The 57,266-nt window shown below is 65.0% G+C and carries 50 protein-coding genes and 1 pseudogene (1 of these 51 running past the window's edge); 19 read left to right on the forward strand and 32 right to left on the reverse strand.

The annotated features are described in order from the left end of the window. Positions 1–332 precede the first annotated feature (332 nt). From JQ586_RS32585 to JQ586_RS32615, 7 genes are all read right to left on the reverse strand, one after another. Positions 333–1,148, reverse strand: coding sequence for a glucose 1-dehydrogenase (locus JQ586_RS32585; RefSeq protein ID WP_212398740.1), 816 nt, complete (start codon positions 1,146–1,148; stop codon positions 333–335). A gap of 18 nt (positions 1,149–1,166) precedes the next feature. Further along, positions 1,167–3,008, reverse strand: a complete 1,842-nt coding sequence (recJ, locus tag JQ586_RS32590) for a single-stranded-DNA-specific exonuclease RecJ (RefSeq protein ID WP_212398741.1) — start codon at positions 3,006–3,008, stop codon at positions 1,167–1,169. Positions 3,009–3,047: 39 nt separating this feature from the next. Beyond that, positions 3,048–3,767, reverse strand: coding sequence for a haloacid dehalogenase type II (locus JQ586_RS32595; protein WP_212398742.1), 720 nt, complete (start codon positions 3,765–3,767; stop codon positions 3,048–3,050). Positions 3,768–3,889: 122 nt separating this feature from the next. Beyond that, entirely contained in the window at positions 3,890–4,888 is a 999-nt protein-coding gene (gene glpX / locus JQ586_RS32600) for a class II fructose-bisphosphatase (protein ID WP_212398743.1), read from the reverse strand. A gap of 79 nt (positions 4,889–4,967) precedes the next feature. Then, a complete protein-coding gene (locus JQ586_RS32605; RefSeq protein ID WP_212398744.1) occupies positions 4,968–6,287 on the reverse strand; it encodes a homoserine dehydrogenase in 1,320 nt (439 codons plus the stop codon). A gap of 21 nt (positions 6,288–6,308) precedes the next feature. Beyond that, a complete protein-coding gene (locus tag JQ586_RS32610) occupies positions 6,309–7,529 on the reverse strand; it encodes an LL-diaminopimelate aminotransferase (protein WP_212398745.1) in 1,221 nt (406 codons plus the stop codon). 216 nt (positions 7,530–7,745) lie between these two features. After that, entirely contained in the window at positions 7,746–8,057 is a 312-nt protein-coding gene (locus JQ586_RS32615) for a hypothetical protein (protein ID WP_212398746.1), read from the reverse strand. Positions 8,058–8,347: 290 nt separating this feature from the next. On the opposite strand from JQ586_RS32615, the gene JQ586_RS32620 reads away from it, so the two are divergent. Together JQ586_RS32620 and JQ586_RS32625 are read left to right on the forward strand one after the other, a co-directional pair. After that, positions 8,348–10,156 (forward strand): alpha/beta hydrolase, encoded by a 1,809-nt coding sequence (locus JQ586_RS32620; protein WP_212398747.1) that lies wholly within the window; start codon positions 8,348–8,350, stop codon positions 10,154–10,156. A gap of 74 nt (positions 10,157–10,230) precedes the next feature. Continuing rightward, positions 10,231–10,629, forward strand: coding sequence for an MAPEG family protein (locus tag JQ586_RS32625; RefSeq protein WP_212398748.1), 399 nt, complete (start codon positions 10,231–10,233; stop codon positions 10,627–10,629). Between the two features lie 57 nt (positions 10,630–10,686). Here JQ586_RS32625 and JQ586_RS32630 read toward each other — a convergent pair whose 3' ends face one another. The 6 genes from JQ586_RS32630 to JQ586_RS32655 form a co-directional block, all read right to left on the reverse strand. Next, positions 10,687–11,280 carry a bifunctional 2-polyprenyl-6-hydroxyphenol methylase/3-demethylubiquinol 3-O-methyltransferase UbiG gene (locus JQ586_RS32630; protein ID WP_212398749.1) on the reverse strand — a complete coding sequence of 198 codons (594 nt, stop codon included), beginning with the start codon at positions 11,278–11,280 and terminating at the stop codon, positions 10,687–10,689. Between the two features lie 12 nt (positions 11,281–11,292). Continuing rightward, positions 11,293–12,270: an N-acetyl-gamma-glutamyl-phosphate reductase gene (gene argC, locus JQ586_RS32635; RefSeq protein WP_212398750.1), complete on the reverse strand. Its 978-nt coding sequence runs from the start codon at positions 12,268–12,270 to the stop codon at positions 11,293–11,295. A 91-nt stretch (positions 12,271–12,361) separates the two neighbouring features. Continuing rightward, the gene (argC, locus tag JQ586_RS32640) at positions 12,362–13,408 is read right to left on the reverse strand and encodes an N-acetyl-gamma-glutamyl-phosphate reductase (protein WP_212398751.1); all 1,047 of its coding nucleotides are present in this window, start codon (positions 13,406–13,408) and stop codon (positions 12,362–12,364) included. Continuing rightward, positions 13,408–14,079, reverse strand: a complete 672-nt coding sequence (locus JQ586_RS32645) for an FMN-binding negative transcriptional regulator (protein ID WP_212398752.1) — start codon at positions 14,077–14,079, stop codon at positions 13,408–13,410. The genes argC (JQ586_RS32640) and JQ586_RS32645 overlap by 1 nt, the downstream gene beginning before the upstream one ends. Positions 14,080–14,300: 221 nt before the next feature. Beyond that, entirely contained in the window at positions 14,301–15,290 is a 990-nt protein-coding gene (locus JQ586_RS32650; RefSeq protein WP_212398753.1) for an MBL fold metallo-hydrolase, read from the reverse strand. Positions 15,291–15,354: 64 nt separating this feature from the next. Next, the gene (locus tag JQ586_RS32655) at positions 15,355–15,885 is read right to left on the reverse strand and encodes a DedA family protein (RefSeq protein ID WP_212398754.1); all 531 of its coding nucleotides are present in this window, start codon (positions 15,883–15,885) and stop codon (positions 15,355–15,357) included. A 184-nt stretch (positions 15,886–16,069) separates the two neighbouring features. Between JQ586_RS32655 and JQ586_RS32660 the strand changes: the two genes are divergently transcribed. The 4 genes from JQ586_RS32660 (at position 16,070) to JQ586_RS32675 (ending at position 20,612) form a co-directional block, all read left to right on the forward strand. Continuing rightward, on the forward strand, positions 16,070–16,438 hold the full coding sequence (locus JQ586_RS32660) for a hypothetical protein (protein ID WP_212398755.1): 369 nt from the start codon (positions 16,070–16,072) through the stop codon (positions 16,436–16,438). 137 nt (positions 16,439–16,575) lie between these two features. Continuing rightward, positions 16,576–18,636: a DNA topoisomerase IV subunit B gene (parE, locus tag JQ586_RS32665; RefSeq protein WP_212398756.1), complete on the forward strand. Its 2,061-nt coding sequence runs from the start codon at positions 16,576–16,578 to the stop codon at positions 18,634–18,636. Between the two features lie 226 nt (positions 18,637–18,862). Further along, on the forward strand, positions 18,863–19,651 hold the full coding sequence (locus JQ586_RS32670) for an outer membrane protein (protein ID WP_212398757.1): 789 nt from the start codon (positions 18,863–18,865) through the stop codon (positions 19,649–19,651). Positions 19,652–19,841: 190 nt separating this feature from the next. Then, positions 19,842–20,612, forward strand: coding sequence for an SDR family NAD(P)-dependent oxidoreductase (locus JQ586_RS32675; RefSeq protein WP_212398758.1), 771 nt, complete (start codon positions 19,842–19,844; stop codon positions 20,610–20,612). A gap of 84 nt (positions 20,613–20,696) precedes the next feature. Here JQ586_RS32675 and JQ586_RS32680 read toward each other — a convergent pair whose 3' ends face one another. The 4 genes from JQ586_RS32680 to JQ586_RS32695 all read right to left on the reverse strand — a co-directional run bounded on the left by JQ586_RS32680 (position 20,697) and on the right by JQ586_RS32695 (position 26,440). Then, on the reverse strand, positions 20,697–21,473 hold the full coding sequence (locus JQ586_RS32680) for an outer membrane protein (RefSeq protein ID WP_212398759.1): 777 nt from the start codon (positions 21,471–21,473) through the stop codon (positions 20,697–20,699). 199 nt (positions 21,474–21,672) lie between these two features. Continuing rightward, positions 21,673–22,923 carry an FAD-dependent oxidoreductase gene (locus JQ586_RS32685; RefSeq protein WP_212398760.1) on the reverse strand — a complete coding sequence of 417 codons (1,251 nt, stop codon included), beginning with the start codon at positions 22,921–22,923 and terminating at the stop codon, positions 21,673–21,675. Between the two features lie 110 nt (positions 22,924–23,033). Continuing rightward, positions 23,034–24,536, reverse strand: a complete 1,503-nt coding sequence (locus JQ586_RS32690; protein ID WP_212398761.1) for a caspase family protein — start codon at positions 24,534–24,536, stop codon at positions 23,034–23,036. A 167-nt stretch (positions 24,537–24,703) separates the two neighbouring features. Continuing rightward, a complete protein-coding gene (locus tag JQ586_RS32695) occupies positions 24,704–26,440 on the reverse strand; it encodes a tetratricopeptide repeat protein (RefSeq protein ID WP_212398762.1) in 1,737 nt (578 codons plus the stop codon). Positions 26,441–26,788: 348 nt separating this feature from the next. Here JQ586_RS32695 and JQ586_RS40770 point away from each other — a divergent pair, with 348 nt between their 5' ends. The 3 genes from JQ586_RS40770 to JQ586_RS32710 all read left to right on the forward strand — a co-directional run bounded on the left by JQ586_RS40770 (position 26,789) and on the right by JQ586_RS32710 (position 30,538). Continuing rightward, on the forward strand, positions 26,789–27,457 hold the full coding sequence (locus JQ586_RS40770; protein ID WP_312017046.1) for a helix-turn-helix transcriptional regulator: 669 nt from the start codon (positions 26,789–26,791) through the stop codon (positions 27,455–27,457). Positions 27,458–27,728: 271 nt separating this feature from the next. Continuing rightward, positions 27,729–29,168, forward strand: coding sequence for a DEAD/DEAH box helicase (locus JQ586_RS32705; RefSeq protein WP_212398764.1), 1,440 nt, complete (start codon positions 27,729–27,731; stop codon positions 29,166–29,168). Positions 29,169–29,470: 302 nt separating this feature from the next. Further along, a complete protein-coding gene (locus tag JQ586_RS32710; RefSeq protein WP_212398765.1) occupies positions 29,471–30,538 on the forward strand; it encodes a GGDEF domain-containing protein in 1,068 nt (355 codons plus the stop codon). Between the two features lie 132 nt (positions 30,539–30,670). Here the strand turns inward: JQ586_RS32710 and JQ586_RS32715 are convergent, their stop codons facing one another. The 10 genes and pseudogenes from JQ586_RS32715 to JQ586_RS40780 form a co-directional block, all read right to left on the reverse strand. Continuing rightward, complete coding sequence (locus JQ586_RS32715; RefSeq protein WP_212398766.1) at positions 30,671–31,096, reverse strand: TfoX/Sxy family protein; 426 nt, start codon at positions 31,094–31,096, stop codon at positions 30,671–30,673. Between the two features lie 30 nt (positions 31,097–31,126). Beyond that, entirely contained in the window at positions 31,127–31,516 is a 390-nt protein-coding gene (locus JQ586_RS32720) for an iron-sulfur cluster assembly accessory protein (RefSeq protein WP_212398789.1), read from the reverse strand. Positions 31,517–31,591: 75 nt separating this feature from the next. Then, positions 31,592–31,963 carry an SUF system Fe-S cluster assembly protein gene (locus tag JQ586_RS32725; protein ID WP_212398767.1) on the reverse strand — a complete coding sequence of 124 codons (372 nt, stop codon included), beginning with the start codon at positions 31,961–31,963 and terminating at the stop codon, positions 31,592–31,594. Next, on the reverse strand, positions 31,960–33,207 hold the full coding sequence (locus JQ586_RS32730; RefSeq protein WP_212398768.1) for a cysteine desulfurase: 1,248 nt from the start codon (positions 33,205–33,207) through the stop codon (positions 31,960–31,962). The genes JQ586_RS32725 and JQ586_RS32730 overlap by 4 nt, the downstream gene beginning before the upstream one ends. Beyond that, positions 33,204–34,526 (reverse strand): Fe-S cluster assembly protein SufD, encoded by a 1,323-nt coding sequence (gene sufD / locus JQ586_RS32735; RefSeq protein ID WP_212398769.1) that lies wholly within the window; start codon positions 34,524–34,526, stop codon positions 33,204–33,206. Before sufD ends, JQ586_RS32730 begins: the two co-directional genes overlap by 4 nt. A gap of 18 nt (positions 34,527–34,544) precedes the next feature. Further along, positions 34,545–35,297, reverse strand: a complete 753-nt coding sequence (sufC, locus tag JQ586_RS32740) for a Fe-S cluster assembly ATPase SufC (RefSeq protein WP_212398770.1) — start codon at positions 35,295–35,297, stop codon at positions 34,545–34,547. Between the two features lie 59 nt (positions 35,298–35,356). Beyond that, the gene (gene sufB / locus JQ586_RS32745) at positions 35,357–36,853 is read right to left on the reverse strand and encodes a Fe-S cluster assembly protein SufB (protein WP_212398771.1); all 1,497 of its coding nucleotides are present in this window, start codon (positions 36,851–36,853) and stop codon (positions 35,357–35,359) included. A 93-nt stretch (positions 36,854–36,946) separates the two neighbouring features. Continuing rightward, the gene (locus JQ586_RS32750; protein WP_212398772.1) at positions 36,947–38,104 is read right to left on the reverse strand and encodes a cysteine desulfurase family protein; all 1,158 of its coding nucleotides are present in this window, start codon (positions 38,102–38,104) and stop codon (positions 36,947–36,949) included. Positions 38,105–38,137: 33 nt separating this feature from the next. Further along, positions 38,138–38,686, reverse strand: a complete 549-nt coding sequence (locus JQ586_RS40775) for an acyltransferase family protein (protein ID WP_249148497.1) — start codon at positions 38,684–38,686, stop codon at positions 38,138–38,140. 82 nt (positions 38,687–38,768) lie between these two features. Continuing rightward, a pseudogene (locus JQ586_RS40780) lies at positions 38,769–39,347 on the reverse strand (acyltransferase family protein); the annotation flags it as partial. Positions 39,348–39,389: 42 nt separating this feature from the next. Here JQ586_RS40780 and JQ586_RS32760 point away from each other — a divergent pair. Both JQ586_RS32760 and JQ586_RS32765 read left to right on the forward strand, forming a co-directional pair. After that, on the forward strand, positions 39,390–40,346 hold the full coding sequence (locus JQ586_RS32760; protein WP_212398773.1) for a LytTR family DNA-binding domain-containing protein: 957 nt from the start codon (positions 39,390–39,392) through the stop codon (positions 40,344–40,346). A 283-nt stretch (positions 40,347–40,629) separates the two neighbouring features. After that, on the forward strand, positions 40,630–41,277 hold the full coding sequence (locus JQ586_RS32765) for an alpha/beta hydrolase (protein WP_212398774.1): 648 nt from the start codon (positions 40,630–40,632) through the stop codon (positions 41,275–41,277). A 10-nt stretch (positions 41,278–41,287) separates the two neighbouring features. Here the strand turns inward: JQ586_RS32765 and JQ586_RS32770 are convergent, their stop codons facing one another. Next, on the reverse strand, positions 41,288–41,965 hold the full coding sequence (locus tag JQ586_RS32770; RefSeq protein ID WP_212398775.1) for a glutathione S-transferase family protein: 678 nt from the start codon (positions 41,963–41,965) through the stop codon (positions 41,288–41,290). Positions 41,966–42,049: 84 nt separating this feature from the next. Next, positions 42,050–43,153, reverse strand: a complete 1,104-nt coding sequence (locus tag JQ586_RS32775) for an anhydro-N-acetylmuramic acid kinase (RefSeq protein WP_212398776.1) — start codon at positions 43,151–43,153, stop codon at positions 42,050–42,052. Positions 43,154–43,302: 149 nt separating this feature from the next. Between JQ586_RS32775 and tyrS the strand changes: the two genes are divergently transcribed. Next, positions 43,303–44,556, forward strand: a complete 1,254-nt coding sequence (gene tyrS, locus JQ586_RS32780) for a tyrosine--tRNA ligase (protein ID WP_212398777.1) — start codon at positions 43,303–43,305, stop codon at positions 44,554–44,556. 55 nt (positions 44,557–44,611) lie between these two features. Then, on the forward strand, positions 44,612–45,859 hold the full coding sequence (locus tag JQ586_RS32785; protein WP_212398790.1) for an MFS transporter: 1,248 nt from the start codon (positions 44,612–44,614) through the stop codon (positions 45,857–45,859). Positions 45,860–45,915: 56 nt separating this feature from the next. Here the strand turns inward: JQ586_RS32785 and JQ586_RS32790 are convergent, their stop codons facing one another. Next, complete coding sequence (locus JQ586_RS32790) at positions 45,916–49,596, reverse strand: DUF3971 domain-containing protein (RefSeq protein WP_212398778.1); 3,681 nt, start codon at positions 49,594–49,596, stop codon at positions 45,916–45,918. A gap of 240 nt (positions 49,597–49,836) precedes the next feature. Between JQ586_RS32790 and JQ586_RS32795 the strand changes: the two genes are divergently transcribed. Both JQ586_RS32795 and JQ586_RS32800 read left to right on the forward strand, forming a co-directional pair. Next, the gene (locus JQ586_RS32795) at positions 49,837–50,562 is read left to right on the forward strand and encodes a peroxiredoxin (RefSeq protein WP_212398779.1); all 726 of its coding nucleotides are present in this window, start codon (positions 49,837–49,839) and stop codon (positions 50,560–50,562) included. 99 nt (positions 50,563–50,661) lie between these two features. Beyond that, positions 50,662–52,020, forward strand: coding sequence for a M23 family metallopeptidase (locus tag JQ586_RS32800; protein ID WP_212398780.1), 1,359 nt, complete (start codon positions 50,662–50,664; stop codon positions 52,018–52,020). Between the two features lie 70 nt (positions 52,021–52,090). Here the strand turns inward: JQ586_RS32800 and JQ586_RS32805 are convergent, their stop codons facing one another. Together JQ586_RS32805 and JQ586_RS32810 are read right to left on the reverse strand one after the other, a co-directional pair. After that, a complete protein-coding gene (locus JQ586_RS32805) occupies positions 52,091–53,338 on the reverse strand; it encodes a DUF5666 domain-containing protein (RefSeq protein WP_212398781.1) in 1,248 nt (415 codons plus the stop codon). Further along, complete coding sequence (locus JQ586_RS32810) at positions 53,335–54,210, reverse strand: DUF6502 family protein (protein ID WP_212398782.1); 876 nt, start codon at positions 54,208–54,210, stop codon at positions 53,335–53,337. The genes JQ586_RS32805 and JQ586_RS32810 overlap by 4 nt, the downstream gene beginning before the upstream one ends. A 123-nt stretch (positions 54,211–54,333) precedes the next feature. Here JQ586_RS32810 and JQ586_RS32815 point away from each other — a divergent pair, with 123 nt between their 5' ends. The 4 genes from JQ586_RS32815 to JQ586_RS32830 all read left to right on the forward strand — a co-directional run. Continuing rightward, the gene (locus JQ586_RS32815) at positions 54,334–54,762 is read left to right on the forward strand and encodes a hypothetical protein (protein ID WP_212398783.1); all 429 of its coding nucleotides are present in this window, start codon (positions 54,334–54,336) and stop codon (positions 54,760–54,762) included. Between the two features lie 207 nt (positions 54,763–54,969). Beyond that, complete coding sequence (locus JQ586_RS32820) at positions 54,970–55,128, forward strand: hypothetical protein (protein WP_212398784.1); 159 nt, start codon at positions 54,970–54,972, stop codon at positions 55,126–55,128. 17 nt (positions 55,129–55,145) lie between these two features. Next, positions 55,146–57,092, forward strand: coding sequence for a glycosyltransferase (locus tag JQ586_RS32825; protein WP_212398785.1), 1,947 nt, complete (start codon positions 55,146–55,148; stop codon positions 57,090–57,092). Positions 57,093–57,095: 3 nt separating this feature from the next. Continuing rightward, a protein-coding gene (locus JQ586_RS32830; protein WP_212398786.1) for an ABC transporter ATP-binding protein crosses the window boundary here: on the forward strand, positions 57,096–57,266 show its start. 570 nt of this gene lie beyond the right edge of the window; 171 of the gene's 741 nt are visible here — the first part of the coding sequence; the start codon lies at positions 57,096–57,098; its stop codon lies beyond the right edge, outside the window.

The raw sequence follows: 57,266 nt of genomic DNA on the forward strand, positions 1-57,266 counted from the left end.
GTGGCAGGTGTCCTCTCGTGAAGCGTGCGCAAGCATCTTTGCGAAAGCGGTGACAAAAAAGCCCAGTCTCACCGGGGAGAGCACGTATAAGCCGTAACCCATCGCGCAGGGAAAGCCGGATTGCTCCGGTTACACCTGTGGTCCTACCCCCGTGCTTTCTACCTTGCACGGGGCCCATGGGTGCGATCGGCACCCGGCTTTCCCTGCGCCCTCTGCTCACAGAGCGGCGAAACGAGATGCAAAGCTCGGGCAATTCATGTCGCGAGAATGCGAAAGTTCGTTTCCGCGAATCTTCGTCGCTTCAGCGCAAAACTGCTTCGCGAAGCGAGGAGCTATCGCTGTTGCTGCCGCACCACCCCGCCCGCGTTCATACCACCGTCGATGACAAGCTCGGTCCCGGTGACGTAACGCGACGCGTCCGAGGCCAGATACAGCACGCCATGGGCGATCTCGATCGCCTGGCCGGCGCGGCCGAGCGGCGTGGCGAACCTGGCGCGTTCCTCCGGATCGATCGGCGCGTTCTGGCCGGCGCCGGTCGCACCGGTCGGGATCTTGCCCCAGATCGGCGTGTCGATGATGCCGGGATGCACCGAATTGACACGGATGCCGTCGCCGACCTGCGCGCACTCCATCGCGATCGACTTGGCAAACAGCCGGACGGCGCCTTTGGTTGCGCTGTAGCCGGAGAGGCTCGCTGCACCACGCAGGCCGGCCAGCGACGACATCATGATGATCGAGCCGCCGCCATGCTTGCGCATCAGCGGCAGCGAATGCTTCACCGAAAGGAACACGCCGTCGAGATTGATCGCTGTCTGCCGGCGCCAGTCCGCAAGCGACATCTCGACGATCGAAGGCGCCCCGATGCCGATCCCCGCGTTGGACACCATCACGTCGAGCCGGCCATGGCGTTTGCCGATCTCCGCGATCACCTCGGCCCATCGCTCTTCGCTGGTGACGTCCTGCGGCAGGAAGCTCACGTCGCGTCCGGCCTTCCTGAGACGCGCAGCGAGCTCCGGCCCGTTCAGCTCGTCGATGTCGGTCGCAATGACGCTTGCACCTTCCTGCGCGAGCAAGTCCACGATCGCAGCGCCAATGCCCGACGCCCCGCCGGTCACCAGCGCGACCTTGCCTTCAACCTGTCCTGTCATATCCGCTCCCAACGTTTCTCATCGGATCACTGCCGGACCCTGGTCCGGAACCGCGACGTCGAGCACACGGAATTGCACACGTTCGGTGCCTTGCCAACGGTCGACCGCGAGAGAACCCGCCACGTGCAATTGATGGCCGCGGTGTTGCGTCAAGGCGCTACCGAGCTTCTGTCCGACCGAGCGGAAAGCGATACCGTTGACGATGGAACCATCGCCCGACTTGAAGCGCAGCCGCAGATGGGCCTGGCCGACTTCATCGGCATAGACGAGTTGATGCGACGGCAGCGCAATCACGGGCTCCGGATTGGCGCTGCCGAACGGACCGGCGCGATTGAGGGTTGCGGCAAATTCCGGCGTCACCGCGCGCGCGGTCACCGCGCCGTCGATGAAGAGCTCGTTCTCGTGCCGAGAATTGGCGACGTCGGCGGCAAGCGCGTTCTCCATGAAGGCGCGGAATTCGGCAAGCCTCTCCCTGCGCAGCGTCACGCCGGCCGCCATCGCATGCCCCCCGCCCTTCATCAGCAATCCCTCGTGCACGGCCTGCCGCACGGCCTTGCCGAGATCGACGCCGCCGATCGAACGGCCCGAGCCGGTGCCGATGCCGCCCGGCTCCAGCGCGATCGCAAAGGCGGGGCGCGCGAATTTCTCCTTCAGCCGTGCCGCCACCAGTCCGACCACGCCGGGATGCCAGCCTTCGGCCGCGGTGACGATCACGGCGCCCTTGTCCTCGAGCCCGAGCGAGGCCAGCGCCTCGGCTTCGGCCTGCGCCTCGGCGGCCTGCTCGATCAGACGCCGCTCGCTGTTGAGGCGGTCGAGCTCGGCTGCGATCCGCGCAGCCTCCGACACGTCGGCTTCGAGCAACAGGCGCACGCCGAGGTCGGCGCGCCCGATGCGGCCGCCGGCATTGATGCGTGGCCCGAGCATGAAGCCGAGATGCCAGGCTTCCGGCGGGCCGCTGAGCCGCGACACATCCATCAGCGCGGTGTGGCCGACATGGTCGCGCCTGCGCATCGCGATCAGGCCCTTGGCGACGAAGGCGCGGTTGAGCCCGATCAGGGGTGCGACGTCGGCGACGGTGCCGAGGGCGACGTGATGCAGCATGCCGAGCAAATCCGGCTCCGGCATCTCACCGGTCCAGAAACCCCGCTGGCGCAGCTCGCGATTGACTGCCACCAGCGTGACCAAAACGAGACCGACAGCTGCGAGATGGCCGAGCCCCGAAAGGTCGTCGGCGCGGTTCGGATTGACCAGCGCGTCAACCACGGGAAGCTCGTCGCCGGTCTGGTGGTGATCGATCACGACCACGGACATCCCGAGCTTCTTGGCTTCCGCGAGCGGCTCGATGCTGGTGGTGCCGCAATCGACCGTGACGAGCAGCGTTGCGCCCTTCGCCGCCAGCGCGCGCACGGCCTCGATGTTCGGCCCATAGCCCTCGAACAGCCGGTCGGGGATGTGGATCAGCGGATCAAGCCCGCAATGGCGCAAATGCCAGGTCACGAGCGCCGCCGAGGTGGCGCCGTCGACGTCATAGTCGCCGAAGATCGCGACCTGCTCGCCGCGCTCCGCCGCGGCCGCGATGCGCTTTGCCGCGGTCTCCATATCGGTCACGGTGTGCGGATCGGGCATCAGCTTGCGGATGGTCGGGTCGAGGAAATCCTGCACGGCATCGATCTCGACGTCGCGTCCTGCCAGCACCCGCGCCAGCATTTCCGGAAGGTTGTAGCGCTGCACGATGGCGAGCGCCCGTGCCGCGCCGCGCACGTCCAGCCGGTCGCGCCAGAGCTTTCCGGTGAGCGAGCGTGCCACGCCGAGGAACGCCGGCAGCGTCTCGACAGGCAATGCGGATGCGGGAAGCGTCATGCGGGAATCGTAACGCTTCAACGATTCGTGGGCCAGCCTCTAGCAGCCCATCCGGGTGGCTATTTCACCGAAATCCTTGGCCACGATGTCCCACTCGCCGGTGGCCTCGAAATCGATCTTCTGCAGCGGGCCGTATTCGGCCGGACGCGCGACGAAGGCCGTCTTCAGGCCGTGCTTCTGCGCGTGCTTGAGGTCGTAATTGTGGGCTGCGACCATCATCACCTGCTCCGGCGGCAGGCAGAGCAGCCTCGCCGCGCCCAGATAGGTCTCCGGATCGGGCTTGTAGTGCTCGAACAACTCGGCCGACATCACGAGGTCCCAGGGGAGGCCTGCGAACTTCGCCATGTTGGTCAGCAGCGCCACATTGCCGTTCGACAGCGGCGCGATGATGTATTTCGTCTTCAGCCGCGCCAGGCCGGCGACGCTGTCAGGCCAGGCGTGGAGGCGATGCCAGCCCCTGGTCAGATGATGCAGGTCGGCCTCGGTCAGCCCCTTGATCTCGAGCTGCGCGACCAGCTTCTCCAGCGAGCGGCGGTGCAGCACGTCGAGCATGACGTAACCGTTCTGCGGGTTCTTGCGGACCTCGTCCATCGAGGCGGCATAGACCGCGCGCCAGCCATCGACCAGCGCGGTCCAGTCGGCCTTGATGCCCCGCGTCTCCGACCATTTGGTGAAATCGTTGATCAGGCTGGTGCGCCAGTCGACGACCGTGCCGAACACATCGAACACCAGCGCCTTGACCTGGGAAATGTCGGACATGTTCGTCTCCATTATTCTTGTTGTTGTTTGTCCCGCCGTTCCGGAATGGTGCGCGGCACAGACCCTCAGCTGCGCAATTCCGCCGGGTCTGGTTCTTCGGACCATCCCGGAATGACATCTCGTCAATCCAGATGGAATTTCTCGAACTGACGATGCTCGGCCTTGATGTAGCGCACCGTGCCGGTCACCGAGCGCATCACGACGGTCTCGGTCTCGATCACGTCCTTCTTGAACTTCACCCCCGTCAGCAGCGAGCCGGTGGTGACGCCGGTGGCCGCGAACAGGCAGTCGCCCCTCGCCATGTCCTCGATGCCGTAGATCATCTTCGGATCGGTGACGCCCATCTTGTGAGCGCGTTCGCGCTTCTCCTCGGTGTCGAGGATCAGGCGGCACTGCATCTGGCCGCCGATGCAGCGCAGCGCGACCGCCGCCAGCACGCCCTCCGGCGCACCGCCGGTGCCGATATACATGTCGACGCCGGTCTCGTCGGGCTTGGCGCAGTGAATGACGCCGGCGACATCGCCGTCGGTGATCAGCTGCACGGCAGCGCCGGTCGAGCGCACGCTGTTGATGATGTCGGCATGGCGCGGGCGATCGAGCACGAGCACGTTGATGGCGGTCGGGTCGACACCCTTGGCCTTGGCGAGACGGCGGACGTTGTCGGCCGGCGGCGCATCGAGCTCGATGACGTTCTTGGCGTAGCCCGGACCGATTGCGATCTTCTGCATGTAGACGTCGGGCGCATGCAGCAGCGTGCCGCCGTCGGCCATCGCCATGGTGGCGATCGAGCCCGGCATGTTCTTGGCGCACAGCGTGGTGCCTTCCAGCGGATCGACCGCGATGTCGACCTTGGGGCCGGCATTGAGCCCGACCTTCTCACCGATGAACAGCATCGGCGCCTCGTCGCGCTCGCCCTCGCCGATCACGATGGTGCCTTCGATCGGCAGCTTGTTGAGCTCGCGCCGCATCGCATCCACCGCCGCCTTGTCAGCGGCCTTCTCCTGGCCGTGGCCGCGCAGCCGCGCGGCCGACACCGCCGCGCGCTCCGTCACCCGCACGATTTCGAGCGTCAGGATGCGCTCAAGCAGCATCTGCGGCGGAACGGAAATATGGGTCGACATGGCGTACTCCTTAGTCACACGCGGGCCGGGCTGCCCGCATCGCATCAGTCATCTTGCGCCCGACCGGTTCGGTCGAACACTAGTTTTTCTCGATTCGGATCACCTGCGGCCGGCCGCTGATGACCTTGTCGCGCTGCACTGCGGCCAGCGCGCGGTACACGGCATCCTCGCTGGTCGCGTAGGTAATCAGAATGACCGGAACCGGTGAAGATTTTTTGGCCGAGCCGTTCACATCGACGCCATCCGGATGCCGCTGCACGATCGACTCCAGTGATATCTTCTGTTCCGCGAGGCGGGTGGCGATTGTTGCGGCAGTGCCTGCAAGATCGCGCGCCATCAGGCGGATATAATAACCACCCTCGTGACGCTCCATCGGCGCCTTGGTGGTGTCGCGCAACCGCTCGACCGGACGACCGAACGGCTTGACGCGGATGCCGCGAGCGATGTCGGCGATGTCGGCGACCACGGCGGACGCTGTCGCTGCCCCGCCTGCTCCCGGACCGACCAGCGTGATCGGCGGAATGCCTTCGCCATCGATCGCCACCGCATTGGTGACACCCATCACCTGGGCGATCGAGGATGACTTCGGCACCATGGTCGGGTGCACGCGCTGCTCGATGCCCTTGACGGTGCGCACGGCGACCCCGAGCAGCTTGACGCGATAGCCGAGCTGCTCCGCGGCACGCAGGTCCTCGGGCGTGATCGAGGAGATGCCTTCGACATAGACGGCACTTTCCGCGACCTTCGTGCCGAAGGCGAGGCTCGCCAGGATCGCGAGCTTCTGTGCGGTATCGTGGCCGTCGACGTCGAACGATGGATCGGCTTCGGCATAGCCGAGGCGCTGGGCGTCCTTCAGGCATTCTTCGAACGACAGCCCCTCCTGCTCCATCCGCGTCAGGATGTAGTTGCAGGTCCCGTTGAGGATGCCGTAGACGCGATTGACGCTGGTGCCGGCGAGGCCCTCGCGCAGCGTCTTGATGACCGGGATCGCGGCACCGACGGCGGCCTCGAAATTCAGCGCGCCGCCGTGCTTCTCGGCTGCGGCGGCAAGACGCAGCCCGTGCCTGGCAATCAGGGCCTTGTTGGCGGTGACGACCGATTTGCCGGCCTTCAGCGCGGTCTCGATGGCGGTGAATGCGGGGTCGCCGGCGCCGCCCATCAGCTCGACGAAGCAGTCGATGTTGGGGTCTTCGGCCAGCGCCTGCGGGCTCGCCACCCAGTCGATGCCGCGCAGGTCGAGGCCGCGCTTCTTGGCTTTGGAGCGCGCGGTGACGGCAACGACGCGCACGCCGCGGCCGCTGCGCTCCGACAGCACCCGGCCTTGCGTTTCAATCAGGCGGACGACATCGGCACCGACGGTACCGAGCCCCGCTATGCCCACTTTCAGCGGTGCGACCATGAGATCAGGAACCTGGAAGGATTAGCGTCGGTTGGCGAGAGGAACGACGTTGTGCAACGTTTCGATGCCGCTTTCAAGGAAGCGGCGCACGCCGCGCGCGGCTTGCCGGATCCGCTGCTCGTTCTCGACCATCGCGATCCGGACATAGCCCTCACCATGCTCGCCGAAGGCGACGCCGGGCGACACCACGACACCGGACTTCTCCACCAGAAGGGTTGCGAACTGCATGCTGCCTACGGTTTCGAATGCCTTCGGCAGCGGCGCCCAGGCGAACATCGAGGCCTGCGGCGGCGGAACGTCCCAGCCGGCACGACCGAACGACTCGACCAGCGCATCGCGGCGCTTGCGATAGGTGTCGCGCATGTCGCGGATGCAATCGTCGGGGCCGTTGAGCGCGGCCGTCGCAGCCACCTGGATCGGCGTGAAGGCGCCGTAGTCGAGGTAGGATTTGACCCGCGCGAGAGCTGCGATGATGCGCTCATTGCCGACCGCAAAGCCCATGCGCCAGCCGGCCATCGAGAACGTTTTCGACATCGAGGTGAACTCGACGGTGACGTCGATCGCACCCGGCACCTGCAGCACCGAAGGCGGCGGGCTTTTCTCGTCGAAATAGACCTCGGCATACGCGAGATCTGACAGGATGAAGATGTCGTGCTTCTTGGCGAAGGCGACGAGATCCTTGTAGAAATCGAGGTCGGCGACATAGGCCGTCGGATTCGACGGATAGCAGACGATCAGCGCGATCGGCTTCGGAATCGAATGCACGATCGCCCGCTCGACCGCCTCGAAGAACTGGGGCGTCGGCTCCGAGGGCACCGAGCGGATAACGCCACCCGCCATCAGGAAGCCGAAGGCGTGAATTGGATAGCTGGGGTTGGGACACAGCACAACGTCGCCAGGCGCGGTAATCGCCTGCGCAACGTTGGCAAACCCCTCCTTGGAGCCGAGGGTCGCAACAACCTGGGTGTCCGGATTGAGCTTGACGCCAAATCGGCGCGCGTAATAGGCGGCCTGGGCCTTGCGAAGGCCGTTGATGCCGCGCGAGGCCGAATAGCGGTCGGTCCGCGGCTTGCCGAGGGTTTCCTTGAGCTTCTCGATCACGTGGGCCGGGGTCGGCAGATCCGGGTTGCCCATGCCCATGTCGATGATATCGGCCCCGGCATTCCGCGCGGCCGCCTTGGCCTGATTGACCTTCTCGAAGACGTAAGGCGGCAGACGGCGAATGCGATAAAAATCTTCCATGGGACCCTTGCTCCGACAACCGGCACACCAGAATCGACGCCCCTTGCCAGGTCTCGAAGCCGGGAAAAGGCTCCATCAAGAAGTCGCACTTAAATCAATGACTTAGGGCGAATTCAGGCGCACGAGGCGGGGGCTGCGACCGGATCTGCGGTTGAATTGGGTTTCTTTTAGCACGGACGCCCGGCTGCGCCAGCGCTGATCGGCTCCGTCGTGGGGCTACCGGCCGGCGCCGATATTCGCACCGGCCACATCGCTTGCGGCAGCCGCATTCTGGGCCGCGGCGGTCTCCTGGCGTTCCCGGGCCGCCTTCAGTTCGCCCTCGAGCTTGGCCTGCTCGGAGGGCGGCATCGCCTGCTCACTGCGATCGGGAGGCAGATCGTGGACCGGCAGGTACCCGCTTGCTTCCTTTGGCCGGCTAGCGTCGCTCGAACCCAGATCCGCAATCGAACTCGCGCAGCCGCTCAGCGCCATCATCGACGCGAGCAGGACTGCGGCCGCAAGACCCCTCTTCATCCGATCAATCGGCATCTGCCGACATGTCCCCAACAAGCTCGCGCGCAAGCCGCACTCGCCGACACGGGTCGCACTGGTACGAGCCTTGCAGCATCCCGCTGCGTCAATTCCTGCTTCAGCCGTTCAAACCATTGTCGCCCGAAACGATTAAAGCCGGACCAGCTAATGCGAGCCCTGAGGCTTCAATATGTCAGAACTAGAGCTTCTTTGTCGCAGTGCAACAACCAGAAACATCGGATTTTGACGGATTGTCGGTACCGCACCGCGCGATGACGCCCCCAAAACGAAGCGATAATGTCCTTGAGATGAGCAACGTCAGCATCGAAACCCAAGCCACCCCGAAATTCAACGCCGAAGCCTTCGCCATGAACATCGCGCGGGCGATGGAGACCAGCGGACAGGCGCTCGCGGCCTATCTCAAGCCGCGCCAGACCGGCGAGGTCCGGGACAAGCCCCCGAACGAGCTCGGCGAGGTCATCAAGACCTTCAGCGTGATCGCCGAGTACTGGCTGTCCGACAAGGAGCGCGCCTCCGACCTGCAGATCAAGCTCGGCAAGGACTACCTCGATCTCTGGGGTTCCGCGGTGCGCCGCATGGCCGGCGAAGCCGATGCCAGGCCGGCGATCGAACCGGCGCCGCGCGACAAGCGTTTCCAGGATCCCGAGTGGAAGTCCAACCAGTTCTTCGACTTCGTGCTCCAGCTTTATCTGCTCACGTCGAAATGGGCGCAGGCGCTGGTTCACAACGCCGAGGGGATCGATGAGCACACCCGCAAGAAGGCCGAATTCTACGTCCAGCAGATCACCAACGCGATCGCGCCGTCGAATTTCATCCTGACCAATCCGGAAGTCTTGCGCGCCACCGTCGAGAGCAATGGCGACAATCTGGTGCGCGGCATGAAGATGCTGGCGGAAGACATCGAGGCGGGCCACGGCACGCTGCGCATCCGCCAATCCGACTCGACCAATCTGGAGGTCGGCGTCAACATGGCGACGACGGCCGGCAAGGTGATCTACCAGAACGACCTGATGCAATTGATCCAGTATTCGCCGGCGACGGAGAGCGTACTGCGTACGCCGCTACTGATCGTGCCGCCCTGGATCAACAAATTCTACATCCTCGATCTGCGGCCGGAGAAGTCCTACATCAAATGGTGCGTCGATCAGGGAATCACGGTGTTCGTGATCTCCTGGGTCAATCCGGACAAGGAACTCGGCAAGAAGACCTGGGCCGACTACATGACCGAAGGCCCGCTCACCGCGATGGACGTCATCGAGAGGGTCACCGGCGAGATGAAGGTCCACACAGCCGGGTATTGCGTCGGCGGCACCATGCTCGCCTCGACGCTGGCCTATCTCGCCGAGAAGCGCCGCCAGCGCGTCACCTCGGCGACCTTCTTCGCTGCGCAGGTCGACTTCACCCAGGCCGGTGATCTCCTGGTATTCGTCGACGAGGACCAGATCTCGGCGCTCGAACGCGACATGCACGAATCCGGTGTGCTCGAGGGCAGCAAGATGGCGATGGCCTTCAACATGCTGCGCTCGAACGACCTGATCTGGTCCTATGTCGTGAACAACTACCTGAAGGGGCAGCCGCCCTCCTCATTCGACCTGCTGCACTGGAATTCGGACGCGACGCGGATGCCGGCGTCCAATCATTCCTACTATCTGCGCAACTGCTATCTGGAGAACCGGCTGTCGACCGGCACCATGGTGCTCGACAACACGCTGCTCGATCTGTCGAAGGTCAAGGTCCCCGTCTACAACCTCGCCGCGCGCGAGGACCACATCGCGCCGGCGGAATCGGTGCTGTACGGCTCGCAGTTCTTCGGCGGCCCGGTGAAGTACGTGCTGTCCGGCTCCGGCCACATCGCCGGCGTGGTCAACCCTCCGGCCTCGAAGAAGTACCAGTACTGGACCAATGACAACATCAAGGACGTCAAGCTCGCCGACTGGCTGAAGGACGCCCAGGAGCACAAAGGCTCGTGGTGGCCCGATTGGCGTGCGTGGCTGGAGAATCTCGATGCCGAGACGGTGCCTGCGCGCGCGGTGGGTTCATCCGACGTGCCGCCGCTCGAGGATGCTCCCGGCAGCTATGTCCGCGTCCGCGCGTAGCGCGAGGCCGCCCTCTCAGCTATAAGCAGACCGTCCCGGCGGGTCGGGAATCGAAATCAGTCGAGGGGGAAACGATGACGCGTGAACTGTTCTGGCTGGCGCTGACGGTGATCCTGACAGGGCTGCTGTGGGTCCCCTACATCCTCAACCGCTGCCAGGTCCGCGGCCTCTCGGGCGCCATGGCCAATCCCTCGCGCAACGACAAGCCGCACGCCGAATGGGCGACGCGACTGATGTTCGCCCACGACAATGCGGTCGAAAACCTCGTGATCTTCGCACCGCTGGTCCTGATCCTCAACGCCGCCGACTACTCGACCAAATGGACCGTGCTCGCTTGCGCGGTCTATTTCTGGGCCCGTGTCGCGCATCTGATCGTCTATGCGCTCGGCATTCCCGTGTTCCGCACGCTGGCGTTCACGGTCGGCTTCCTGGCCCAGGTCGTGCTGGCGCTCGCGATCTTCAAGATCCTGTGAACCACACCATCTCGGCCGGTTGCGGCGTCAGCCGTGCCGCAACTCCGTATGCTGCACCTATGCTGCGCACTTTCGCACCACGATGTGCAGCATCGTTGCGGGCGCTTCGTCAAAACTCTTGATTTCGCTGGTGTCTGCCGAGAGCCGTGTCCACGGCCCTGATGACGCGTAGGTCGCATCGAGCCATTCCGGCGGCGGATAGTTATAGTAGCGGCCGATGCTGTCGCGGCCAGCGTCATGGCCGATCTTGTAGCTCGCATAGAACAGGCCTGACGGCCGCAGCGCGCGATGGATGCGACCGAGGATGCCGGCCAGTTCGTCGCGCGGCACATGCAACAGGCACGCGCTGGCCCAGACGCCGTCATAGGCCTCTCGCTCGTCGAGTTCGTCGAAGCGCATCGCCTCCACCGGATGCCGAAGACGGCGCGCCGCGACCGCCGCCATCTCGGGTGAGCCGTCGGTCGCGCGCAGCGCAAAGCCCTCCGCCAGCATCACGGCGCCATGGTTGCCTGCGCCGCAGCCGAGTTCGAGAATCGCGCCGCCCCGAGGCAACAGGCCGAGAAAACCCGTCAGCCGGGTGGACGGGGCTTTCGCCCACCCGGCATAGGCCTCCGCGTTACGGCGGTAGAATTGCAGAGTCTCCTCGTCCATGGCGGCGGGCCGTCAGGTATCGGCCAGCCCCAGCATCAGCCGCATGTTCTGCACGGCCGCACCCGAGGCACCCTTGCCGAGATTGTCGAGCCGCGCGACCATCACCGCCTGGCGATGCTTGTCGCTGGCGAAGACGTAGAGCTCGAGCTGGTTGGTCTCGTTGAGCGCCTCCGGCTCGATCCGGCCGCCCTTGGCGGCTTCGTTCTGCAGCGGCATCGCCGCGACGTATTTGCTTCCCGCGTAGCGTTTCGCCAGCGCGCCCTGCAAATCAGCTCCACTCGGCTTGCCCGGCAGCGCGTCGAGTTGCAGCGGCACCGAAACCAGCATGCCCTGCCGGTAATTCCCGACCGACGGGACGAACAGCGGCCGCCGCGTCAGGTGCGAATAGAGTTGCATCTCCGGCACGTGCTTGTGCTCGAAGCCGAGGCCATAGAGATGGAAGGCCGGCGCCGTGCCGTCCTCGAAGCTCGCGATCATCGACTTGCCGCCGCCCGAATAGCCGCTCACCGCATTGATGGTGACCGGATAGTCCGCCGGCAACAGCCCGGCATCGACGATCGGCCGCAGCAAGGCGATGGCGCCGGTCGGATAGCAGCCGGGATTGGAGACTTTCGGCGCGACCTTGATCTTGTCGGTCTGGTCAGGCGCAAGCTCCGGGAAGCCATAGGCCCAGTCGGGCGCGACGCGATAGGCCGTCGACGCATCGAGCACCTTCGGCGCCGAATTCCCCATCGTGTCGATCACAGCGACGGTTTCCTTGGCGGCATCGTCGGGCAGGCAGAGGATGACGAGATCCACCTCCTCCATCAGCGCGCGTTTTGCTCCCGCATCCTTCCGCTTGTCTTCGGCGATGTGCTTCACCGCGACTTCGCCGAGCGCGTCGAGACGCTCCTGGATGCCGAGGCCGGTGGTGCCGGAGGCGCCGTCGACGAACACGGCGGGCTTGCTTGCGCCTGAGGTCTTCGGCTTGTCGGTGTCGGTCAGGGTCATGGCACGTTCCTTTCGAGCTCGTTCATTTCATTTGCAACCCATCTGGCCGCGGCTGCGCAGCCAATCCAAGGATGGGCAGTGTAGTAGCGGTTCATGGAAACAGCGCGATCTGCTCCAATCCGGTGGTTTCGGGCACGCCGAACATCAGGTTCATGTTCTGGATCGCCTGTCCGGCCGATCCCTTCACAAGATTGTCGAGCGTCGAGAGCACGATGGCGCGGTTCTTGATCCGATCGGCGACGACTCCGATCTGGACGTAATTCGAACCACGCACGTTCTGCGTCTGCGGCAACACGCCTTTCTTCGTCACATATACGAACGGCTCGTTGGCATAGGCCTTTTCCAGTTCGGCGCGCAAATCATCCGGCGTAGCCCCGTTGAGCTTGACATAGGAAGTGCAGAACTCACCTCGCGCCATCGGAATGAGATGCGGGCTGAAGTTCACTGTCACAGCCGAGCCAGCGGCTACGCCGATCTCCTGCTCGATCTCCGCCGAGTGCCGATGGGTACCGATCGAATAGGGCGACAACCCTTCGCCGGCCTCGCTGAACAGCGTGTTCTGTTTCAGTCCACGTCCGGCGCCGGTAACGCCCGACTTGGCGTCGATGATGATATCATCGATGTCGATCAGCTTTGCCTTCGCCAGCGGAACAAGCGCCAGCAGCACCGCCGTCGGATAGCAGCCGGGACAGGCCACCAGCCGCGCGGCCGTGATCCTCTCCCTGTACAGTTCGGTCAGCCCGTAGACGGCCTCGCCCTGCAATTCGAGCGCCCGGTGCTCATGACCGTACCATTGCGCGTAGCTGTCCTTGTTGCGCAGCCGGAAATCCGCGGACATGTCGAGGATCTTGATTCTGGGATTGGCCTTCAGCACCGCGGCGATGATCTCCTGCGTCGTCCCGTGCGGCAGTCCGCAGAACACGGCATCGAGCCGCGTCCAGTCGACCTTTTCCCATTCCACGAGTTTTGGCAGATCGAGCATGAAGAAGTGAGGAAACACCTCGGTCATCGCCTTGCCGGCATGGGTGTTGGCGGTAAGCGCGGCGATTTCGGCATTCGGGTGCCGCGCCAGCAGGCGCACCGCGTCGGCGCCGGTGTAGCCGGACGCGCCCAAAATGCCGATTTTCTTCTTCGTCATCACACGCTCCCGTGAAGCGTAGTCATTTCGGCTTGTATCGTTGCGAAAGCCTGCGGGCGCGCCTCGCGCATCAAAGCCGCGATCTGCCGGGCACCAGCTTCGGCTTGCAAAGCGAGCGCGCCCGCGACCGCGGCAAAGTCGGTTTCGGATTTGTGCTGGTTCAGCTTGAAGCTGCCCTCCACGTCGTCCACCGTCATCTCAAGGCCCACGATCGCCTTCTTCATCGCATCCAGCCGCGCCGCCGTCATCTTGCCCGCGGCCCACGGCGTCTTCGGCAACAGCCGGTGTTCGAACTTCGCGGTCAGCGCATCGATCTGAATCGCGAGTTCGTCCCCCGACAGGGCCCGCACCGGCCCGGTCAGGTGGACGGCCTGGTAGAGCCATGTCGGCACCTGATCGACAGACACATACCAGTCTGCGGACACATAGGCATCCGCGCCGTTGACGGCCAACAGCCAGCAGGCACCACCGGCCAGCTTTACCAGCGGATTGTGACGGGCGACATGAAACAGGGCCCGCGGCGTGCCATCATCGGCATAGGTCAGATAGAACGGCAATGCAGAGGCGATCGGCCTCAACCCATCCCAGGCGCAGGCAATGCCGAAACCGCGCGCTTCCGCGAAGGCGAGGCTGGCGGCGCGGTCGGGCTTGAATACCGGTGGCGTATACATGGTGGAACTCCCAGCGTGAGATGAGGAGCCGCCAGATCTACCACGTGTCTTTTTCCAGGAGAGCGCCGCGGGAGAGGTCCGGCGGCAGAGGCGATGATCTTAAACGCGAACGATCGCCTGTACCGCAGAGGTACGGCGACGGCGGGCAATGATGATGGTCGCGGCCTTGATCATGGGCGCGGCTAATAAGCTCGCGCCCCGGTCACGTCAAGGAAAACCGTTCAGATCACGGGATTCCACGGCGCCGGCACGACGCGATAGCCATTGCCGTCCTTCACGACATTGCCGAGCCCGGGGAACGGATAGTGGAAGCCCTGCACCTGAAGCCGTTCCGCAACCACCATGTCGTAGATGCGGCGGCGGGTCTTCTCCGCCACGTCGCCGTCCTGGTCGAAGAACGCATGCCAGCCGGGATTGGTCGCGAACAGGTTCGGATTGTTGGTGACGTCGGACTGGATGAAGACCTTCCCCGACCCGGACGCCAGCACATAGGAGGTGTGGCCCGGCGTGTGGCCGATCGTCTCGACCGAGGTCAGGCCCGGTGCTATCTCCTTGCCCCACTCATAGGGCGTGACCTTCTTCTTCAGGCCTGCCTCGAAGACACCGCGGTTGCTCTTGAACAGGCCCTGCATGCGGCCGGCCGGCGCCCGGCTCATCTCGCCGTCGTCCATCCAGTATTTCCATTCGGTGGCCGGCACCAGCACTTCGGCATTCGGGAATGCCGGCTTGCCTTCAGCGGTGAGCAGACCATTCACGTGGTCGGTGTGGAAATGAGAGATCACAACCATGTCGACCGCCTTGGGATCGAACCCGGCGGCTGCCATGTTGTCGGCGAAAAGGCCGTTGGCCCCCTTGCTGCTCGCCTTCGCCACCGGGCCTGTGCCGGTATCGATCACGACCAGCTTGCCTCCGGTGTTGAGCACGAGCGGCGCAAACCAGATCGTCACCATGTCGCGCGGCATGAACGCCTTGTCCAGCGCCAGGTTGACGTCCTCCCGCTTCGCATTGGGGATGAAGGAGTCCTCGAGCTTGAAGACGGTCTTGCCGTCGGACACCACGGTGACCTCGATGTCGCCGACCTCGTAGCGGTAGAAGCTCGGCGCCTGCTTGTCGGATATCGGTGCAGCTGCCATGGCGGGAATGGCCGGCAACACCGGCGCGGCGGCCATTCCGGCGGCGCCGGCGAGCACGTGACGACGTGTCAGTTCCATGAGGCGTTCTCCCAGTTGGACCTTCACCCGGCTAACCCCTGCCCGGTTGCCTTATTCCGGCCGCCTACACCACTCGCCACATCCATTCGAGCACCTGCGCGATGACGTCGCCGAACAGCAGCAGCGCGGCCGACCAGACCAGCGCGGACACGAAATTGGCGATCTGGAACTGCCAGTACGACATCTCGAAGATGCCGGCCGCAAGCGGCACCGAGGCTCGCAGCGGACCGAAGAAGCGGCCGATGAAGATGCTGGGCACCCCCCACTTGTTAACGAATGCCTCGCCGCGCGGCAGGATCTCCGGATAGCGCGACAGCGGCCACATCTGCGCGACGTGCTCCTTGTAGCGATAGCCGAACCAGTAGGAGACCCAATCGCCGAGCGCGGCCCCGATGCCGCCTGCGATCCAGACCGGCCAGAAGCTGATTCCACTCACACCGATCAGGGCACCGATCGCGACCAGCGCCCCCCACGCAGGGATCAGGAGCGAGATGAAGGCAAGCGATTCGCCGAACGCCAGCACGAGGACGATTGGTGCGGCCCAAGCCTGGTGATGGCGCACGAAGTCGGCCAGGGCGCGCGCAAAATCTTCCATCGTTTGAGGTGCCTTCCCGCCCCGTTGATGCCCATGAACCTTTGTGCGGGCCAATAGCCTAAGAACAGGTAAGCTGGCCCTTTGCGTGACATCAAGTCACAAAGGCGGGGACCGAATGTGATTTCCCACGGCGCCCACTGTCCGGGCCAGCTCACACCTCCCTCACACGAAAAGGAATCGCCGGATGATCGGATCACTGATGATGTGCGTGAGCGTCGTCGTCTTGTTGCTCGGAATGCTCGCGGGCATCGTGATGGGGATCAGGCAGGACTTCACGCTCGCGCCGGCTCACGCGCATCTCAATCTCGTCGGCGGTGTGCTGCTCTTCCTGTTCGGGCTTTACTATAGGCTATTTCCGGCTGTCGGGAGCACCCCGCTGGCGCGGCTGCAGGGCTGGCTGCACATCGTGGGCGGCATCGCCTTCCCGGCAGGCGTGGCGGTGGTCGTGCTCTACGGGGAATCCTATATCGTTGTCCCGATCGTGGGATCGCTGATCGTGGTCGCTGCGATGGCCCTGTTCACGGTCATTGTGTTCCGCTCCTCGCGGGCGTAAGGGCGGGCTCCTATCTAGGGGATGACCGGCCGGATGCATCGTCTCGCCAGCCCGGCCGTCCCCTTTTTCGGCCTATCCGTGGCATAGTCTGAACCATCGATTCGCCGCGCCAGTTCTCGCGCGAAACCTGAAGAAACATGTCCAAATCGCTGAAATCGAACGCCAAAAGCAAATCTGCCGACGATCTGTTCGGCACCTCGGAGCCCAAGGGCCGTGCGCCGCTGAAGGTCGCTGCCCGCTCCGAAGGGGGCGCCGAAGCCGGCTATACGGCGGCTGATATCGAGGTGCTGGAGGGCCTGGAGCCGGTTCGTCGGCGGCCCGGCATGTATATCGGCGGTACCGACGAGAAGGCGTTGCATCACCTGTTCGCCGAGGTGATCGACAACTCGATGGACGAGGCGCTCGCGGGCCACGCGACCTTCATCGAGGTCGAGCTGAAGGCCGATGGTTTCCTGACCGTGACCGACAACGGCCGCGGCATCCCGGTCGACCCGCACCCGAAATTCCCGAAGAAGTCGGCGCTCGAAGTCATCATGTGCACGCTGCACTCCGGCGGCAAGTTCGACTCCAAGGTTTATGAAACCTCGGGCGGTCTGCACGGCGTCGGCGTCTCCGTGGTCAATGCCCTCTCCTCGCGGCTCGAGGTCGAGGTTGCGCGCAGCCAGAAGCTGTACCGCATGACCTTCGAGCGCGGCCATCCCAAGGGCAAGATCGAAGACCTCGGCAAGATCAACAACCGCCGCGGCACGCGCATCCGCTTCAGGCCGGACACTGACATCTTCGGCGCCAAGGCGGCGTTCAAGCCGCAGCGCCTGTTCAAGATGACCCGCTCGAAGGCCTATCTGTTCGGCGGCGTCGAGATCCGCTGGCGCTGCGACCAGGAGCTTTTGAAGGGCGTGGAGGATGTGCCCGCGGAGGCCAGCTTCCATTTCCCCGGCGGCCTGAAGGATTATCTGGCCGCCGCGATCCACGCCGACACGCTGGTGCATCAGGACATGTTCTCCGGCAAGTCCGGCCGCAGCGGCGCGCACGGCGCCTGCGAATGGGCCGTGGCCTGGACCGCCGATGCCGACGGCTTCCTGTCGTCCTACACCAACACGGTGCCGACGCCCGACGGCGGCACGCATGAATCCGGCCTGCGCAGCGCGCTGCTGCGCGGCCTGAAGGACCACGCCGAACGCGTCGGTCAGGGCAAGCGAGCAGCGTCCGTCACCTCGGAAGACGTGATGGTGGGCGCGGCCGTGATGCTGTCGGTGTTCGTGCGCGAGCCCGAATTCCAGGGCCAGACCAAGGATCGCCTCGCCACCGCCGAAGCCCAGCGCATCGTCGAGCAGGCGATGAAGGACCCGTTCGACCATTGGTTGTCAGGCAATCCGAACCAGGCCAACAGGCTGCTGGATTTCGTGATCGATCGCGCCGAGGAACGGCTGCGTCGCCGCCAGGAAAAGGAAACCGCGCGCAAGACCGCCGGCAAGAAGCTGCGCCTCCCCGGCAAGCTCGCCGATTGCTCCAACGCCGGCACGGAAGGATCGGAGCTCTTTATCGTCGAGGGCGACTCGGCCGGTGGCACCGCCAAGCAAGCACGCGACCGGGAGACCCAGGCCATCCTTCCCTTGCGGGGCAAAATTCTCAACGTCGCCTCCGCCGGTAAGGAAAAGCTCACCGCCAATGCCCAGCTGGCCGACCTCGTTCTAGCCCTCGGCTGCGGCACGCTCGCGCATTATCGCGAAGAGGATCTGCGCTACTCGCGCATCATCATCATGACCGACGCTGACGTCGACGGCGCGCATATCGCATCGCTGCTGATCACCTTCTTCTATCGGCAGATGCAGCCGCTGATCGACCAGGGACACCTCTATCTCGCGGTGCCGCCGCTCTACAAACTGACCCACGGCTCCAAGACCGTGTACGCCCGCGACGACGGGCACAGGGATGAACTGCTCAAGGCCGAATTCCACGCCAACGCCAAGGTCGAAATCAGCCGTTTCAAGGGCCTCGGCGAAATGAACTCGACGCAGCTCAAGGAAACCACCATGAGCCCGATCACCCGTACATTGCTGCGCGTGAAGCTGCTGACCGAGGACCGCGAGGGCACCGCCGACTCGGTCGAGCGGCTGATGGGCACCAAGGCGGAAGCCCGCTTCGCGTTCATTTCCGACAAGGCCGAGTTCGCCAGCGACGACATCCTCGACGTCTAGGCATAACAACCTGATTCTGCTGATTTTTTTACGCACTCCCGATCGGGAAGGCGTGCCTGCACTCGCCTTTCAGGAGAGTACCGTTCGTTCCGTTTTCGGGCGGTTGTGTCCCGCCCGCAACAGCTTTTCCGACCGAACGCCGTATAGTGCTCACAACGATACGAGGAATCGGTGCGAGCGCACCCGTTACGCGACCTGATCGAACGCCAACGCTGAGGATTTGGAAATGAAGAAGTTCTTGCTCACCCTGACCGCGATCGCCGCGATGACGGGAACCGCCTCGGCCGCCGACCTCGCTGCCCGCCCCTACACCAAGGCTCCTCCCCCGGTTGTTCAGCCGAGCTGGACCGGCTTCTACTTCTTCGGTGGCGGCGGCGGCGGCGTCTGGGACGCTGACACCGGTACCCAGGTGACCGCAACGGGCGCGCCGATCCTCGGCTTCAACCAGCGCCAGGGCGGCGATGGCTGGTACGGCACCGTGGGCGCCGGTTACGACTGGCAGACCGCCAACAGCTGGGTGATCGGCGTGTTCGCTGACGGTCAGTTCGGCAGCCTGAAGGGCACCATCCAGGATCAGACGCCGTTCCTCGCCGGCAACATCAAGAACGACTACTCATGGGCCGCCGGTGCGCGTCTCGGTTACCTAATCGCTCCGAACGTTCTGTCCTACGTCAACGCCGGTTACTCCAGCTCGCACTGGAAGGGCACCACCCTGTTCAATACCGCGACCGCGCTCCCGGGTGGCGTGCACACCAATGATTTCGATCGTGGCGGCTGGTTCGTGGGTGGTGGCGTCGAGAACAACCTGAACATCTTCGGCATCACCGCGCCGGGCTGGTTCATGAAGACCGAGTACCGCGCTGCCTACTACGACAAGAAGAACATCTCGGAGTTGGTCGACGGCACCAACGCGCTGACCGGTACTGACATCACCTTCAAGCCGCTCGTCCAGACCATCAGCACCTCGCTGGTCTACCGCTTCAACTGGAGCGGCCCGGTGGTCGCCAAGTACTGATCCCTGCTTGATCGCAGCTCAAAAGCCCCGGCTTGGCCGGGGCTTTTTTGTTGCCCTGACGCCGGCGAGCCCCAGGGCGCACCGGAGCGTCGATTCGGCTCGTGGCGCAGGGCCGGTGGTCGTCCTGCGATCTGGTCGAGCCCGACGCAATCCGGCACTCTCCGGCCAGGCCAAGACAAGGACAACGACAATGAATAACACTCTGTTCGACCTCTCAGGCAAGGTCGCGGTCGTCACCGGCGGCAATGGCGGCATCGGCCTCGGCATGGCGCGCGGCCTGGCGGACGCCGGCGCTGCAGTCGCAGTCATCGGGCGCAACGAATCCAAGTCGGCATCTGCCGTCGACGATCTCCGGCGGCGCGGCGTCAAGGCGATTGCGGTGGCGACCGATGTGACCGACGGCTCCGCGGTCTCGGCGATGATCGAGCGCGTCGTCAGGGAGCTCGGCGGCATCAACATCCTCGTCAACAACGCCGGCATGAGCATCCGCAAGCCGCCCCACGAGCTGGAGATCGAGGAGTGGCGCAAGGTGATCGACACCAACCTCACCAGTGCGTTCGTGTGCTCAAAGGCGGCCTATCCGGCGCTGAAGGCATCGGGCAGCGGCAAGGTCATCAATATCGGCTCGATGATGTCGATCTTCGGCGCAAGCTTCGCCCCGGCCTATGCCGCGAGCAAGGGCGGCATCGTGCAATACACCCGCGCCTGCGCCACCGCCTGGGCTGCAGACAATATCCAGGTCAACGCGATCCTGCCGGGCTGGGTCGACACCGACTTGACGCGCGCGGCGCGCCAGCAGGTTGCCGGCTTGCACGAGCGTGTGCTGGCGCGCACGCCCGCCGCGCGCTGGGGTGCCGGCAGCGACTTTGCCGGAATCGCGGTGTTCCTTGCATCAGCCGCATCCGACTTCGTCACCGGCACTGCGATCCCGATCGACGGCGGCTACTCGATCATGGGCTAGCCACGCGCCAAAACGAAATGCCCCGCGCATCGCGCGGGGCTCTCGTTCGTGGAAAACCGCAGCGGGACCGGCCCGCGTGTTCCCTCAATAGCCCGCAACAAGCGGGCCGAACTTGTAGCTGAGGCGGACCACCGCGGACTGGATGTCGACCGGACGCGCATCGAAGGCATAGGTCGCGGGCGTCGCGGCACCCGCGAGCTGGTAGTTCTTCTTCTCGAACGAGGCGTAGTCGTATTCGAGACCGACGATCCAGTTCTGGGTGATGCCATATTCCCAGCCGGCGCCGACCGTCCAGCCATTGTGCCAATTCGACTGGGCGCCCGACCCGGTGAACGGCGGCACGTTGTCGACCACCGAGAGGTGGTTGTTCACCCCGGCGTAGCCGCCCTTCACGTAGAACAGGTTGTTCTGCACTGCGAAGCCGGCGCGACCGGTCACCGTGACCATCCAGTCCGCACGCCAGCTGAAGCGGTCGTCGAGGCCAGCTCCAAACACGTTGTTGAGAACGCTGCCGTGGTTGTCGAGGCCGACGAGCGTGCCCTCAAGGCCAGCCACGAAGTTGTTGGCCTGCCAATTGTAACCAACCTGACCGCCGCCGAACACGCCGCTGCCGCGCTGCCGGAAGCCCTGGCCCGGGCTGAGATCGCCGAACGCCGTCGTGTTGGCGGTGTTGGTCCACTCCTGGTTGGTCGAGGAGCCGCCGACATTGCCGCCGATGTAGAAGCCGGCCCAGTTGTAGATCGATTCAACGTAGGCCGGCGCCTTGGTGTAGGGACGCATGGCGAGGTCGGCGGCCGAGGCGGCACCGACGCCGAGCGCGGTTGTCATGGTCAACGCGGCAACAAACTTGGTACGAGACATGGTAGCACCCCAGGGTTGTCTGACGGCTGCCAGCATTCCCAGAGAGCCCTTACCAAAAGAAAACCGCCCGAACCGGCGCATTGGATTCCATGTCGCCGCGTTTCGAATCTTCTCCTTTGTTGCAACCACGCAACTTTTAAGAAGTGAATTAAACGGCTGTTATCCTTGATGAATTCTTATCCGCACGGAGCTCATGGCATCAGCTCTTGGCCGGCGAATGAACGTGCTCTGGCCGCACGCCGACGCCCACGAGACGCGCGATCAGTCCCTGCAGCCACGGGATCGCGGTGACCACGCGCATCGCGAGCGGCACCTTCAGCGGTTGATCGCCCGGTTTGAGTGCCACCGAGATGATGTTGTCCTGCGCCACCACCTGCATCCGCTGCGTCACCCGCACCGGGAATTCCCTTCGCCGCCTTACGGCATCGAGCTCGTCCTCCGACGGGCAGCCATCGGCGAGCCTGGCCGCCAGGAGATTGGCGGTCGCAACCGCATCCTGCACCGCCAGATTGACGCCAACACCGCCGACCGGCGACATCGCATGCGCGGCATCGCCGATGCACAGCAGGCCGGGCTGCGTCCAGCGCGTCAGGCGGTTGATCGCGACCGTGAGCAGCTTGACGTCATCAAAGCTCCTCACCTCGGCGATACCGGCCTTGAGGACCGGCGCCATCCGCACGACGTCGTCGAGCAGCGCCGGCAGCCCCCTTGCCTTCACCGCGTCGTACTGTCCCTTCGCGATGACATAGGCACACTGCCAGTAATCGCCGCGGTCGAAAGTCACCAGCATCTTGCCGTGTTCGACACGGGCGAACAGGTTCTCGGTTTCATCTGCCCGCCGCCCGACACGAAACCACAGCACGTCCATCGGCGCACCGATCTCCTCGACCGGAAGCCCGGCGCGTTCACGCACCGTGGAGTGGCGGCCGTCGCAGGCGATGGTGAGATCCGCCTCGATGTCGACAGGGCCGTCCGGCGTCTTCGCGCGGACGCCGGCGATGGCGTCGCCATGCCTGATCAGATCGGTCGCCTCGGTGCTCATCATCACCCTCAGCGATTGAAAGCGCTTGCCGCTGTCACGCAGGAAATTGAGAAAGTCCCACTGCGGCATCATGGCGATGAACGGATATCTGACGCTGACGCGGCTGAGGTCGGCGACCCGCACCGGCGTGCCGCCGAACATGCCATCGAGCTTCTGCAGCTCCTGGTGCGGAAGCTTCAGGAATCCGCCGATCAGCCCCAGCTCATCCATGACCTGCAGGGTCGAGGGATGCACGGTGTCGCCGCGGAAGTCGCGGAAGAAGTCGGCATGCTTCTCCAGCACCACGACATCGATCCCGGCTCGGCCCAGCAGATAGCCGAGCATCATCCCGGCTGGTCCGCCGCCGACGACGCAGCAGCGGACCTTCATTGTGCGTGCGTCAGGCTGCTGCGGTTGTCCTGCGTCCATGGCGCCATCCTCATCGTTTCTCGGGCCTCGGAGTCTAACGCCGATCGGACGGGAAGGATGCAAGACTACCTCATGCAAGACTACCTCATGCAAGACTATCTCATGCAGGACTATCTCCGGAATGTCTTGATCTCCGACACGCTGCCGTCCCGGTAGGTCAGTTCGACCGAGACCGACCTGGTCTGCGGCGCGAGCTTCAGATAGGGCTGCGCGTCGGACGGGATCATGCTCGGGTCACGCGGGTCGCAGGTCGGCATCTTCAGCACTCTGTCCGGCACCGCGGTATCGATGCCGATGCGCACCTCGCGGATCGCGCAGCGATACGACATCAGGTGGGTGTAGTAGACCAGGAGACCATTGAACTCGCGGAACGACAGCCAGCTTGTCGCAGTCATGTCGAGGATCTTGCGCTGGTCGCGGATCAGCGCCGCCTCGGGATCGAACCGGATCGGGAACGGTCCCTGCATCTCGCCCTGCGCGTCGACATAGCGCAGCTGGATCGTGCCTGCCGGTGCATCGGCCGGCAGCTCGATCGACGGATTGGGCATCCGCTTGCGCGTGCGCGGATCGAGCGTGTCGATGAAGCCGGTCTCGCGGAAGTCACCGCCATCACCCATCCGCCACGAAATCCCGAGCGCCGGGTCGGCGATCGAGAATACGACCGTCCAGCCGCCATTGTGCCTTGAGAAGCTCGCGATCGGGGCGTTGACGGCCTCGTCCTTCGGCAGCTTCGGCACCGCTACCGGCGGCAACGCCGCCAGCTGCTGCGGCGGCGGCGCGGCTGATGGCACGGCGTCGGCCGGCGCTTTCGCGACGCCGTTCAGGAAGACGTCGTCGACCATCTGGTCGAAATAGACCGGGATCTGCTTGTGCTTGACGGTGTCGGCCATCTCGCTGACCAGCCGCCGCGTGTGCTGCGCGACCTGCACGAGATTCTCGCCGGGCTGCAGCAGCTCCCTGGCAAAGGTGCGCGTAAACACCGAATTGGGATTGGCGTCGTCGTTCGACAGGCGGTCGAGCGCGGTCTGGCGCGGCCCGGCCGAGAACACAGAGAACACGCCCTCGGGCAATTGCGTCATCGGTGCAAGCCCGCCGCCGCCTGCAACTGCGCGTGTACCCGCCCGCTCGAACGGGTTGTTGCGGCAGGCATCGAACACGAGAATCGAGGTCCGCGCCTTCTTGTTCTGCAGCCGCTCGATGATGCGGTCGGCGAGCACCGAGGCATCGCGCACCAGCTCCTCCTGCCCCTCGGTCGCGGCCGGCACGTCGGTCGGCAGCAGGAAATTCTGTCCGGCGATCTCGAAGCCGTGGCCGGCATAGAAGAAGAATGCAGTGTCGCCGGGCTCGACGGCACGGTCGAAGGCGAGCAACGTTTCAGAGAAGGCCTGGCGGTTCAAATTCTCGGCTACCATGACGCTGAAGCCGAGCTGCTTCAGCGTATCGCCCATGGTGCGGGCATCGTTGACGGCCTTCTGCAGCTTGGGCACGTTCCTGTAGTCATTATTGCCGATCACGAGCGCGACGCGCTTGTCAGCGTGGGCGGGCACCGCCAGCGCGATGAAGACCGCCGCCGAGGTGGTGATTCTAGAAAAGCTCGAGAGCCAGCGCGTCATCCTGTTCCCCACCTGCACGACGGACCGGCAGCTTTGCGGCCGCCGGATAATAGTCGGACCAGCCGTTTGGCCGGTTCAAGGCCGCGCGCCCGGCAAACCGTTCTCACCGGCCGCGGCGGGCCGACGGCCGGGCACCTCCGTCCTGAGCGCGGAAGCTCCTGCAAGGATCAGCTTTCTGGCAATCCTGCCGCGACCATCAGGCGGATGATCTGCCGGGTTGCCTCGAGGAAAACCGGACTGGCTCCCCCGGTCGCCCCCGAGACATTGAGCGCCGTCGTACCGGGTCGCAATCTCAACCCTTGGTTCATGGCCGCCCTTGCTTCGTCGGTTCGACCCAGTTTCTGATAGGCCGCAGCCAGCAGCATGTGCGAGCGACCGGATGCGGGGGTGATGGCAATCGATCGTTGCAGCCACGGCAACGCATCGTCGTAGCGGCCCATGGTCGCGTTCGCCCATCCGGCGCCGAGCAACCACGTCCAGCGCGAGACTTGCGGCGTATCGTAACGGTCGGCTTGCTGGAATGTCGCAAGCGCATCCTCAAAGCGGCCAAGGTAGATCTGCCCGAGGCCGACGAGGTAGAGGGCAAGCCCGTCCCACGGGTCGAAATTCAGCGCCCGCGAGCAGGTCACGAGGCTTTCGACGAAATGGTTGGTGGCACTGAGGAAGCGGCAATAGGTTTCGAGCACGGGGATCGAATTGGGCCTCGCGCGCAGAGCCCGCTCCAGGGTCGCACCGGCATGGGCCTCGGCCGCGCGCGCGTCGTCCGGGCTGTACCACACCATCTGGATGCCACGCAGTTGAAGCGCCGCCAGCGCGACAGCGAGATCGACATTGTCGGGCTCGGCGACGAGCGCTTTCTCCAGCATCGTCTGCGCCATGCCGAAGCGCTCACGCGAGGTCTGGTTGATCGACGCCGTCGCTTGCTCGATGACGGTTTTGGCGCTGCCGGCGGCGGAAGAGGCTGCAGCTGACGCATCGCTGCCCTCCAGAAGTCCGTTCAGGCGAACCGCCAGCAGGTGGCCCACGCCCGCGGCCAGCCGCGACTGCTCGAGTTGCGCATCAAGCTCGTTGACATCGACAGAGACCGTGGCGACCGTCTGAACTTCGCCGGTTGCTGTCCTGATCAGGCGCGCCCGCAGGATCCACGCCTGCTCGGCGCGCTGCAGTTCGCCACGCACTTCAAAGTCCGGCGGTGCTGACGGTGCGGACGCCGGTTCCGCCCGCGCCCCCGCCGCTTCGTACCTCGGCGCGATGACCCGGATATTCTCGATCCGGGCAAGGCCATCGGCGAGGCGGTCGGTCACGCCGGCCGCAACGGCCGCGCCGCGAGCATCGTTGCCCGCCTCCCCGATCGGCGCCATCGCGACGATCGAGGGCGTCCGCTTGAAGATCAGGGAAGGTCGCAGGACCGGAGCCGCAACGGCGATTCCAATAATGGCGCAGAGACCTGCGCCCAAGGCTATGGCCGTCGGACCACGCTGACCGAACAGGGATCTTGGCGATCTTCCCGGTCCAAACACCGGCTCGGCGCTCGCGACCCGCCCGGCGTTGGTGGCCGGGATGGGTGGTGCCGCCTCGTTGCCGGCCGGACCGCCGTCCGTGCCCGTCGAAACCTCGGCCTCGAACAGATAGCCGCGGCCGGATACCAGTTTGACGAGTTGCCGCCGGTCGTCGCCGAGCGCAGCGCGAACCTCGCGAATGCATTGAAACAGACTGTCGTCGGCGACGTGGACGTTCGGCCAGATCGCCTCGAACAATTCCTGTTTGCTCAGCACGCGCCCGGCATTGGCCGCGAACAAATGCAGCATGTCGAAGGACTTCGGTCGCAGCCGAATCTGCTCGCCATCGGGACCGCGCAGCCGAGCCTGCAGCGGATCGAGTTCAAACCCCGCGAAACGAAGCACCTCGCCCTCACACCCTCGCAAATTACGCTTTTGCCGGTGCGAAAGCGAATATCAGAAAAATTTCAGAAATGTCGGCAGGAGCTTACCAAGACACTCACCCACCAACATGACAAGACTCGCGGCAATATTTCGACTGCCGGAATGCTTGGCAAGGGGGGCCTGACACGATGGTCGGGGCATTGCGGCAGAGACCGGGGCTGCGCCGATCATCTCCCGCGACCATCCAGCAAGATTTCGGCTCTTACACTTTTCGTGCGCGCAATGAGAAGGCGCCGCGCGGACGACTGATGATGGCAGCCGGCGTCGCCGTGAATGACGGGCTTTGGCCGGCGGAGGAGTGACGCGCTCATGCGTGGAGAACACGAGCATGATTTCAGCGAGACGCCAGCCACAGCCGGATCGCCTCCGCTCAACGGTTTCGACCTGGGTACCGATCCGACTCCTGGGCGCACCCGGCAACCGCTCGTCACGACATCGGCCGATCACGGCTTCGCCGCGCTGCGCGACGCCTGTGCCGTCGATCTCGGTGAGGCCATGCGGATCGGCGATGCGGCGAGCATCCCGCCTCTGGCCGAGGCGATGGCCGACTTCGCGCTGATCGATCGTGGAGCAATCAGGCCGGGCAGCCGGAGCGCCCAGCACGCCTTCCGCGTCGGTCGCCTCTGCCTGGCGCGCCGCCTGATCGCCCGCCATCTGTCGAAGTCCACCCTTTCGCCGGCCATGATCGCGGCGCTGCTCGGCGTGTCGGTCCGCCACGTCCACATGCTGTTCGAAACGACGGGGAAGAGCTTCTCGCACACCGTCATCGCCTTGCGCATGGCGGAGAGCCGCCGCCTGCTGCGCGAAACTCCGCCGCGGCCGATCGCAGAGATCGCCCATGCTTGCGGGTTCGGCAGCCTGGCGACCTTCTATCGGGTCTTCAATGCGTCCATGGGCCTGACGCCGCGCGAGTTCAGGGCGCAGCGCGACACGGACCCGCTTCCCGCTATCCAGCCGTCTCGGATGGCGCGGCGATGAGTCATTTGACGGCAAAATGACGGAAAAGACGCTTATTTATTCGAAAACATTAAGCTTTTTGGCCGTTCTGGCCCGTTCCAAGATTGACTTTACCGGTTTCGCGCCTATGTTCCGGCCAACGCGGCCCCGGATCGAAACGCGATTCGTGAGGCTTGCCGCCCGTCAGCGTTAGTCAGAGCCCCCGAGCTTTTTTGCGAAGCGAGCCGTTTCGGGGCCGAACGCGACAGCCTTTTACCTTCGATTCCGAACGGCGGTATCGACCAGAGGCTCAATGTCCTTTTCCAATCTAGGCCTTTCCGACAAGGTTCAAGCCGCAGTAGCGGCAGCAGGTTACACCACCCCTACCCCCATCCAGGAACAGGCGATCCCCCACGTCCTTGCCCGCCGCGACGTGCTCGGCATCGCCCAGACCGGCACCGGCAAGACCGCCGCCTTCGTGCTCCCGATGCTCACGATCCTCGAGAAGGGCCGCGCCCGGGCACGAATGCCGCGCACCCTGATCCTCGAGCCGACCCGCGAGCTTGCCGCCCAGGTGAAGGAGAACTTCGACAAATACGGCGCCGGCCAGAAACTCAACGTGGCGCTGCTGATCGGCGGCGTCTCGTTCGGCGACCAGGACTCCAAGCTGACGCGCGGCGTCGACGTTCTGATCGCAACCCCCGGACGCCTGCTCGACCACACCGAGCGCGGCGGATTGCTGCTCACCGGCGTCGAACTCCTGGTGATCGACGAAGCCGACCGGATGCTCGACATGGGCTTCATCCCCGACATCGAACGCATCTGCAAACTCGTCCCCTTCACGCGGCAGACCCTGTTCTTCACTGCGACGATGCCGCCGGAAATCAGCCGCATCACCGACGCCTTCCTGCACAACCCGGCCAAGGTCGAAGTCTCGAGGCCCGCGACAACGGCGGTGACGGTGACCCAGTCGCAAGTCCCCGCCGGGCGCGAGCCGCATCAGAAGCGCGAGATCCTCCGCCGCCTGCTGCGTGAAGCCAAGGATCTCAACAACGCGATTATCTTCTGCAATCGCAAGCGCGAAGTCGCCGTTCTTCACAAATCGCTGCAGAAGCACGGCTTCAGCGTTGGTGCCCTCCATGGCGACATGGACCAGACCGCCCGCATGGCCGCGCTGGACCAGTTCCGCAAGGGCGAACTGCCGCTTCTCGTGGCCTCCGACGTTGCCGCCCGCGGCCTCGATATTCCCGCCGTCAGCCACGTCTTCAATTTCGACGTCCCGCATCATCCCGACGACTATGTCCACCGCATCGGCCGCACCGGCCGCGCGGGCCGCACCGGGACCGCGATCTCCATCGTCACCCCGCTCGACAGCAAATCGATCGCCGCGATCGAGAAGCTGATCGGCCAGCAGATCCCGCGCGCCGAGGGCGACTACACAGTCAACAGCGAGTCGTCCGACGATGCCGACGCGCCGCGCAAGTCGCGCAGTCGCGACGGCTCACGTGACAGTGCCCGCGGCGGTCGCAAGCCACGCCGCGAGCGCGAGCCGCGTCATGACCGGGAGCCCCGCCACGACCGTGAGCCGCGTCATGGCCGCAATGCATCGCAGCAGCCGCAGACGGAAACGTCGCACGTGCCGTCGATCGGCCGCAGCGAGCCGCGACGGCCGCAGCGCGAGGCGGACCACGAGCCCGCCGATCATTCGCATCTGCCGGCGTTCCTGCTCCGCCCTGTGCGCGCGCGCGTCTGAGGCTCAGACTTTGGTCTGATCGGTCTCGGACCAAAGGCGGTCTCGTCGCGATTTGCTTGCGCGTTGTCCGCTCGCTGGAAGCAAACGGGACGCGCATTGGCGCGCGGATGGCTTCACAAGCGAAAGCCACGCAAACGATACGCCTGATCTGCGCGAAATCAGGCGTGCTCTGATGTACCCCGCCGCGCTTTCCGTAATTCTACTGTTTACCTCGCCTTCATTCTCGTCCCGTACCCTTGCGCCGATAATTTAGTCATTGCTGCCGGAGCTCAACCGGCGCCGCTCGTATTGGGGACGTAACAGTGGTCAAGCTGCTGGACGAACACGAACGCACGCTCGCTTTTGCCGAAGTCGCGCTCGGCCAGATCCGCTCCCTTCGCCAGACCGCCGTTCCCCGCAACTACGAGATCTGGTACGTCTACGCCACCGGCTACAACGCCGCCCTCAACAAGATCATCAACGAGACGCTGGCGCGCAGCGGCAAGCTGAGCGAATCCGATCTCGAGCAGATCTACGAGACCTATCTCTCGCATATCAAGACCTCCGACCGCATCGACAAGGTCGGTGCCCGCGTGATCGGCGAGATCGACGACGTCATGAAGTTGATCACCGAAGCGCTCGGCGTTGCTGCGGTCTACGATGCCAGCCTGGTCGGCGCCAGCGACAGACTGGCGACCGCGACGACCCACGAACAGGTCAAGGCGATCGTCGAGAGCCTGGCAAAATCGACCCGCGAAATGCGCGAGACCAACCAGACGCTGGAGAACCGGCTGGCGCAGTCGAAATCCGAGATCAGCGACCTTCAGCACAGCCTCGAGGCGATCCGCGCCGAGAGCCTGACCGATCCGCTGACCGGCCTCGGCAACCGGAAATACTTCGACCGCTCGATCGAGATGGCGGTGCAGAGCGCGCTGACGACCGCCGAACCGCTGTCGCTCCTGATGTTCGACATCGACCATTTCAAGTCGTTCAACGATTCCTACGGCCACCTGACCGGCGACCAGGTGCTGCGGCTGGTGGCGCAGTCGCTGAAGCAGACCATCAAGGGCCAGGACATCACCGCCCGCTATGGCGGCGAGGAATTCGCGGTGGTGCTGCCCAACACCGCGCTGCGCCAGGCGCTCACAGTCGCGGACCACATCCGCCGCGCGGTGATGGCGAAGGAATTGAAGAAGAAGTCGACCGGAGAGATCCTCGGCCGTGTCACGATCTCGGTCGGCGTCTCCATGCTGAAGGTCGGCGACGACACCGACTCGCTGATCGAGCGCGCCGACGCCTGCCTCTATGTCGCCAAGCGCGCGGGCCGCAACCGGGTCATCTGCGAAGCCGATCCGGAATTCAACGCCGAAACGCAGACTCGCGTGGCGTGATCTCCCTGAGCTCCCTGCGCCGGCATTGCGAACGAAGCGAAGCAACCCATTTCCCCACTCGGGGATGAACGGATTGCTTCGTCGCTTCGCTCCTCGCAATGACGGGCCGAATGCGTTCGCAGCCCTCGGCGGTCAAGACTTTTTCTTCGTGCGCTTCTTCGCAGGCCTTTTCGCCACGGCCTTCTTGCCCACCATCTTCTTCACCGGCGGCTTCGCAGTGCGCACCCGTGGCCGTTTGCGCAGGGCGGCGCGCTGGGCTGCGCCCAGCGCCAGCCGTGCCCAGACCGCAAGCTCCTCCGTGTCGTCAAACAGCCGCGCCGGCAACTGCCAATAGGAGTTGACCATGACGGTCTTGGAGCGCGTCTGATACTGGAACGGCTTCGATCCCTCCGCCTCGAATTGCGGAATGGTCTCGTCGTCAGCGCGGAGATAGAGGCCGGCACGCAGGGCCAGCGCGAAATTGGTGCCGTCGGCGGAGATGCCGTAGCCGGAGAACATCCGGCGCAGCGTGACCGGTCCGAAATCTCTGAACAGGTCTGTCAGGAATTCGCGGTCCATTCAGCCATCGCCATCCCTGGACGACCTCGATCAAACCGTCGCGGGCTTGAGCTGAACCGACTCGCCGCAGCCGCAGGCGGAGACCTGGTTCGGATTGTTGAACACGAACTGGGCCTGCATCTTGTCGGCCTTGTAGTCCATTTCGGTGCCAAGCAGGAACAACACGGCCTTGGGGTCGACAAGGATCTTCACGCCCTTGTCCTCGACCACTTCGTCGGTCGGGCGGATCTCATGGGCATATTCGACGGTATAGGACTGTCCGGCGCAGCCGCCGTTCTTGATGCCGACCCGCAGGCCGACGATCTCGGAATCCGCGCGCCTGGTCAGCTCGGTGATGCGCTCCGCCGCGGCATCGGTCAGTTTCATGACCTGCGGGCGCGGCCGCTTCGGCTTGGCTGGGGTTGTTGAGGCTTGCGTCATGTCATTCATGTGGTCAGTCCCAGCGGCAAATCAATTGCCGGTCTTGCTCGAGCCTAGTTTCAATCCCCTAACGCATCACCACATATTGAGGACGAGGCGCGCCTCGTCCGACATCCGATCAGGTGTCCAGGCCGGATCCCACACCAGGTTGACGCTCACGACACCGACACCGGGAACGCTCGCGACCGCGTTCTCGACCATCGTCGGCAGCTCACCCGCGGCCGGGCAGTTCGGCGTGGTCAGCGTCATCACGATGTCGACGCCGCGGTCGTCCTTCAGCTCGACCTTGTAAATGAGGCCGAGCTCATAGATGTCGGCCGGGATCTCCGGATCGAACACCGTCTTCAGCGCGGCGACGATCTCGCCGCTCAGGCGCTCGGTCTCCTCCGCAGGCAGCGCGGAGGTGGTTTCCATGGTGGCCGTCTTGACTTCGGCTGTGTCGGTCATGCGAACAAATCCCGCGCCTTGAGCAGCGCCTGCGCCAGATGGTCGACTTCTTCCCTGGTATTATACATCCCGAACGAAGCGCGGCAGGTGGCCGTGACGTTGAACCGCTCTAAAAGCGGCATCACGCAATGGGTGCCGGCGCGTACGGCAACGCCCTGGCGGTCGATCACCGTCGCGACGTCATGCGGATGCGCGCCCTTCATGTCGAACGAGATCACCGGACCCTTGTTGCGGGCGGTGCCGATCAGGCGCAGCGAATTGATCTCGCGCAGCCGGTCCTGGGCATAGGTCAGCAAATCGTGCTCGTGAGCCGCGATGCGCTCCTTGCCGATCGAATTGACGTAGTCGATCGCAGCACCAAGCCCGATCGCCTCGACGATCGGCGGGGTGCCGGCCTCGAACTTGTGCGGCGGGTCTCCATAGGTGACCCAGTCCCTGGCGACCTCGCGGATCATCTCGCCGCCGCCGTTGAACGGCCGCATCGCCATCAGGTGCTCGTGCTTGGCGTAAAGCGCACCGATGCCGGTCGGCCCATAAACCTTGTGGCCGGTGAAGGCGTAGAAGTCGCAGTCGAGGTCCTGCACGTCGACAGGCAGATGCACGGCGCCCTGGGCGCCGTCGACCAGCACCGGAATGCCGCGGGCATGGGCGAGCCGGATCACCTCCTTGACCGGGACCAGCGTGCCGAGCGCGTTCGACATCTGGGTGATCGCGACGATCCTGGTGCGCGGCGTCAGGAGCTTCTCGAACTCCTCGATCAGGAAGTTGCCCTCGTCGTCGACCGGCGCCCACTTGATCACCGCTCCCTGGCGTTCCCGCAGGAAGTGCCATGGAACGATGTTGGAATGGTGCTCCATGATCGAGAGGACGATCTCGTCGCCCTCCTTGATGTTGGGTCCACCGAACGACGCCGCCACGAGGTTGATCGCCTCGGTGACATTGCGGGTGAAGACGATCTCTTCATTGCGGCGGGCGTTGATGAACTTCGCCACCTTGCCGCGCGCGCCCTCATAGGCCTCGGTCGCGGCATTGGCGAGATAATGCAGCCCGCGATGCACGTTGGCGTATTCGCTCTTGTAGGCCTCGGTCATGCGGTCGAGCACCGCGGTCGGCTTCTGCGCCGAAGCGGCGTTGTCGAGGTAGACCAGCGGCTTGCCGTAGACCTGCATCGCCAGCGCCGGAAAATCCTCCCGCACGCGGGCGACGTCGTAGGCACCGTTGAGAACCGCCGGATGCATGGTCACGCCCTCGCCTCCAGCCAGCGCCGCGCGGCCGCGATCGCAACCTCGCGCAAGGTATCGCTGGCAATCGTCTCGATCGCCTCGCCGACGAAGGCCTGGATCAGAAGCGCCTGCGCCTCCTTCTCCGGCAGCCCGCGGGCGCGCATGTAGAACAGGAGGTTCTCGTCGAGTGCACCGGTGGTCGCACCATGACCGCAGGTGACGTCATCGGCGAAGATCTCGAGTTCCGGCTTGTTGTCGGCTTCCGCTTCGTCGGAGAGCAGCAGCGCGCGGGTCATCATCTTGGCGTCGGTCTTCTGGGCATGGGGACGCACGATGATGCGGCCCTGGAACACCGAATGGGCGCGATCGTCGACGACGGCGCGGAATATCTCGCGGCTGTCGCAATGCGGCACCGCGTGATCCAGCAACAGCGTGGTGTCGGCGTGCTGCTTGCCGTTGATCAGATTGACGCCGTTGGTCTCGACCTTCGAGCCCTCGCCTGCGAAAGCCACCGTGAGCTGGTAGCGGCTGACATGGGCGCCGGTGGTCATGCCGAACGTGTTGAAATGGGCGTGCGCGCCGAGCGAGACGGTCGCGGACGAGATGTTGAAGGCGCCGGTTGCGTCCTCGACCAGACGGACGTGGTCGAGTCGCGCATCGTCGCCGATCGCGACGACCAGCGCGTCGTGCGCCTGATAGGCGGTAGCGCCGTCGGCGGCGAGATAGCTCTCGACCAGGGTCGCGACGGCGTCGCGGCCGAGACGAAGCAGCGAACGCGTGACGATGGCACCCGGCGCAGCGGCGGACGCGATGTGTACGATCTGCAGCGGCTGCGTCAGCACCGTCCCGTTGGCGACTTCGATGACGACGCCGTCGGTCGCAAGCGCCGCGTTGAGCGCGATCATCGGGTTGGAACTGTCAGCCGTGAAAGCCTGTCCCGAGAGCGCATCGCCTGCCTCGAGCACGTCGCGAAGCGGCCGGATGGTCAGGCCCTTCTGCAGCCCGGCCAGATCAGACAGGTCAGGCGCGAACACGCCGTCGACCAGCACGAGACGGCGCACGCCCTCGATCGCCTGCGCTTTCGCGGTGCCCGCGGCGCGGTCAAGTGCGGTCGCATCCGGCTGCGGCGCAAGCGGCAGCACCTCGCGCATCAGCGCGCGCAGATCGGTGTATTTCCAATCCTCGATCCGCCGGTGCGGCAGGCCCATGCGTTCATAGGCCTCGAACGCCTGGCGCCGCAGATCTGATATCGCACCCTTGCCCGGCAGCCTGTCGCGCGCGACGGCAAATGCATCGCCAAGCGCGCGTCCGGTCCCGGTCTTTGCCACAACAACGTTCATCGCAAAATCCGTTCCGCGTCAGGCAGCGTCTTCGAACTGCGCGTAGCCGGACTCTTCCAGCTCCAGCGCCAGCTCCTTGCCACCGCTCTTGACGACCCGGCCCTTCGACATCACGTGCACGACATCGGGCACGATATAGTTGAGCAGCCGCTGATAGTGGGTGATCACGACCATCGCGCGATCCGGCGAGCGCAGCGCGTTGACGCCGTCGGCCGCGATCCGCAGCGCATCGATGTCGAGGCCGGAATCCATTTCATCGAGGATGCAGACGGCCGGCTCGAACAGCGCCATCTGCAAGATCTCGTTGCGCTTCTTCTCGCCGCCGGAAAAGCCGACATTGACGCCGCGCTTGAGCATGTCCTGCGGGATGTTCAGCGACTTGGCGACCTCGCGGACCTTCTTGAGGAAGGCCGGCGACGAGATCTCGTCCTCGCCGCGCGCCTTGCGCTGCGCATTCAATGCAGCATGCAGGAAATTCCAGGTGGTGACGCCGGGAATCTCGACCGGATACTGGAACGCCAGGAACACGCCCTTCGCGGCGCGCTCGTTGGGATCCATCTCCAGGAGGTCCTCGCCCCTGAACAGGATCTGTCCGCCGGTCACCTCATAGCCGGGCTTGCCGGCGATGACATGCGAGAGCGTGGACTTGCCGGAGCCATTCGGCCCCATGATCGCATGCACCTCGCCCGGATTCACCGAGAGCGAGAGCCCGTGGAGAATCTCGCGCTCATCGACGCGGACTTTCAGATCTTTCACTTCAAGCAATGACATCACATTCTTCCTGAGCGTCATCCCGAGGCGCGTCAGCCGCGACCCTGCAAAGGGATGGATTAACCGACCGAACCCTCGAGACTGATCGAGATCAGCTTCTGCGCTTCCACCGCGAACTCCATCGGCAGTTGCTGCAGCACGTCCTTCACGAAGCCGTTGACGACGAGGCCGACGGCCTCCTCCTGAGACAGGCCGCGCTGGATGCAGTAGAACAGCACGTCCTCGGAGATCTTCGAGGTCGTGGCCTCGTGCTCGAACGTTGCCGAGGAATTCTTGGCCTCGACGTAGGGCACGGTGTGCGCGCCGCATTTGTCGCCGATCAGAAGCGAGTCGCAGGCGGTGTAGTTGCGCGCGCCGGTAGCCTTGCGATGCGCGCTGACGAGCCCGCGATAGGTGTTCTGCGACTTGCCGGCGGCGATACCCTTGGAGATGATCCGGCTCGACGTGTTCTTGCCGAGATGGATCATCTTGGTGCCGCTATCGACCTGCTGGAAGCCGTTCGAGATCGCGATCGAGTAGAACTCGCCGCTCGAATTGTCACCGCGCAGGATGCAGCTCGGATATTTCCAGGTGATGGCCGAGCCGGTCTCGACCTGGGTCCATGAGATCTTGGAATTCCTGCCGCGGCAGTCGCCACGCTTGGTGACGAAATTGTAGATGCCGCCCTTGCCCTCGGAGTTGCCGGGGTACCAGTTCTGCACCGTCGAATACTTGATCTCGGCGTCATCGAGCGCGACGAGCTCCACGACGGCGGCATGCAACTGGTTCTCGTCGCGCTGCGGCGCGGTGCAGCCTTCGAGATAGGAGACGTAGGAGCCCTTGTCGGCGATGATCAGGGTGCGCTCGAACTGGCCGGTGTTGCGCTCGTTGATGCGGAAATAGGTCGACAGCTCCATCGGGCAGCGTACGCCCTCCGGCACGTAGACGAACGAGCCGTCGGAGAACACCGCCGAGTTCAGCGTCGCGAAGTAGTTGTCCGAGGTCGGCACCACGCTGCCGAGATATTTCTGCACCAGCTCGGGATGCTCGCGGATCGCTTCCGAGATCGGCATGAAGATCACGCCGGCCGCCTTCAGCTCCTTCTGGAACGTGGTCGCGACCGAGACCGAGTCGAAAACGGCGTCGACCGCGATCTTGCGATTCGCCGACGGCGCGCCACCCGGCGGCGGCTCGACGCCCTCGAGGATCGCGACCTCGCGCAGGGGAATGCCGAGCTTCTCGTAGGTCTTGAGGATTTCCGGATCGATCTCGTCGATCGAGGACAGCGTCTTCTTCGGCTTCGGCGCCGCGTAGTAATAGATGTCCTGGTAGTCGATCTTGGGATAGTCGACGCGCGCCCAGGTCGGCTCGGTCATGGTCAGCCAGCGGCGGAACGCCTCCAGGCGCCATTCCAGCATCCAGGCCGGCTCATTCTTCTTGGCTGAGATGAAGCGGACGGTGTCTTCCGACAGCCCCTTTGGAGCCTTGTCGGACTCGATCAGGGTCTCAAACCCATAACGATACTGGTCGACGTCGATGCGCCGGACGCGCTCGACCGTCTCTTGTACAGCAGGCATTCAATCCTCCGCTCGCGGTTTCAAGGACCGCGGTGGATCTCAGTTCCGAACGTCTATCACGAAGCTTGTGGGACGAAACGGGCTTAGAACGGTTCAAGCCGTGTTTCGTCGCTCCCCTCTAACTAAGGTATCGGCGAGCTTTCGCCAAGCCTTGAGGGCCAATTCCACGTCTGTCTCTGATGTAGACCAGCCCAGACTGAGCCGCACCGCTCCTTGTGCAACATCCGAACGGTATCCCATTGCCGCGAGCACATGGGAGGGCTGCACCTTGCCCGACGAGCACGCCGAGCCGGAGGACACGGCCACCCCGGCAAGGTCGAATCCGATCACCGCCGTCTCGGCCTTCATCCCCGCTGCAGTGAACAGAATGGTATTGGGTAACCTTTCGATGTGATCCGAGAACACAATTGTGCCCGGGGTCTCCCGCAACCCTTGCTCGAGACGGTCGCGCAGGACCCTTACCCGGCCAGCATCGTCGCCGAGCGCGGCCATCGCCGCCGCGGCCGCCGCACCAAAGGCGGTAATCCCGGTGACGTTCTCCGTCCCGGCCCGGCGCCCCAGCTCCTGCCCGCCGCCGCGAAGCAGCGCCTCCAGCCCCTCCACGCCCTCGGCCACGACAAGCGCGCCGACACCCTTGGGGCCGCCGATCTTGTGCGCCGACAAGGTCAGCATGTCAGCGCCCGTCGACCCCAGATCGAACGGGATCTTGCCGAAGGCCTGGATGGCGTCGACATGCAACAGCCCGCCGGCCGCATGGACGATGTCGGCAACCTCTGCGACCGGCTGAATCGCCCCGGTCTCGTTGTTGGCCAGCATCACCGATACCAGTGCCGGCCCGCCATCCGCGAGCAGCGCGCGCAGATGACCGAGATAGATGACGCCCGTGCTCGTGACACGGATTTGCTCGATCGCACCGGCTGCAAACCGTCCACCGGCCAGCACCGAGGCGTGCTCGATCGCCGAGACCAGCAGCCGCACGACCGGCGCAGCCGCACCGCGCCGCAAGCGCGGGGTCAGCGCCAGCGCATTGGCTTCCGTTCCGCCCGACAAGAACACCACATCCTGCGGCCGCCCCCCGACCGCCTGCGCGATCGTGCCGCGGGCATCCTCGACCAGACGCCTTGCCTTGCGGCCCTCGCTGTGCACCGACGACGGGTTGCCGCTCTGGTCCCACGCGGCCACCATCGCCGCCTTCGCTTCGGGGCGAAGCGGCGTGGTTGCGTTCCAGTCGAGATAGACGCGGTCGGCCATGCGCCGTCTTAGCACCTTTTGCGCGACGTCAAATCATTCCGCAGCCTGGCTGCGAGCCTGCAGCAACGCCGGCCGCGAGGTCATCATCTTCAGGCCGAACAGCGGCCGGAGGATGTTCACGCGCCGCACGACCTCATAGGTCACCGCACAGGACGCCGCCGTGCCCGCGATCACGACCGACGCTTCGAGCCAGGCCGGCAGGTCGTAGCCGTGCAGCGCATGCGCGATCATGATGATCGCGGTCTGATGCACGATATAATATGGGAAGATCGCATCCGTCAGGTATCGTCGCGCCGCCGAATCCGCCGTCAGCCAGCGCCGGGCAAAGCCGAGCACGGCCACGATGCAGAACCATTGGTAGCAGCCATAGGCGACGCCGACATAGACCTTCGGGATTCCGCGCCCCATCGATATCAGCACGAGGAAGGACGCGAACACGGCCGTAGCGAGCGCCAGGGCAAGCCAGCGCTGCCGTTCGATGCTGTCCCAGACGGTCTCCGCGCGGGCCAGCCCGAAGCCGAGCAGGAAGACGGTGGCGTACTGCGCGTGATCGTACCAGTCGCCGAAGAGTGCATGCGTCATGGGAAAGGCCGGATAGATAGGCTGCAAACAGCAGCGCCGGCAGCACCACGATCCTCACGCCGGCGAACGCGATCGCAAGCCCGCGCTCGATCCAGCCGAGCAGGCCGGGCAGCGCCAACAACGCCGCACCGAAAGCCATCGTGTAGATCCAGAGGTAGACGACGAACCAGAGATGGTTCCAGGTCGGCAGGACGATGCAGGGGTTCGGACAGAATTCCTTTCCGAACGCAAGGTAGTGCCGCAGGTAGAAATCGACGAAACCGGCGGGGTAGCCAAGCGCCTCCACGATCTGGTCATAAGATTGCACCGGCACGATCGCGAGCATGCCGAACACCAGCGGGATCAAGAGCCGCACCGACCGCGCACGGAGCAGCGGCGGCAGCCTGTATTTCTGCAGCATGAACCGGGTGGCGACGCCCGACACCAGGAACAGCAGCGCCAGCCGCCACGGATTGAGCACCAGCATCAGCGGCTCCAGCGCCGTGATCCGGTGAACGCTCTTGATGTGGAACCCCCAGGATACGTAGAGCATCCCGACGTGGTAGAAGATCAAAAGCCCGAAGGCGGCTATCCGGACCCAGTCGAGATCAACCCGCCGCACCTCGCGATCGCGTGGCGCTCGATCGGGCCCGATGTCGGCGGTCTGTGATATGTCTGTCATGGCTTGGTCCTTGGCTTGATCCTGTGTTGCGCTGATAACCGCATGTCCGACGTCAAAAATGCGCCCGAAAACCCCGGCGTCGAGCCGGTTTGGGATCAGAACCAGGCCTCCTGGGATGAGTCGTCGCCGCGTGGGACGAACGGTTGGCTGCGCGGGATGACTGGTCGCGATCTCCGGTTCTATGCGCCAACGGTGGCGATCGCGCTGACGGTCGGTTTGGTGAACGCGCTGACGTCAGCGCAGGACAGCGCCTGGCGCGGCAACCCTTACGACCTCCGGACACCCCTGCTCTGGGAGATGTCGAGCGTCGCGGTGATCATCCTGCTGTCGCCGATCCTGCTCGCCGCCGTCAGACGCATGCGCCGCCTGTCGGGCTGGCCGCTTCGGATCGCGCTGGCCGCAACCGCGATCGTCGTCTTTTCGGCCCTGCACATCCTCGGAATGGTTGTTATCCGCAAACTCGCGCTGCTGCTCGCCGGCGGCTCCTATGATTTCCACCTATCGGTCACGACCCTGCTCTACGAGTTCCGCAAGGACGTCTTGAGCTGCGTGCTGATCGGCGGGACGTTCTGGCTGTTCGACGAACGCCTAAGCGCACGCCAGGCCCCGTTGATGCAACCTGTCCCGCAACGGGCGGATTCCGACGCGGAGCCGGCGCCCGCGATGATCTGGCTGCGCGATGGCGCGACGCGGACCCGGATCGAGCCGCGCGACCTGATCTCGGTGAGCTCTGCGGGAAACTATGTCGAATACAGCCTGACCAACGGCAGCAGCCATTTGATCCGCGGCACGCTCGCTGCGGCCGAGTCAGAGCTCGCGCGCTTCAATCTCACGCGCATCCACCGCACCCGCCTCGTCAATCTCGATCGCGTCACCGCAGTCGCGGTGAAGCCGTCGGGCGACTTCGAGCTGACCTTCGACAATGGGCTGGTGATTCAGGGCAGCCGTCGCTACCGGGGTGCGCTTGTCGGACTGGACCGGGCGCATTCTGCGAACTGAGCTGTCCGATGCCGGGGCATCCCTGCGTTTTCCACGTCTGATCAAAAGCTTATGCTGCTTCCATGATTTGGCGACGGAAGCCGGCGGGTGCACAAAATCCTTGATTTTTGCCCCATTGCTCATGCTAGAAGGCGGCCTCAAAGTTCAACAGCGCCCCGCGTGGGCATCGTTCAACCGACGCCGATCACCCTTTCGTCGAGCCGCTTCGTCTGCCGGGTGCCGATGAAGTCAGCTGACATTCGGTCGATGCGCATGGATCAACCGAAGGATCACAGAGATCGCGATGCCTGAAGTCATTTTCACCGGTCCCGCCGGCCGCCTCGAGGGCCGCTACCATCCCGCCAAGCAGAAGAACGCGCCGATCGCGATGATCCTGCATCCGCATCCCCAGTTCCACGGCACGATGAACCACCAGATCGTGTACCAGTGCTACTATGCGTTTGCGCATCGCGGCTTCTCGGTGCTGCGTTTCAATTTTCGCGGCGTCGGTCGTAGCCAGGGCTCGTTCGATCACGGCACCGGCGAATTGTCTGACGCCGCAAGCGCGCTCGACTGGGCACAGGCGATCAATCCGGAAGCGCGGGCCTGCTGGGTCGCCGGCTTCTCGTTCGGCGCCTGGATCGGCATGCAGCTTTTGATGCGCCGGCCCGAGGTCGAGGGCTTCATCTCGATCGCGCCGCCCGCCAATCTCTACGATTTCTCGTTCCTCGCGCCCTGCCCCTCCTCGGGCCTGATCGTGCATGGCGACAGGGATGCGGTGGTGCCGCCCAAGGACGTCAACACCCTGGTCGAGAAGCTGAAGACGCAAAAGGGTATCGTGATCGATCAGCAGGTCATCCCCGGCGCCAACCATTTCTTCGACGGCAAGCTCGAGCCGCTGATGGAGACGGTGACCGGCTATCTCGACATGCGTCTCGCCAACGTGCGGTAAGCGACGCTCGCTACGCCGCGAGCTTCAACATGTGCGCATTGTAGCGCCCGAGGAACGCGCGCAGCAGATCCGGATAATCCGACGAGACGGCGCTGCGCACGCTCGGTCGCTGCGCCAGTGCCGCACGCCATATCCGCACCTTCGGCGTATCGGCGAACACCGCAAGATCGGCCAGTTGGTCGAAAACGTCGAAATAGCGGAAGATCGGCGCGAACACCGCATCGACCAGGCTGAACGCCTCGCCGGCGAAGAACGGGCCCGCCCCGAGCGCAGCATCGACACGCGCGAACTTCGCGGCGACCGCCTGCCGCTTGCCTTCGAACGTTTCAGCATCGGTGGTGGTCTCGAGCCCCCAGAGATCGCTCAGGATCGCCGAGCCGAACTCCATCCAGGCACGATGCTCGGCACGAACGAGCGCATCCTGCGGATGCAGCCTGGCGCCTGATTGCGTCTCCTCGATGTATTCGCAGATCACGTTGCTCTCGAACAACGCGACCTCGCTGCCGTCGTCGCCGGACACGACCAGGACCGGCACCTTGCCGAGCGGCGAGATCTTCAGGAACCAGTCCGGCTTGCTGGCGAGATCGATATCGATCCGCTCGAACGGCACGCCCTTCTCGGTCAGCGCGATCACCGCTCGCTGCACGTAGGGGCAAAGCTTGTGACTGATCAGTTTCAGGGCGGCCATGGCGAACCTCGCGAGATTAATGCACTTGCATCTAATTACATGCAAGTGCATTAAACCGTCAAGGTCGATGCGTCAGCATCCACATCACGGCCGCGCGATAACCCCTCCGGTCATCGGGATCGCCACGCCCGTGGTGGCGGGATAGCTGAGCGGCAGGCCTTTCAGGCCGCGCGCGGCGAGGAAGCCGAAGGCCTGGGCCTCGATCGCATCCGACGCCCAGCCCAGCCTCTCGGCGGGCTCGACGGTCGCCGGCGCCAGACGCTCGCGCAGCATCCGCAGCATGGTCAGGTTGGAGGCGCCACCCCCGGCAATGATCCAGCTCCTCGGCCGCTTCGGCAGCAGCGGCACGATGCGGGCGATCGCGGCGGCGGTGAAGGCTGTCAGCGTCGCAGCACCGTCGGCGGGCGGCATGGCGCCCAGCCTGAGACTGGCAAAGTCGTTGCGGTCGAGCGATTTCGGCGGCGGCTTGGCGAAGAACGGCAACCTCAGCGCCTGCGCGATCCACCCCTCGTCCGGCCTGCCCTGCGCTGCAAACCGACCCTCGGTGTCGAACGGCTGGTGCATCTCGCGGTACATGAAGTCGTCGAGCAGCGCGTTGCCGGGCCCGGTGTCGCAGGCGATCAACGTGTCCGCACCGTCGATATAGGTGATGTTGGAGACGCCGCCGACATTGACCACGACGATCGGCCCCTCGCGGTTCAACGATTGCGCCAGCGCCCGGTGATAGACCGGCACGAACGGCGCGCCCTGCCCGCCGGCCTCGACGTCGGCGGCGCGGAAGTCGTGCATGACGGGGACGTGGATGGCCTTGGCGAGTGCCGGGGCGTCGCCGATCTGCACCGTCAGCCGCCGCTCGGGGCGGTGCAGCACGGTCTGGCCATGGAACCCGACGATGTCGATATCCTGGGCAGTGATCCGGTTCTGTGCCGTGAAGGCCGCGACCGCCTCGGCATGCGCGATTGTGACGGCTTGCTCCGCCTGCCGCAGAATCCCCGGCCGCGCATCGCGCTGCGGCAAGTGGGCAGCCTCAACCAGTGCCTGCCGCAGCAGGCTGCGTTCGCCCTCGGTATAGGGCCGATAGCCGGTGGGGCCGAAGGCCTTGACCTGGCGGCCGTCGGTCTCGATCAGCGCTACGTCGACCCCGTCGAGCGAGGTGCCGCTCATGAGACCGAGTGCGGTTAGCATCATCGAAGATCAGCCCCAGCCGGGAACCCGGCTTGTCTCAAACAAGTACATCCTATAATGCCACAGCGCGTCCGCCTGCGGCAGCTTATCGACCATGGTTCCGCAAATAGATGCAAAAACCGTAAAACAAGAATGATCTGAGTCGCAGACACATGACGGCATTTAAATCGGATTTCCTGAATACTTTACAGGAACGCGGCTTCATCCACCAATGCTCCGACTTCGAGGGGTTGGACGCGCTGGCCGCGAAGGGCGAGGCAACCGCCTATGTCGGCTATGACTGCACCGCACCGTCGCTGCACATCGGCAACTTCCTCACCATGATGATGCTGTACTGGCTGCAGCAGAGCGGCAACAAGCCGATTACCCTGATGGGCGGCGGCACCACCATGGTCGGCGACCCCTCCGGCAAGGACGAGACGCGCGCAATGCGCACGGTCGCGGAGATCGAGGCCAACAAGGCGTCGATCCGCGGCGTGTTCGCCAAGGTGCTGCGCTATGGCGACGGCCATGCCGACGCCATCATGCTCGACAATGCCGAATGGCTGACCAAGCTGAACTGGATCGAGATGCTGCGCGATGTCGGCCGCCACTTCTCAGTCAACCGCATGCTGACGATGGACTCGGTGCGGCTCCGGCTCGAGCGCGAGCAGGAGATGAGCTTCATCGAGTTCAACTACATGGTCTGCCAGGCCTACGACTTCACCGAGCTGTCGCGCCGCGTCGGCTGTCGGTTGCAGATGGGCGGTTCCGACCAGTGGGGCAACATCGTCAACGGCGTCGACCTCGGCCGCCGCATGGGCACGCCGCAATTGTTCGCGCTGACCACGCCGCTACTCACCACCGCTTCCGGCGACAAGATGGGCAAGACCGCGAAGGGCGCGGTGTGGCTCAACGCCGACCAGTTCTCGCCCTACGATTTCTGGCAATACTGGCGCAATGTCGAGGACGCCGACGTCGTCAAGTTCCTCAAGCTGTTCACGGTGCTGCCGATCAGCGAGATCAACAGGCTCGCCGCACTCGGCGGCAGCGAGATCAACGAGGCCAAGAAGGTGCTCGCGACCGAAGCGACCGCCCTGCTCCATGGTCGCGATGCCGCTGTCGAGGCCGCCGAGACCGCGCGCCGCACCTTCGAGGAAGGCGCGCTGGCCGAGACGCTGCCGACGGTCGATATTCCACGCGGCGAATTTGCGGCCGGCCTCGGCGTGCTTGCGGCCTTCGTCAAGGCCGAGCTCGTCGCCTCCAACGGCGAAGCGCGCCGCCAGATCAAGGGCGGCGGACTGCGGGTCAACGACGTTGCGGTCACCGACGAGAAGATGGTTCTGACTTCGGCCAACCTCACGCCCGAAGGCGTCGTCAAGCTGTCGTTCGGCAGGAAGCGCCACGTCCTGCTCAGGCCCGCATAGGCGCATTCGGATTTGTCGGTTGTAGGGGATGCGGAAAGCGCGCTCCCTGCAGCCAATGGATCAGGATACGCCCCGCGGCGAAACCCTCGCAAAGCCGAACAAGCCAGCCCGCGTCGCGCTGGGTGTGCTTGCGCTCTGCTTCGTGCTGTCAGTGCTCGGCCGCGGGCTGAGCGACAGTTTCACTGTGTTCCTGAAGCCGATCTCGGAAGACTTTGGCTGGGACCGCGCCGAGGTCGTCTCGGTCTATTCGCTGACCTGGCTCGCCAGTGGCCTGACCGCACCGCTGGTGGGGCGCCTGTTCGACCGCTCAGGCCCCCGTGTGGTCTATACGCTGGGGCTGTCGCTGCTCGGCTGCGCTTTCCTCGTCGCCTCGCGCGCGCACGAGCTCTGGCAATTCCGGCTCAGCGTCGGCCTCTGCGTCGGTTTCGGCACGGCGCTGATCGGCAACGTCTCGAACTCGATCCTGCTCGGCCGCTGGTTCGGAACGCGGCTTCCGACCGCGATGGCGGTGATCTATTCGGCCACCGGCGCCGGCCTGGTGGTGCTGCTGCCGCTGTCGCAGGTCCTGATCGACCGTATCGGCTGGCGCGAGGCCTACGGGGTATTCGGCATCGGGGCACTCTGCCTGCTTGCACCGCTGTTATTCCTGCCGTGGCGCGTTTTCGCGCGCGGATCGCCGCATGTCGTCAGGAAAGCGGAGCTCGGTCTGATCGACGAAGGCTGGACGCTGCTCGGCGCGATGCGCCATCACGCGTTCTGGGCGCTGTTCTCGACCTTCTTCTTTACCGCGATCGCGATGTACGCGCTGACGGCGCAGATCGTCGCGTATCTGATCGATGCCGGCTTCGCGCCGCTGCAGGCGGCAACCGCCTGGGGCTTTTCCGGCATCGCGCTATTCGTCGGCATGCTCGGCGTTTCCACACTCGACGGCATCATCGGCCGCCGTCCCAGCGTGCTGTTCAGCTACGGCGTCTCGATCGTCGGCATCATCCTGCTGTGGCTGCTGCAATGGTATCCGAACTACTGGCTGCTCACCGGCTTCGTGATCAGCTTCGGCAGCATGATCGGCTCGCGCGGCCCGCTGATCACCGCGACCGCCCTGAAGATCTTCCGCGGCGAGCGCGTCGGCACGATCTACGGCACGATCTCGATCGGCAGCGGGCTGGGGTCGGCACTCGGCTCGTGGGGCGGCGGCCTGCTGCATGACTGGACCCACAGCTACAACCCGCTGATCGCGTTCGCGCTGGTCAACGTCGTACTCGGGATGATCCCGTTCCTGGTGGTGCCGGCGCTGCGGCGTTGACGGCCGGTCTATCGGTCGCGCGCCAGCCAGACCGTGCGACCGCCTCCGCGCCCTGGCTAGTTGTTGGTCGGCGGCAGATCGGTCGGGTTGTACTGATTGAACTCGAAGATCTTCCGCGTCAGGCCCGGCGCCAGCGCCGAGATCGGGTTGACGCGCAGCACCGGCGCGTTCGGCGTTCCCACGACCTCATAGGTGACGCCAATCAGGCCTTCGTTGCTTCCTGCGCCGAGGAAGATCCCGAAGAACGGGATCTGACCGAACATGTTGTTCAGCCCGTACATCGGAATGAAGGTGCCGTTCATGCGCACCTGATTGCCGACATAGTCGATGCTCCCCTCGATGGTGGCGCCGATGGTCGGCCCCTTGACCACGCCCTTTCGGATCGAGAGCTGGCCGCTCTGGCGCGTGAACTCGGCGCCCAGCGCCGAGAAGCCGATGCCGTTCTGCGTGGAGACCGGCCCGCCGGCGACGGCGCGATCGAGCTGGGCTTCTCCCTTCACCGCGAAGTCGCGGATATTGATGAACCCTTCCTTGGCACCCTGATCGGGCGTCGGCGGATCCATTGCCAGCGTCAGCTGGCCGCCGACCACCTTCGAATAGGTGTCGATGAAGCGCAGGAACGCGCCGGCATCGGCGGTTTGCAGATAGATCATCTCGCGTCCCTGCTGCCGGCCGCGCATGTCGGCGGTCACGGGCGTGTCGCGCCCGACCTTGCCGCTCAGCGAAAACGTCCTCAGGAAGCCGTTGCGGCGCGACATCTTGGCATCGACGCTGCGCACCGCCTCGCCGTTGAAGCCGGCGACTGCACCGAGCTTCAGGTCGACGTCGACGTCGATCATCTTGGTTTTGCTCTTTGGATCGGTATCGCGGCCGGAGATCGCTGATTTCAGGAAGCCGCGGCCATCGAACACGTCGCCGCGCATCGTCACCTTGATCACGCCGTCGGGCCCGCGATCGGCCCTGAGCGAGGTCTTGTCGCCTTCCGAGGGTGCGTAGGTCGGGAAGTTCGCGTTCAGGAGCTCGCCGTTCTGGTCGACCTCGAGCGCGCCCTTGATCGATACGCCGCCGCCCTCGATCACGATATCCTCGAACCGGGTCGACTGCGGTTTCGGCACCACGTTGAAAGTCGCCTTGCCCGTCTTGCCGGAGGCCTTGACCCAGCCTGGCAGAATGTTGTCGAGCTTGAGCTGGGTCAGATCGGCCTCGATGCCCAACTTGGTGCCATTGTCGCCGCTGCCGAGCTTGCCGGTCAGCTTGATCGGCATCGCCCCCGAGACCGCAGGTCCGAGATCGAGCCCGAGTCGCGCGCGGCTCGCATCATCCAGCGTGGCCTGCAGCTTGACGTCGGCATCGCCCTCGGCCGGCTTGCGATAGTCGAGCGAGGCCGCCTGCCCGTTGATCTTGACGTCGCCCTTGACCTGGTAGCCGGCATTGCTGGCGACCACCTTCAGCGCGTTGGCCTCGAGCTTCTGGTTCATCACCAGCTTGTCGACGGCGACGCCGGAGATGTCGGCGGCGACGGAATAGGTCGTGTCGGCTTTGGTCAGCTCGCCTTTCACGGGCATCGCGAGATTGATCGTCGCCGTGACGTTGCCCTTGCTGGCGTTGGGATCGATCGGCGGCCCGGAGAGATCGCTGAGGCGGTCCGAGGCGAGGATTTCGGCCGCCGCCGGCACCGGGCAGTCGACCCGGAACCTGGCCTTCGACGGTGACGGCTTCGGCGCCATGTCGGGCACCTCGAAGGTGAAGTCGGACAGCGTGATCTTGCGGCCCGCCGGCGTGTCGGCGATGCCCTGGCCGATTGTCACGGTCGCGGTGCGGCCGGTCACCTTGGCCTTCAGATCGGCATCGTGCACCGGCGGCATCCCGTCGACCGGCCGGACCGTGACGCCGGATGCGACGATGTTGACCGACAGACCGTCGTCCGGGATCGGCGGCCCCTTGCGCGACAGATTGTGCACCGGCGAGTTGACGCCGACATCGATGCGCTGGAGCGTGCCGCGGTCGATCCGCTCGATCACCCATTCACGCACCTCGGGCACGATGATTGTCGGCCACATCCGCTTGAGGGCCGACGCCGACATCGGCGTGCCGGCAAAGCCGAGTTGCAGCCGCGGCTCGCCGGAATAGTCGATGCTGCCGGTGCCGGCGACGCCGATCTCTCCGTTGGAGATGTCGGCCTGGGTCAGCATCACCTTCTTCTTGTCGGTGTCGAAGCGGAAGGCCACGTTGATGCGGTTGAAGATCAGCGGCGGCTCGTTGTCGATGCCCGCAAGTACGATGGTGCCGCCGGAGAGTCCCGCCTGCCAGTCGGTGACGTTGTCGTTCGGCGGCTCGAGATGGCCGAGCAGCGTTATGCGGTTGGCGCCGGAGATGACCTTGATCGGCGCGAGCAGCACACGGCGCCCGGCGTCCCATTCGACGCTCATCTCCGCTGAATCGATCGCCATCGGATAGCTCGGCGTATCGGTATCGATGATGTTGCCGGCACCGGCGATGATCTTGCCGTTGAAATAGGTCGGCAGGCCGTCCCGGCCGAGTTCGCCCCGGAGTTCGCCCGACAGCGGCAGGTCGGCGGTGTAGGTGAGGTCCTTGGCCCGCAGCGCCAGCAGGAGATTGGCCGCGGACACCTTGTCGGCCTTGACGTCGACCGAGCGCACGCCATTGACCTGCGGCCCGACCACCATGCGGACCGACCAGGGTTTTGCGCCCTCCTGACCGAAGTTGAGCGCCACGCCGCCGTCGCTCGGCCGCCGCAGGCTCAGGCTGATATTCTCAAAGGTCCATTTGTTGCCGCGCTGCTGGTCGTCGACGACGAGGTTGCCGTTCTTGAGGCCGATCTCGTTGAGGTTCTGGCCGTCGAGCCCGGTCATGCTGAGGCTGTCGAGCCAATCGAGGCCCGCGAGCACGCCGCTCTGCGCGGATTCGGGTGGCGCCTGGGAGGTGTCGGACGGCGCCGGGGGCGGAGCAGCCGGGGCCGGATGCGGGAATGTCGGCGCCATCCCGGCGTCCTTCTTCGAGGCGACGCCGGTGGCGAGCGGCTTTGCGGTGTCGCCGGCGGAGACCGTCACATAGCCATCCGGCGTGATGCGCACCGACAGTTCCGCATCGACGAGGTTGAGGCTCTCCGCACGCAACTGGCCCATCAGCAGCGCCGTCCCGGACAGCCGCACCTCGGCTTTCGGCGCGCTGGCGACGATCGCGTGGTCACGGTCGCGGACGATGATGTCGCGGATGCGCACCGCGATCCTGATGCGGCCGGCGCGCTCGATCTGGGTTCCGCCGACCTCGACGGTGTTGCCGTGACCGATGTTCTCCTCGATCGCGGCGGCAAGCCAGGGGGTCGCCATGTCGAGATTGATGGGACCGGCACCGAGCCGCCACCACAGCGCGCCGAAGCAGGTCGCGAAGATCACCACGAGCACCGAGAGCACGAGCCCGATGCGCCGCACCCAGCGCTCGCCGTTCAGCCAGCGCCGCATGCCGGAACAGAAGTCGCTGAAGCGATGCAGGTTGGTATTGGAGCGCGCCAGCAGTTGGCGCGCCTGGTGGCCCGTCGCTTCGTCCTGTTCGTCCCAAGCGACTTCGTCTTCCCATTGCGAGAAGTCGGCCTCGGCGCGCGGATGTTGGCCCTGCGGCGTCGTATTCCTTGCCATTGCCTCTCGGTGCTGGCGGTGACGTTGATCGCCGCCATCGGGGCGCCCGTCGAACGGTATCGAGCGCTCCTGTGCCGGCATCGCGGCGTGTCCTCGGTTAATAGTGTTACTCGCTGACGGACCAAAGAACGGACGCAAGAACGAACGAAAGCAACCGATCGAAAGCCAATTCAATGAGCGGACGGATGACGCGTCGAATTCCTTGTAACCATACTCCGAGGCCATCAGACTTGCCCAGCGACGGACGCGAATCCGGTCGCCTGGGATGAGACCCGCAATACTCTACTGGTTGAGCCGCGGAAAGCGACGAAAGGAAGGCGTATGTCCAAGAAAACGCGCAAGAAATCCTCCAACACAACCGGAAAGCGGGCGGCAACAAAGGTTGCGCGCGGCGCAGGCACCGGCACGGGGAGGTCCGCGGCGAAAACCCGCACGGCGGTTGCCAGGACATCGACCAGGAAATCGACCAGGAAATCGACGACATCGGGCAAGACCGCCGGGACCGTTCAAGGCAAAGCCTCGCACAAGGCTGCATCGAAACCGTTAAAGCCCAAGCCCGCGGCAACAGCGAAATCGGACGGCGCCGTCCTTGCCGAGGGCACGGCGGCGCCCGCCTTCAATCTGCCGCGCGACGGCGGTGGCAGCGTCTCGCTGCAGGATTTCGCCGGCAAGAAGCTCGTGCTGTTCTTCTATCCCCGCGCCGACACGCCGGGCTGCACCAGGGAGGCGATCGATTTCACGCGGCTGAACAAGGCCTTCGCGGACGAAGGTACCATGGTGCTCGGGATTTCCGCCGACACGGTCAAGGCCCAGGAGTCATTTCGAAACAAACACCAATTGTCGGTGCCGCTCGTCTCCGACGAGACCCATCAGATGCTCGAGGCCTATGGTGCCTGGGGCGAAAAATCCATGTATGGCCGGACCTTCATGGGAATCATTCGCACAACGGTTCTGGTCGATTCCGGTGGAGAAGTCGCCCGCGTCTGGCGCCACGTGAAGGTCGACGGCCATGCCGACGAGGTGCTCGCGGCGGCCCGGTCGATCTAATCGCGAGAGCCCCGTTTCCTGAAAATTAACCATAGGAAGGTCAAATCGCCCCCGCAGATTAGCCGTACGGAGTTTGGTCCGCCGGCCGCGGGAGTTCCGATGTCGAGCCGGTCCGGTCATCATCTCGAATACGCAAAACACCATCATCCCCAGGACCATGGCCGCGCACCGGTGCGGCGCCCGGCAGCCCCGCCAGCGGCTCCGGCTGCTACCGCCTCCGGCGCCGGCTACACTATCCTTCATGCCGGCAAGCAGGTCCGGTTCGGGCCGGTCGTGTTCTGGATCGCGGTCGGGACCGTGGTCCTGCTCGGCATGTGGTCGGCGGCGACTGCGACCTATTTCGCCTTCCGCGATGACGTCCTGACCCGGCTGATCGCGCGCCAGGCCGAGATGCAATACGCCTACGAGGACCGCATCGCGGAGCTGCGCGCCAAGGTCGACCGCACCACCAGCCGCCAGCTGCTGGATCAGGAGCAGTTCGACCAGAAGCTCGACCAGATCATGCGCCGTCAGTCGACGCTGGAATCGCGCTCGACTGCGCTCGGCGCGATGCCCGATCTCGGCGCGACCGGTTCGATCAAGCCGCAGGGCCGTGCAGAAGCGACACCCTCCTCCGGCACGCCGAAGCCATCGCCGATCAGCGACACCGTGATCTTTGTCGCTCCGCCGGATCGTGAGGCCCGTCTGGAGTCGCGCGCGCCGCTGATCGCCAAGACGCAACCGAGCCAGTTCGCCAAGGCCCAGGGCGTCGATTCTGCCCTCGTCCACCTGCAGACCTCGCTCGATCAGGTCGAGCGGCGCCAACTGGCCGCGCTCTCGACGGCCGAAGAAAGCATCGATTCACGGGTGCGCCGGATGCGCGGCGTGATCAGCGATCTCGGCCTCGACATGGCGCAGCTCGAGGCGGCAACGCCCCGTTCCGGCATGGGCGGCCCGTACGTCCCGGTCAAGCTGGCCTCAGACGCCGGCCCGTTCGAACGCCAGCTCTATCGGATCAACATCAACCGCGCGCAGATGCAGCGGCTGAACCAGACCCTGGCGCTGGTGCCTTACCGCAAGCCTGTTGTCGGCGAGGTCGAGTTCACCAGCGGCTTCGGCGTCCGCACCGATCCGTTCCTGGGACGTCCGGCCATGCATACCGGCCTCGACTTCCGCGCCCAGACCGGCGATCCGGTGCGCGTCACCGCCAACGGCAAGGTGGTGTCGGCCGGCTGGGCCGGAGGATATGGCCGCATGGTCGAGGTCGATCACGGCAACGGCCTGTCGACCCGCTACGGCCATCTCTCCGAGATCAACGTCAAGGTCGGCGAATACGTGAAGATCGGCCAGGTCATCGGCGAAGTCGGCTCGACCGGCCGATCCACCGGCCCGCACCTGCATTATGAGACGCGCATCGACGGCGAAGCGGTCGATCCGCAGAAATTCCTGCGCGCCGGCGTCCGCCTCAGCGCGGGCTGAGAACAGTCTCCTGATCACTTGAACGCCGGCGCAAGCGATCCTGCTTGCACCGTTCGCCATGGACGGACGATCAGCGTCGTCCGCCGCCGCCCATGCCACCGGGCGGACCGCCGCCGAAGCCGCCGCCGGGACCGAACGGACCACCGCCGCCGGGCGGGCCGAAGCCGCCCGGACCCGACGGGCCCATGTTGCCGGGATCAGGCGCAGGTCCGGGCCCGGGCCCGGGCGAAGGTCCGCTCCCCGGGCCGCCGCCTGCCGGTCCCCCCGATGGGCCGGATGGCGCACCGCGAAGACCGCCGCCCGGCACTCCGCCGCCACCATGTCCCGGCGTCACGCCGGGCTGATGCGCCGGCGCAGCGGGCCCGCGCACCGACGAGCCCGGGAATTTGTTGACCGACTGCACCGATTCAACCCGCAGGCTGCGTATGCCTTCGAGCGTGGCGTTGACGACCACGCGCGTATCGGCCGCCGGCGCAAAGCGCGAATTGTCTCGCGCCACAAATCCGGAGCCGAGCTGCAGCTCGCTGCCGACCCGCCGCACATAGGCCTCGATCAGGACGCGGTTGGCACCGGCGAGATCGGAGAAGTCATCGGCGCGGCTGCGCGCCACCTGCATCACGCCCTGCGTGACATGACCGTCGGCCTGCACGCGCTGTCCCGCGAGTGCAGTGTCGACGCCTGCCAGCCTGAGATCGCCGATACGCAAGGTTCCGCTGCGGTCGCGCTCCAGCGGACCTGTGACGCGCGTCGTGGTGTCGTGGCGTTCCTGCACGAGGCTCGCGACGATGACGCCGTCGGTGCGGCGCAGCCCGAACACCGCGACATGCGTCCCCGGCTTCAACCAGCTTTCCTGGCCCGACCACGCGACCTTCTGGCCGAGCACCGAAAGCTCGCCGGATCTGGCATGCTCGATCGGCCCGATCACCTCGCTGACCGCCTCGATCCGCCTGGTCGACAGCACACCATTGGCGCCGCGCTGCGCGACGACGCGCGCGACCTGCCCGATCCTGAGCGCCTTCGCCGTCGTCGCCTCTCCATCGATCCGCACCGGCACGTCGGCCGCATAGGCGATCCGCTCGCCGTTGACGTAGATGCTGCCGAAGCGCTGGATCACGCCGACGATGCCGGTGCCACCGATGCCCTGGTCGGATCCGCTGATCCCGGTGCCGCCGATGCCATGGTCGGATCCAGTGATCCCGGTGCCGCCAATCCCCTGGTCGTTGCCGCGCTTCTTCACCTGCGCGCCGGCAAGCGAGGTGCCGGCCAGCCAGAAGCCAAACAGCAGGGCCCGCCGCGATATGACCGGCGGTGGCTTCACGATGCGCTACCTTCGTCGGCCTCGTCATCGGCCGGACCATCGGGGCCCTCGCGATAGACATACATGCCGAAATTCCAGCGATAGTCGCCGCCCTTGTCCTTGGCGAGCGCTCGATTGGCCTCGCGGTTCAGGACCTTCAGCGCCTCCATCGCGAGTTCGCGCGAGCGTCCGTCGAGACGCTTGGCGAGCTTGGCCGACAGCCCGTCATAATGCACGGCGCGCTCGAGGAAGCGCGGCGTGACCGACGACACGTTGACCTCGGCGGCGGCGACATGGTCATGCAGGTTGCGGCCGAGATAGTGCCATTTGCGATCGTCGTCGCCGTGCGGCACGAAGGCTTCCTCGACCAGCACGATCTCGCCGTCGTCATTGATGGTGACGAGCTTGCGGTCGAGCCACTCGTCGAGCACCGCGCGCGGGCGCACGTCCTTGGTGATCGATTCGACCAACGCCTCGAACGAGGGCGCAGCACCTTCGGCGGTGCGTGGCAGCGGCAGCGGATCGCCCTTCGCGTCGGTGAATTCCGGTGCGGCCAGCCAGCGCGCGATGATCGCGCTGGTCCGCGACAGCGTCGCCGGAACCTCGTTGACCGGCGCGCCGGCGCCGCGCAGCCGCGCCACCTCCTTGCGATGGATGCCGGTCAGCAGGCTGACGCGGCTGTCGGTCTGCTCCTTGCCTTCGAGCGCAAAATCATGTTCCGCAACGTTGACATAGAGCTCGCGCAACAGCTGGGTCAGCGCCGGAAAGGTCATGCCGCCGCGAATGCAAAGCCGGACCAGCGGCCGCAGCATGCGCGCGAGCGGCGCGTGCAGCTTTGCTGCGGCGATCGGCGGAGGCGATGCCGGCTTCGATTTCGGGGCTTTGGCATTCATGCCCAAATTTTAGCCGCGCGTGGCGTGGGATACAATCCCACCTTTTTACAATTGCCGTTGACGTGTGACATTTTCCCACCTAAGGCAAGCCGGAAACATTGGAACCAGCGAACCCGACCGCCGATGACACCTATCCGATTCGACCTCGAGATCGCGCGGGCCTGCCGGATGGCCCAGGTGCCCTATGAGGAATTCGTCTCGACGGTGATGGCCGGTGCCTATCCCTGCCTGCCCGGCGCGATCCCCGGCTCGCCGCGCCATTTCGACGAGACCGACCTGCTGGCGATGTATATCTACGGCCGGCTGCTCGCCTTCGGCTTCGGACCATTGCGGTCGGGCGAATATGCCTGCCGGGCCCATGGCGGCCTGGCGGCGGAGCCGCGGGCGCGATCGATCTCGATTGCGCTCGAGCCCGATGGTGGCAAGCGCGTCGTCGTCGAGCGCGACGCGCCTTCTGCGCCCCTGCCATCAGCAAAAATCCAGTTCGACATCGTCGCCATCAGGCAGTGGCTGGCGCAATCAAGCGAAGGCATTGCCGCCGAGCCGGCCTAAGGCATTTTTTCATCGCCCGCGTCGCCGGCTCCTCTGCGCATCTGGCAGTACGGCGCGACACCGCACGGCCCTGCTCCGTCACCTGCTCCCCGCAAAAAGTTTTCCACCGCCTTATGTGGGACATAATCCCACATTCTAGTCCCGCTCAATTGACGTGTGAAATTTTCCCACGTACACAACATCCATCGAGCAGGGGAATTCAACGCAATGTCTGTCCGTTCCGGTCGGTTCGCCGAGATCACACATCCGTTCACGCCGCGCGCCCCGTGCGGCCCGATCGAGCCGGTGTTCCCGGCGCTGCTGCGCTCGGTGATCTTCTTCGCCGCGCTCGCCATGCCCTTTGTCATTGCGCTGGTCGCGGCATGAGCGGAGCGCACTTCCCCATGATGACGCTCAATGCGCCGACCCGACGCCCGTCGGTGCTGCACATCTTCAAGGTCTATTATCCCGACCTGTTCGGCGGCACGCTGTCGGTGATCCGCGACATCTGCACCGGACTGAAGGACACCTTCACCGCCGCCGTGCTGGTCTGCTCGCGCTCCGGCGGCGCGCCGAAGATCGTGGTGAACGACGTCGCGGTCGAGCGCGTCCATTCCTTCGGCGACGTGCTGTCGCTGCCGGCCGCGCCGACCTATCCGTGGCGGCTGTGGCGCCGCATCACCGAACACGACCTGCTGGCACTGCACGCCCCCTTCCCGCTGGCCGATCTGGTGTTCGCGTTCGGCCTGGGCCGTGGCCGCCCGCTGGTCGTGCACTGGCACGCCGACATCGTCACGCATGCGGGACTGCGCTTCATCGTCGAACCGATGATGCGGCGGACCTTGCGGCGCGCCGCCGCGATCATCGTGTCCGATCCCGTGCTGGTCGAGACCACGCCGTTGCTGCAGGAGTTCGCCGACAAGTGCCACGCCGTTCCGTTCGGCGTCGATGTCGCGAAATATGACCGGCCGGCCGTGCAGCCCGCCGACGTCAATGCGCGCGGCCGCCTCGTCCTCGCCTGCGGGCGCCTCGTTCCCTACAAGGGTTTCGACGTGCTGGTGCGCGCCGCCCACAGCCGGAATTTCGAGGTCTGGATCGTCGGCGAAGGCCGCGAGCGCGAGCACCTCGAGCAATTGATCCGCGACTATGGCCTGCAGGACCGTGTCCGCCTGCTCGGCTCGGTTCCCGAGAGCGAGCGCGTCAAGCTGATGCGCATCGCCGACGTCTTCGTGATGCCGTCGGTCACCAATGCGGAGACCTTCGGGCTGGTGCAGCTCGAGGCGATGGCCGCGGGCCGCCCCGTCATCAACACCGCGCTCGACACCGGCGTGCCGTACGTTGCGCGCGACGGCATCGAGGCGATCACGGTGCCGCCGGGCGACGCACCCGCGCTGGCCGATGCGATCGAGACCCTGATCAACGATCCGGACCGCCGCCGGCGCATGGGCCAGGCCGCGCGCCACCGTGCCGTGACGAAATACTCAACCACAGCCTTCAGGGAGGGAGTCGAGACGGTGTACCGTAGGGTCGTTGCCGAAGAAGCCATAGCCGCGAAGGACGTGGGTTTATCAGCCCCAGCCTCGCGTCCCCACACGGCGGGGGGCTTCGTCGGCGCGATCCGGATCGCGGCGGCGCTGGCCTGGTCAGACATGCGCCATCGCTACGTCCGCTCCCTCCTTGGACCCTTCTGGATGTCGATCCAGATGGCGATCATGGTGGGCGTGCTCGGCTCGGTCATCGGGCACTTCTCCAATGCCGGAGCCGTGGCACGCCTGCCGATGCTCGCGGCAAGCCTCACGGCATGGACATTCCTCAACAGCGTCGTGCTCGACGCCACCACCGCCTTGCAGGGGGCCACCAGCCTGATCAAGGACCGCGCGTTGCCGCCGGTCATCTTCCTGCTGCAGTGCACCTTCCGGCAGGGGCTGTTCGCGCTCCACAACGCGACCGTCCCGCTGATCCTCTGGCTCGCGCTGACGCCGCGGGACATCAGCGGCGCTTTCGTCGCACTGCCGGGGCTCGCGCTCTTCATCGTGTGCACGCTCGCGCTGAGCCTCGTGCTCGGCGCGCTGGCAACGCGCTACCGCGACATCAAGCCGATCATCGAGTCTTCGCTGACTCTGGCGTTCCTGTCCTCGCCGATCATCTGGACGTCAGACATGATCGATCGCAGCTCGCCCGTGATGCGGCTCAACCCGCTGACGCATCTGTTCGCGATCTGGCGCGAGCCGCTTGTGACCGGCCATGTCGCGACGACGAGCCTGCTCTACGTGCTCGGCTGCCTCGCCGTCCTGCTGCTTGCCGCGGTCGTGACGGTGACCCATCTGCGCAAGGCCGCGTTCTGGATCTAGGGCATGGCCAGCATCACACTTCGCGACGTCTGCCTCGATTATCCCCTCTATGGCGCCTACGACTTCTCGCTGAAGCGCCGTCTGCTCGGGCGGCTGCTCCGCCAGGGCAGCGAGATGCGGACCATCCGGGCGATCGACAATGTCTCGATCGAGGCAAAAGCCGGCGCGCGTATC

Source organism: Bradyrhizobium jicamae (assembly GCF_018130215.1).
Lineage (GTDB): Bacteria > Pseudomonadota > Alphaproteobacteria > Rhizobiales > Xanthobacteraceae > Bradyrhizobium > Bradyrhizobium jicamae_A.

Bases quoted from the DNA above. Each gene is read 5' to 3' on its own strand.
- JQ586_RS32655 (WP_212398754.1), bottom strand. From the start codon at position 15,885: ATGGAAGATTTTGCGCGCGCCCTGGCCGACTTCGTGCGCCATCACCAG.
- JQ586_RS32610 (WP_212398745.1), bottom strand. From the start codon at position 7,529: ATGGAAGATTTTTATCGCATTCGCCGTCTGCCGCCTTACGTCTTCGAG.
- JQ586_RS32585 (WP_212398740.1), bottom strand. From the start codon at position 1,148: ATGACAGGACAGGTTGAAGGCAAGGTCGCGCTGGTGACCGGCGGGGCG.
- JQ586_RS32760 (WP_212398773.1), top strand. From the start codon at position 39,390: ATGTCCGACGTCAAAAATGCGCCCGAAAACCCCGGCGTCGAGCCGGTT.
- JQ586_RS32785 (WP_212398790.1), top strand. From the start codon at position 44,612: ATGGATCAGGATACGCCCCGCGGCGAAACCCTCGCAAAGCCGAACAAG.
- JQ586_RS32650 (WP_212398753.1), bottom strand. From the start codon at position 15,290: ATGGAACTGACACGTCGTCACGTGCTCGCCGGCGCCGCCGGAATGGCC.
- sufD (WP_212398769.1), bottom strand. From the start codon at position 34,526: ATGAACGTTGTTGTGGCAAAGACCGGGACCGGACGCGCGCTTGGCGAT.
- JQ586_RS32625 (WP_212398748.1), top strand. From the start codon at position 10,231: ATGACGCGTGAACTGTTCTGGCTGGCGCTGACGGTGATCCTGACAGGG.
- tyrS (WP_212398777.1), top strand. From the start codon at position 43,303: ATGACGGCATTTAAATCGGATTTCCTGAATACTTTACAGGAACGCGGC.
- JQ586_RS32775 (WP_212398776.1), bottom strand. From the start codon at position 43,153: ATGATGCTAACCGCACTCGGTCTCATGAGCGGCACCTCGCTCGACGGG.
- JQ586_RS32765 (WP_212398774.1), top strand. From the start codon at position 40,630: ATGCCTGAAGTCATTTTCACCGGTCCCGCCGGCCGCCTCGAGGGCCGC.
- JQ586_RS40775 (WP_249148497.1), bottom strand. From the start codon at position 38,686: ATGACGCATGCACTCTTCGGCGACTGGTACGATCACGCGCAGTACGCC.
- JQ586_RS32605 (WP_212398744.1), bottom strand. From the start codon at position 6,287: ATGGTCGCACCGCTGAAAGTGGGCATAGCGGGGCTCGGTACCGTCGGT.
- JQ586_RS32825 (WP_212398785.1), top strand. From the start codon at position 55,146: ATGATGACGCTCAATGCGCCGACCCGACGCCCGTCGGTGCTGCACATC.
- JQ586_RS32820 (WP_212398784.1), top strand. From the start codon at position 54,970: ATGTCTGTCCGTTCCGGTCGGTTCGCCGAGATCACACATCCGTTCACG.
- JQ586_RS32690 (WP_212398761.1), bottom strand. From the start codon at position 24,536: ATGACGCGCTGGCTCTCGAGCTTTTCTAGAATCACCACCTCGGCGGCG.
- JQ586_RS32630 (WP_212398749.1), bottom strand. From the start codon at position 11,280: ATGGACGAGGAGACTCTGCAATTCTACCGCCGTAACGCGGAGGCCTAT.
- JQ586_RS32815 (WP_212398783.1), top strand. From the start codon at position 54,334: ATGACACCTATCCGATTCGACCTCGAGATCGCGCGGGCCTGCCGGATG.
- JQ586_RS32720 (WP_212398789.1), bottom strand. From the start codon at position 31,516: ATGACGCAAGCCTCAACAACCCCAGCCAAGCCGAAGCGGCCGCGCCCG.
- JQ586_RS32770 (WP_212398775.1), bottom strand. From the start codon at position 41,965: ATGGCCGCCCTGAAACTGATCAGTCACAAGCTTTGCCCCTACGTGCAG.
- JQ586_RS32595 (WP_212398742.1), bottom strand. From the start codon at position 3,767: ATGTCCGACATTTCCCAGGTCAAGGCGCTGGTGTTCGATGTGTTCGGC.
- JQ586_RS32800 (WP_212398780.1), top strand. From the start codon at position 50,662: ATGTCGAGCCGGTCCGGTCATCATCTCGAATACGCAAAACACCATCAT.
- recJ (WP_212398741.1), bottom strand. From the start codon at position 3,008: ATGACGCTTCCCGCATCCGCATTGCCTGTCGAGACGCTGCCGGCGTTC.
- JQ586_RS32750 (WP_212398772.1), bottom strand. From the start codon at position 38,104: ATGGCCGACCGCGTCTATCTCGACTGGAACGCAACCACGCCGCTTCGC.
- JQ586_RS32715 (WP_212398766.1), bottom strand. From the start codon at position 31,096: ATGGACCGCGAATTCCTGACAGACCTGTTCAGAGATTTCGGACCGGTC.
- JQ586_RS32790 (WP_212398778.1), bottom strand. From the start codon at position 49,596: ATGCCGGCACAGGAGCGCTCGATACCGTTCGACGGGCGCCCCGATGGC.
- JQ586_RS32795 (WP_212398779.1), top strand. From the start codon at position 49,837: ATGTCCAAGAAAACGCGCAAGAAATCCTCCAACACAACCGGAAAGCGG.
- JQ586_RS32675 (WP_212398758.1), top strand. From the start codon at position 19,842: ATGAATAACACTCTGTTCGACCTCTCAGGCAAGGTCGCGGTCGTCACC.
- JQ586_RS32680 (WP_212398759.1), bottom strand. From the start codon at position 21,473: ATGTCTCGTACCAAGTTTGTTGCCGCGTTGACCATGACAACCGCGCTC.
- argC (WP_212398750.1), bottom strand. From the start codon at position 12,270: ATGACCCTGACCGACACCGACAAGCCGAAGACCTCAGGCGCAAGCAAG.
- sufB (WP_212398771.1), bottom strand. From the start codon at position 36,853: ATGCCTGCTGTACAAGAGACGGTCGAGCGCGTCCGGCGCATCGACGTC.
- glpX (WP_212398743.1), bottom strand. From the start codon at position 4,888: ATGTCGACCCATATTTCCGTTCCGCCGCAGATGCTGCTTGAGCGCATC.
- parE (WP_212398756.1), top strand. From the start codon at position 16,576: ATGTCCAAATCGCTGAAATCGAACGCCAAAAGCAAATCTGCCGACGAT.
- JQ586_RS32660 (WP_212398755.1), top strand. From the start codon at position 16,070: ATGATCGGATCACTGATGATGTGCGTGAGCGTCGTCGTCTTGTTGCTC.
- JQ586_RS32615 (WP_212398746.1), bottom strand. From the start codon at position 8,057: ATGCCGATTGATCGGATGAAGAGGGGTCTTGCGGCCGCAGTCCTGCTC.
- argC (WP_212398751.1), bottom strand. From the start codon at position 13,408: ATGACGAAGAAGAAAATCGGCATTTTGGGCGCGTCCGGCTACACCGGC.
- JQ586_RS32725 (WP_212398767.1), bottom strand. From the start codon at position 31,963: ATGACCGACACAGCCGAAGTCAAGACGGCCACCATGGAAACCACCTCC.
- JQ586_RS32670 (WP_212398757.1), top strand. From the start codon at position 18,863: ATGAAGAAGTTCTTGCTCACCCTGACCGCGATCGCCGCGATGACGGGA.
- JQ586_RS32685 (WP_212398760.1), bottom strand. From the start codon at position 22,923: ATGGACGCAGGACAACCGCAGCAGCCTGACGCACGCACAATGAAGGTC.
- JQ586_RS32620 (WP_212398747.1), top strand. From the start codon at position 8,348: ATGAGCAACGTCAGCATCGAAACCCAAGCCACCCCGAAATTCAACGCC.
- JQ586_RS40770 (WP_312017046.1), top strand. From the start codon at position 26,789: ATGCGTGGAGAACACGAGCATGATTTCAGCGAGACGCCAGCCACAGCC.
- JQ586_RS32810 (WP_212398782.1), bottom strand. From the start codon at position 54,210: ATGAATGCCAAAGCCCCGAAATCGAAGCCGGCATCGCCTCCGCCGATC.
- JQ586_RS32705 (WP_212398764.1), top strand. From the start codon at position 27,729: ATGTCCTTTTCCAATCTAGGCCTTTCCGACAAGGTTCAAGCCGCAGTA.
- sufC (WP_212398770.1), bottom strand. From the start codon at position 35,297: ATGTCATTGCTTGAAGTGAAAGATCTGAAAGTCCGCGTCGATGAGCGC.
- JQ586_RS32645 (WP_212398752.1), bottom strand. From the start codon at position 14,079: ATGTATACGCCACCGGTATTCAAGCCCGACCGCGCCGCCAGCCTCGCC.